The following is a 56646-nucleotide window of genomic DNA, read 5'->3' as shown; positions in this document are numbered from 1 at the left end:
GTCCGACAGCCAACCCACGCGCTCGGCCCAGCGTTCTCCGGGGAACAGGCTTTTGATCGGGGCGCTGACCATCATGCCCGTCCCGCGCCGAAAGCTGAAATAAGCGATGGTCAGCGCGGTGGAGCCGTAAATCGCCCAGGCGTGCAGGCCCCAGTGGAAGTTCGTCGCCAGCATCGCCTGCTGCGCGGCAACATAATCGGGGGCCATGCCTGAGATGAAATTGAAATGGGTTAGTGGCTCGGCGACAGCCCAGAACAGCAATCCGACGCCCATTCCGGCCGAGAACAGCATTGAGATCCAAGTGGCGGTCGAGAACTCGGGCTCTTCATTATCCCGGCCCAAACGAATGTTGCCATAGGGCGAAAATGCCAGAACCAAACACCCGATCAACATGCCCGAGGCCGCGAGCATCACGAACCAGCCGCGACTGTGGAAGGTTTGCTGCACGATGCCGTTGGCCCAGGATACTAAACTCTGGATATCGATCACGCCCCATACCCCGATCACCGAGATGACGCTGAGCGAGCAAACCAGCAAGGCGTTAGGTTTTTTCATAGTGATTGGGTTCCAGATGTGCTTTCGCCCAACAGTTTCAGATTTTTGAATGAATGGCCAGAAAACAAAACCCCCGGCGCTGGGCCGAGGGTTAAGATTGGGTTGTAAGCTATTGCGTTACGGAGATTTTGCGAGGTTGCGCAGCACATATTGCAGCACACCGCCGTTTTCGATGTACTCGATTTCGGGCGCGGTATCGATGCGGCACTTCAGGGTGATGGTCTTCTCGGCCCCATCGCCATAGACGATTGTGCAGGGCACCTCTTGCAGCGGTTCAACCGAATCCAATCCGTGGATCGAGACGGTTTCATCGCCTTTCAAGCCCAGCTTCTTGCGATTGTCGCCGCCGGTGAACTCGAACGGGATCACACCCATTCCGACGAGGTTCGAGCGGTGGATACGCTCAAAGCTCTCAGCGATCACGGCTTTGACGCCCAGCAAAGCGGTCCCTTTGGCCGCCCAGTCACGAGAAGATCCCGCACCATATTGTTCGCCGCCAAAGACAACCAGCGGCGTACCATCGGCCTGATAGGCCATTGACGCGTCATAGATCGACGTCTGCTCGCCATCGGGTCCTTTTGTATAACCGCCTTCAACGCCGTCCAGCATCTCGTTCTTGATGCGGATATTGGCGAACGTGCCGCGCATCATGACCTCGTGGTTGCCACGGCGCGACCCGTAGGAATTGAACTCGCGCGGCTGAACCTGACGTTCAATCAGGTACTTACCGGCCGGAGTTGTTGTCGCGAAGGACCCAGCGGGTGAGATGTGGTCGGTGGTGACCATATCACCCAGGACGGCCAGCACCTTCGCCCCGTCGATATTCGAGATTGTGCCGGGTTCATGTCCCATGCCCTGGAAATAGGGTGGGTTCTGGATGTAGGTCGAAGCAGGTGGCCAGTCGTAGGTTTCGGCATCGGTGGTCTCAACCGACTGCCATTTCTCGTCGCCTTTGAAGACGTCGGCATATTTCGACTGGAATGCCTCGCGCGTCACGGTTTCCTGCACCAGATCGGAGATTTCCTTTTGGCTCGGCCAGAGGTCTTTCATGAAGACATCATTACCGTCCTTGTCCTTGCCGATTGGCTCGGATGTCAGGTCGATATCCATGGTGCCCGCCAGTGCGTAAACGACAACCAGCGGCGGTGAGGCCAGATAGTTGGCGCGTACATCAGGCGAGATCCGACCTTCAAAGTTCCGGTTCCCGGACAGAACCGAGGTCGCGACCAGATCGCCCTCGGCAATCGCTTCGCTGATTTCTTTCTGGATCGGTCCAGAGTTACCGATACAGGTGGTGCAGCCATAGCCCACAAGGTTAAATCCGATCGCATCCAGATGTTCCTGCAGGCCAGCGGATTCAAGATACTCGGACACCACCTGCGATCCGGGGGCCAGCGAGGTTTTGACCCAAGGCTGCCGGTTCAGGCCCAGCTCATGCGCTTTCTTCGCCACCAGACCAGCGCCAATCATGACATAGGGGTTCGACGTATTGGTGCAAGAGGTGATCGAGGCGATCACGACCTTGCCGGACTCCATTCCATATTCTTCACCTTTGACTTCGACCTGTTTGCCCATTGGGCGCTTGAAGGTTTCTGCCATTTCCTTGGTGAAAGCGGCTTTGGCGTCGGTCAGCGCGACATAATCCTGCGGACGTTTCGGGCCCGAGATCGCGGGAACGATCGTGCCCATATCCAGCGACAGGGTGTCGGTGTAGATCGGGCTGTAATTCTCATCCCGCCAGAACCCGTTTTCCTTGGCATAGGCTTCGACCAATGCCAGACGATCCTCATCGCGCCCGGTATTGCGCATGTAGCGCAGGGTTTCGCCGTCGATGGGGAAGAACCCACAGGTCGCGCCGTATTCGGGGGCCATGTTGGCGATGGTCGCCCGGTCGGCCAGAGGCAGCCGGTCCAGTCCTTCGCCGTAGAACTCGACGAATTTGCCGACCACACCTTTCTCGCGCAGCATCTCAACGACCTTCAGAACAAGGTCTGTGCCGGTTGTTCCTTCAACCATCGAACCCGTCAGTTCAAAGCCCACAACCTCGGGGATCAGCATCGAGATCGGTTGACCCAGCATCGCGGCCTCAGCCTCGATCCCGCCAACGCCCCATCCCAAAACGGCCATGCCGTTCACCATGGTGGTATGGCTGTCGGTGCCGACCAGTGTGTCGGGATAGGCAACTTCTTCGCCGCTTTGATCCGTGTCGGTCCAGACGGTCTGGGCCAGATATTCAAGGTTCACCTGATGGCAAATGCCTGTGCCCGGGGGCACAACGCGGAAGTTATTGAATGCACTCTGACCCCATTTGAGGAACTGGTAGCGCTCCATATTGCGCTCATACTCGCGGTCTACATTCATCTGAAATGCGCGCGGGTTCCCGAACTCGTCGATCATGACCGAGTGGTCGATGACCAGATCAACCGGGTTGAGCGGGTTAATTTTCTGTGCGTCACCACCCAGCGCTTTGATGCCGTCGCGCATCGCTGCCAGATCAACCACAGCCGGGACGCCAGTAAAGTCCTGCATCAGCACACGGGCAGGGCGATAGGCAATCTCGCGTGGGTTCTTGCCGCCATTTGCGCCCCATTCGGCGAAGGCCTTGATGTCATCTACGGAGACCGAGAACCCGTCATCCTCGAAGCGCAGCATGTTTTCCAACACCACTTTCAGCGCGGCAGGCAGGTTCGAGAAATCACCCAGGCCTGCTTCTTGAGCAGCTGGAATCGAGTAATAGGAAATGGATTTACCATTCACGCTCAGACTGCGGCGTGTTTGGGTTGTGTCCTGTCCGACCTTGATGGGCATCTTTGGCCTCCCTCTCGAATGATTTGGATACTGGAGTTCGCTATGGCCTATCTGCATCACGGCACGCGTTGTTTCAAGGTGCAACGGGTCGCATACATGGAAAATTGTATACCATTGCACACATTTGGTCGAGGATTGAAGGCTTCGGTCTCAAGAAACCTTGATTGGCAGTTTTTTCAGTTTCGATCTAAACCAGTTGAGCACTCCGCGAAAACTGAGAGAGATAATGTATAGATCAGCCGCCGTGACCGCGTTTGTTTCGCTTTTTCTTGCCGTTTCAGCAGACGCTCAGGATGATCCGGTTGTTGTCGAGCTGTTTACATCGCAAGGGTGTTCGTCCTGCCCGCCCGCGGACCGGATCATGCATGAACTGGCCAAGCGGGATGATGTGATCGGGCTGGCGCTGCATGTGGACTATTGGGACTATATTGGGTGGAAAGACGAATATGCTGATCCCGACCATACGGAGCGTCAGAGAGCCTATGCGCGCGAAGGTGGGCGGACGATGATTTATACACCTCAGATGGTTGTGAACGGTCAGCAGGACGTGGTGGGTGCAAAGTCGTTTGAGTTGGAACGGCTGATCGACGCGCACCAGACCGCAGCGCCCCAAGCCGAGGTTAGCGCCACGCGTACGGCTAACGACGTGACTGTGGACGTTGTCCCGGTCGAGTTGGCGCAAGATGAAACCTATGATGTGCGGGTCGTGCAGTACTCACCGATGCGTCACGCCTCAATCCGGCGTGGGGAACTGGCTGGGCACGAACTGGATTATGCGAATGTGGTTGAGAATTGGCAGGTGGCCGGTCACTGGGATGGCCAAACACCGCAGAGCTTCACTGCGTCGCTGTCATCGGATTTACCGGCGGTAGTTCTGATCCAACGTACAGAGCATGGTCCGATCGTCGCTGCGGCAAGAGTCGAATAATCAAGGCATGTCTTTGGGTTGAACGCCTAGTCCACGCCAGGCCTTCCAGCGGCGGTGAATCCAGAACCATTGCCCCATATGTTGACGCACCATCGCCTCCAGATCGTCATTGGTGAACTGGGTCATGCTTTTGGCATCGGTATGAGGGACCGGGTCGTGCAGGACGATGTCAAAATCGATCCCATTGGGTTGGCGCACCGCATAGCAGGGGATCAGCACGGCCTTGTACTTGATCGCAAGTTCCGCGTTCAGCACCGAAGTCACGGCGGGTTTGCCGAAAAAGGTCAACTCTTCGCCGCCATGCGCATGCAGATCGGATACGATGGCGATAATACCTCCGCTTTTGAGCGACCTGACCATCTCAACCATGCCCCGGCGCCCCTGTTCGAACATGGGGGAACCAGTCTGATGGAATGCTTCGACATACATGTCGTTGAAGTACGGGTTAGCCATGCGGCGATAAAGGCAGCCGATGGGTCGACCGCTGCGGGCCTGCAAAGCGACGCGCGCTGCCAGATAATGACCAAAATGCGCAGTGATCATCATCACCGGACGTCCCTCGGCGACGGCGGTATCAAACGCCTGGACACCCGATCCAGAAACTTTGGCCTTGCTTTGCCGATCAATGAAACCATCGGCCGAAAAGTGCTCCATGATCGCGCGACCAGCATTGTCAGGCACGGCGCGGCAGATTCGTTTGACCTCGGCCTCGGGTAAGTCGGGGCAGGTGAGTTTCAGGTTGCGGCGCACACGGGTCCGGAAACCAACCAAAGGCGCAAGCCAGCGAACAATTGCTCCCATCGCGCCGATACGGCGCTCGTATGGCAGCAGGCGCATACAGCCGATCACACCGGTCAGAAACAAGTTGGCGATGTAGTATTTTCCAAGCTCAAAGCGGCTCAGTTCCGACTTTTCGACGGGCATGGGGAAGGACACCTGAGTGTTGTGAACTGCGCGCTCAGACATACAGTCCTCATCGTGCGATCACAAGTAGCCGCGCCGGGCCAGATTATTCTTCAGCCTCGTCCGTTTCGACAAGTGTAATCGCGCCTTCGTCCAGAAGGGCGTGAATGGCGGCGACGACCTGAGACATCGCATCCTCGGTATCGGATTGTTTGACCTTGCTACGTTCGGCCATTTCTTCACGCAGATTATCTGCCATGCGAGAGGACATGTTTGCCAAAAAGAACTCGACCGTTGCAAGGTCTTCGTCGGTGCTGGCCCCGGCAAGTGCGGTGACAAGAACAGGTTGGTCCACGCTGCGCAGAATTGCAGGAATATCGCGGGATTGGATGCGGGAAGGCACGTGCGAAAAGATGAAGATCGATTGCCGGACGGTATTGGCAAAATCGGCGTCCTCCTCATCCAGTGCGGTCAGCAAACCATCACGCGTCGCCGCAGCGGTCTGGTTGAGGATCGCGCCCACACGCTTACCCGGGCCGTCCCGAAAGGCGGGCTCGGGGCGTTGATCCAATTGAGCAGCCAAGGACCAACCAATCCGCTCAACCGCCTCAGGCGTCACGTTGGCCGTTTTCGATACCGCATAGGTTATTCGCCGCGCCGTGGGACCGGGCAGGTGGCCCAGCAACTGGGCGGCCTTGGCGGTTTCGAGTTTTGACAGCATGACGGCTGCGACTTCGGTGCTTTCCGCTCTGGCCATCTCGGCCAGATCTTCTGCGGATACCTCGCGCAAGCGTTGCCATGGGTCACCGATCTGGCGTACCCCCGCCACTTTGCGCAACCGGGCAGCGGTGGCCGGGGCAATTTTGCCATTCACAGCATCCAGAGCGCCGGCCAGCCCATGTGGGAATGAAAGACCGACACCATCAAGCGCATCGGCAAATTCCTGTGCGACAGCCGCGAGCGTCACTCGGTCAACCAGTCCCATTTGACCCAGTTGATGGGTCAACTGCTCCTGCAGCAGGTCAGGCAGTTCCTCAAGCGGGATATCCGCGCCTTCGTTCAGAAGAAGCCGGACAACAACCGCAGCCTTTTCCTGATTGCTGAGATTACGAGGCATGACGCGTGGTGCGTCGTTCTCTTGGTCTGCCGCCGGGGCCTGAGCACCCGGCGCCATCTGTACCATTAGTTTCGTATCCTGCATCTGCCTGCATTGCCAATATTGCGTTACAGGTAGATTAGCGAGACTCAGGTAAAGAAACCCTGAAACTCAGTAGCTATAGGTCAGCCCGGTGCGAATAGCCTCGCGCAGCGATGCTTCGGCCCAAGTACCTTCACCGCCGCGCGCCTTGATCTCGCGCCATTGCGCTATGGCCAGTTCAGTCTTTCCTTCGGCGACAAAGCCCTGACCCATATAGCTACGGGCGAGGATGTTATCAGGGTTTGTTTCGATGGCTTTCTGATAGAAGGTGTTGGCCAGTTCCAACTCACCCATTTTGCGATAGGTGAAGCCCCAATAGGTCTGCACCAGATCGTCATCTTGGTTCATGATACGCAGAATTCCCTGCGCGTTCTCATATTGCCCATCATAGGCCAACTCACGCACGGCGTCATACAACTGATCGTCGGAGAACTTGGATTTGTCTGGTTTAACACAGCGCCCTGCAGACTCGTCGTAAACTCGACCAAACAGGCACTTCTTGGTGGTATTTGTCGGCTTGGGTGGGCTGCTATCACCACCACCCGCAGCAATTGCCATGGGTGCGAAGGTAAAGGCCTGAAGAGCGATGGCCGAGGCTAGTACGAGACGCATGTTCCTACTCCGTTGTCAAAGTGACTTGTTACAATCATAGCGTGATCTACAAAAAAGCTAACGATTGACCGATCTCTTTTATTCACAAGCAGGAAATAAAAATGTCAGCTATTGACGATTTTCATGCAGCTTTGGCTTTCGCTGTCCCATGTCGTGCCTTCCGCACAGGACTGGGTTTGCTTTGCATGACCGCTGCAAGCAAGCCCGGCGGTGCCTGCGCAAATCAAAGCAATTGCACATAGAGCAGTTCTTAGCATCGTGTTTTCCTTTCGCGGAAAAGATGCCAGCAGATTACCCGAGTTTTGCCAATCTGGCAAAGAAACAAGGCCCGGCCTGAACAAACAGGCCGGGCCTTGCCTAAATCCGGTCCGGGTTTATTCGCCGAACACGCGCGCGAAAATCGTATCAACGTGTTTGGTGTGGTAGCCGAGGTCGAATTTCTCTTCGATCTCTTCCGGGCTCAGCGCGGCGGTTACATCAGCGTCGGCCAGCAGTTCCTCTTTGAAATCGGTACGATGCTCCCAGACCTTCAGCGCGTTGCGCTGAACCATGGCATAGGCATCTTCGCGGCTGACCCCTGCCTGTGTCAGCGCCAGAAGAACCCGCTGGCTCATCACAAGACCAGGGAACTTGTTCATGTTTTCAAGCATGTTCTCGGGGAAGATCAGCATCTTGTCGATCACCCCTGTCAGGCGGGCAAGGGCAAAATCCAGAGTGATGGTGGTGTCCGGCCCGATCATGCGTTCGACCGAGGAATGCGAGATATCGCGTTCATGCCAGAGCGCCACGTTTTCCATCGCTGGGATCACTGCTGCACGCACCATGCGCGCCAGACCGGTCAGGTTCTCGGTCAGCACAGGGTTCTTCTTGTGCGGCATGGCCGACGAGCCCTTTTGTCCCATCGAGAAAAACTCGGCCCCCTCCAGCACTTCGGTCCGCTGCATGTGGCGGATTTCGATGGCGATGTTTTCAATGCTGCTGGCGATCACTCCCAGCGTGGCAAAGAAGGCCGCGTGACGGTCGCGCGGAATGACCTGCGTGCTGATCGGTTCAGGAACCAGACCAAGCTTGTCGCAGACATGCTCTTCGACCTGCGGGTCGATGTTGGCGAAGGTGCCGACTGCGCCGCTGATCGCGCCGGTGGCGATTTCTGCGCGGGCGTCGCGCATGCGGGACAGGTTGCGGTCCATCTCGGCATAGAAACGCGCGAAGGTCAGGCCCATGGTAGTCGGCTCTGCGTGAATACCGTGACTGCGACCGATGCGGATCGTGTTCTTGTGCTCGATAGCGCGGCGCTTGAGGGCGGCCAGCAGACCTTCGAGATCAGCGATCAGGATGTCAGCGGCACGGGTGAGCTGCACGTTAAGGCAGGTGTCCAACACGTCGGAGGAAGTCATGCCTTGATGCACGAAACGGGCCTCTTCGCTGCCTACATGTTCGGCCAGGTGGGTCAGGAAGGCGATGACGTCGTGCTTGGTAACGGCTTCGATCTCGTCGATGCGGGCAACGTCGAATTCGACGTCCTTGGCTTTCCACACCGCCTCGGCGTTTTCACGCGGGATCACGCCCAGATCGGCCATGGCGTCGCAGGCATGGGCCTCGATCTCGTACCAGATGCGGAACTTGCTCTCGGGCGACCAGATGGCGACCATCTCGGGGCGGGAATAGCGGGGAATCATTGGCGGCAGCACCTTTTTATGATTGGGATGAGGCGTTGGCGCGGGGTTTAGCTGCGCATTCACCAAGGAACAAGGCGCGAGTGCTGGGATGAGACGGTTTGCCCTGATTTTATTGCTTTGGCCGGGAATTTTATCCGCCGAGGAGTTTCGGCGGCTGACAGCGGATGAAATCCTGATGGCGCTTATGGGCAAGAAACTCGACTACGGTGAGGGTATCAGCCAGACCTTCGATGACAGCATGCACACGCAGTACTTTTCCGGTCGCCCTAGCGCGGGGCGCTGGGCTTTGCGTGAGGATCGGTATTGTTCGGTCTGGCCGCCATCGGAAATCTGGGCTTGCTACGATGTGGAGCAAAGCGGAGATACGATCCGGTTTGTAGATGATGCAGGCAATACGACTGACGGAACCTTTGTGAAGTGAACCTACCCAGGAATATCGCGGATTTCCAAGGGGTTTGGAGCCTGACACGCCTCATCCGGGATGAGCGTGCGGGCCAGATCATTCATGCGGATGGTCAAGCAGAGTTGCAGCAAGATGCGCTGGGGTTGGTGTATGACGAGACGGTCACGCTGCGCATCCCGGGGCAGCCTGCAATGACGGGAACGCGTCGATACCTTTGGCGTGATGCTGGGGATCAGATTGCCATTCACTTCGACGATGACCGGTTTTTTCACGCACTCCAGCTAGGTCAGCCCCGCGCCGAGGACCACCACGATTGCCCGCCAGACAGCTATGATGCAGTATATGATTTCTCGGGATGGCCGCGCTGGACTGTCCGTTGGAAAGTGACCGGACCGCGAAAATCCTATGAAATGGAGACCAAATACGCGCTGCGATAGCGTAATCATCTTGCAGCAACGCTTCGGAACGGGCATTGCTGCAGTTGCAAATAAGTCCGAATGTGGAGAAATGAGATGAACGCAAACGTATTGGCCAATGCTTTTGGCCCGCGTGAGGGGACGGCGCTGCGCGTCAAGCAGGTGGCTCTGGTTGCCCTGGGTATCGTTGCTCTGGCTGTTGCTGCCAAAATCAAAGTGCCGATGTGGCCGGTTCCGATCACCATGGGCACATTCGCCGTTCTGACCATCGGCACCGCTTATGGCGCGCGCCTTGGCCTGATCACGATGCTGGGTTACCTGCTGGTTGGCGCTCTGGGCTTTGACGTGTTTGCGGGTTCCTCGGCCGAAAAATTCGGCCTGACCTACATGATGGGTGGCACCGGTGGCTATCTTGTCGGTTACCTGATGGCGACCATTCTGCTGGGCGCACTCGCCGCGCGCGGCTGGGACCGCTCGGTCGGCAAGCTGGCGCTAGCGCTGGTACTGGCCAACGTGTTGATCTACGTGCCGGGACTGCTGTGGTTGGGTCAGCTGTATGGCTGGGACAAGCCGATCTTGGAATGGGGCCTGACACCGTTCCTGCTGGGTGATGCGATCAAGCTGGCGCTGGCCGCTCTGCTGATCCCCGGTCTGTGGAAACTGCTGGGCGACGCACGCACCTGATAGCGCGCTCATGCGCAAGACACACCCGCGTTCGGAGCTTTCCGAACGCGGGTTTTTTATTGTCTGCAGAATAGGATACTGGACAAAGTCAATCTGCGTGGGCAACCTGAGACCAGAAAACTGATCAGGTTATTGAGATATGCGTATTTTGTTAAGCTTGGCGCTTGCGGCAAGTGCCGTGACTTGGTTGGCTGTAACGCCTGTGCAAGCCGACACACCGGTGACCTACACCGATAAAGGGCGCGCCCTGTTCCGCTTTGAGGTTCCCGACTTCTGGACATTGCGCACCGGTGGCCCGCGTGAGATCGAGGATACCAGTCTGGGCGATGCCCGTGCGATTTCGCGCGTCATGGGGATCAGACCGGTGACTGACGATAATGTCTGGATGGGGTTCGTCTCCCCATCGCGGGTTTCAAGCATTCAGGGCGGGCTGCGCTATCTTGAGGATATCGACAAATTCCTCGTCAAAGACCCGACCGTGACCAGTACGAGCGATACAAGGATTGGTGGGCGGCCTGCCCAGGTTATTCGAGGCACTGGCAATCGAGATGGGCGCGGAGTGAACTTTACCGCCACCGTGATCGACCTGCCGCGCGACCGTGTGGCCATTGGGGTTGCGATCCTGCGGGACGGGGCCGACCCGTCTTATGTTGATGCCTTGAACGCCGTTTTCGCGTCGTTCCGGTCTTTGCAGTAAGGAGGCCCGGATGACACGCAAAGTGATGAAACGCTCAGTTTTGGCGCTGGGACTGGGGGCTGCAACCTTCACATTGTCAGCCTGCGATGGCGTAACGGTCGGGGTAGGGTATGGCGTCGGCTATGACCCATTCTACGACTCAATGCTGTGGAATGACTATTACCACGATCACGATATAGACGTGGATATCAATCGACCCGACAGACCCGACAGGCCTGACCGCCCGGAGCGCCCGAATCCGCCGCAGCGGCCCAAACCTCCAGTCGCCAAACCACCTACGCGCCCGCATCCCCCAGTGGCGCGCCCCCCGGCGGCGCGGCCGCCGATCCATCGGCCGTCTCCAAGACGTCGCTGAAGGATTCGGGGCAGATTGGTCTGCCCCGACCCGATCGGGGATTGGTACGTTAGGCCCCACAGATTATGCGAATTGCAAATCTGTGACAGAGTGCAAATGGGCGGGCTTGATTTAGAAGTTCCGTAATAACAACTGCATCGAACGTCACAGCCCGCTCGACCTTTGCCAAAAGGAGTCGACGATGCTGACTGAAGAACAGCTAAGAGCCATCGCAGCTGCGTTCTGCGGGATCCTGATTGTGCCTAATATCGGTCTGCCGAACCCGTTTCGCATTGATCTAAATGCCAGAGCCACTCCCTAAGATATTATCGACGAGATAGAAGATAATATGGGCGACTTTGGTTTTGCCGGACATTCACGCGGACCGTTTGGACAAGATATCCGCGATGCTTTTATGGAGATTTCGTTCGATCAGAGGGGATGTGTCTATTCGATCTCGGTTGTTGGTGGGGTCAAGAGCGGTATTGGCGCTACCAGACGCCGAGAGACGCACTCGACAGATTGGAAAGCGCCCTGATCCAACCGCATTTTACTGCAGAAGTTCAGTCGTGATATGGGCCGAGCCTTCAAGAGTTCGGTGAACAGGACATTTGTCGGCAATCTCCAGCAGCTTGGCCTTCTGATCCGTGTCCAGCGGGCCCTCCAGCCGAATTTTACGGCGAAACTGATCGACCTTGCCTTCGCTGGCAAGCCCGGCATCCTGCGCGTGAACTTTATCATGACAGACATCGACCGTGATACCAGTCAGCGGCCAGCGCTTGCGGCGGGCATACATGCGAATGGTCATCGAGGTACATGCCCCCAACCCGGACGACACGAACCCGTAAGGTGACATGCCCCGATCCGAACCACCATAAGATGCGGGCTCGTCCGCGACCGCGTGATGACGCGGGCCTGACTGAATGTCCTGCAGAAAACCCGACGGGTCTGCCTCGGTCACGCGGACGACACCTTCCGGTGCCCCAGGTGGCGGGGCCGGAGGGCACAGCTTGACATAGCGGGAAACCCACGCGGTGATGACATCAGCCGCATAATCCGCATCCTGTGCACGCGTGATCAGGTGGTCGGCATCATCGAGTGTAACAAAGCTTTTGGGATGTTTTGCCGCCGTGAAGATGGTGCTGGCATTGTCAATACTGACCGTGCTGTCGCGTGGTGCGTGCAGGATCAGCAAGGCAGCTTTCAGATCAGAAATGGCCGGAGTGAGCGCGGTTGCCGAAATATCTTCAACAAACGCCTTGCCAATGCGGAACGGACGCCCTCCCAACGACACTTCGGCGCTGCCTTGAGATTCGATTTCGGGCAAGGCGGCCTCGAAATGGTGGGACACATGGCCGGGGTCGGCGGGTGCGCCGAGCGTTACCACGGCTTTGATTGACGGAATTCCTGCGCGTGCTCGCAATACGGCAGCGCCACCAAGCGAATGGCCGATCAGAAGCGACGGTGCCATATTACGGCCTGCAAGGTATTCTGCGGCTTTGATCAGGTCCTCGACATTCGAGGTGAATGTCGTATTGGCGAATTCGCCGTCCGAGTGACCAAGGCCGGTAAAATCGAACCGCAGGACCGCGAAGCCCATCGCCGCCAAGCGCGCCGAAATTCGCCGTGCTGCCGGAATGTCTTTCGAGCAGGTAAAGCAATGTGCAAATAACGCCGTCGCCAGAACCGGCCCGTCTGGCAAATCCAGGCGCGCGGCCAGTTGGCTGCCGTCGTGACCGGCAAAGGTAGTGCGTTCGGTGGGCATGATTATTCCTAGGTTGTCAGGTTTCGACAATACTGTGCGCTGAGGGCGGGCGGCTCAACCCTTGTGTCAGGCGCGTCACGGGAAGGTGAGAGATCGGGAAGTGATCTTATCTGGGCACCAAGTTCTTTGTACAATTTTCGTCAAAGAGCCTGATAAATCAAGATTGGTGATGTATTGCCGTAAAAATATTCATTTTACTTATTTGTTGTCGCCTCCCAACTAATAGTCATTCTAATGACTCTCTGTGGAGGCCAAAATGGCACATTCGACACCTGTACCTCTGAGTCCGGCAATTCGTCCCGGAGTACTGATTGCGATCCTACTGACGGGCGCAATCGGTTTCGCGCTTGGGCAAAACTGGCCACTGAGCACCTTGCCCCAGGAAACACAGATCATCACCGCGCCCGAGGATTGGCACGGTAACGTCAGGCGATCTCACTGGTCGAAATAGCGCTTAGTTTGCGCCCATCAACTGTGCGTCGAACGGATACTTGGTCAGGTTTTCGTAGCCGTCTTCTGTAATCAGCACCTGATCTTCCAGCTTGATTGAGAAGTCGCCACCTACCTCACCAACTGCCGCTTCGACGCACAGCACCATTCCTGGTTCAAGCGGGTAGTCATAGGCCCCTTCCACCGCCTTGTCTGGATAAGCCACCAAAGGCCATTCGTCGCACAATCCCACGCCATGCATCAGGCAACCATATTTCTGTGCCTGGAATTTGTCGTCCAGCCGGTGTGCATTTGCGGTCAGTTCTGGGATCATGACGCCCGGTTTCAGCATTTCCATATTGGTCATGATATGCTCGTGCGCGTGCTGCATTGCATAAATCATGTCAGGCCGTGGCTTTTGATCGCCGATCCACCATGTGCGCGAAATGTCGATGCAAATGCCGTATGATCCAATCAGGTCGGTATCGAATGCGATGATCTCGTTCTGTCTCGTGATACGTGGGCCACATTCCTGAAACCATGGATTGGTACGCTGGCCTGAAGCCAGAAGCCGAGTTTCGATCCACTCGCCTCCGCGTCGAATATTTTCAGCATGTAAAACGGCCCAGATGTCATCCTCCGACGTCTTACCATCCCCGACATTGGCACGTGCGAACCGCTCCATTTCAGCGACGGCGGTTTCACAGGCGTGGCTGGCACAGCGCATGGCGAGGATTTCGTCGGGGCCTTTTACAGCGCGGGTTTTCTCGGTGAGCTCTTCCCCCTCCATAACTTGAAACCCTTGCGCCTCAAGAGCGCGTAGGCCGTGCAACATGATCTTGTCTACACCAAGTCGCTTATTTCCGCCGCCATGTTCCTCGATCAACACGCGCACTTCGTTCGAGAACACATCCGCCGCGATATCGATTTTGTCGCCCCGGTCGAAGTAGAACAAATCCGCACCCGAGCGTTGCTCGCGCACCAGCGGGTTGAATTTCGACAGGAAAGGAGAGTTTTTGTAGTCCCAGATGACCATATAGCCATCTGCGCAAACCAACACCGCCCGGAACGGATTGTGAGTGTTCCAAAGCTGCATATTGGTGCTGTCGGTCGCGTAGCGAATGTTGAGGGGGTCAAACAACAAGACACCACCCCAGCCACGTTTCACAATGGCTTGGGTTAATCGCGACCAGCGGTATTCCCGCATCCGTTCGAGATTGGGCAGGCTCAGCCCTGCGGCCGTCCATTCATCAAAGGCCAGCTGTGTCGGTCCGATTTCGATCCGATCATTGTCATTTGGGGTTCCATCGCCGAGAGTGGCGCCCCTGGTGGGATCAATCTTACGGGTGTCGCGATAGGGTGTGTTCACGGGCGGGCCTTTCTGCTTGCCAACCCAGCCTGCAAAGCCAAAGACGATACGTCTCGAAAGTTTGCGACTGTCTAGAAGTCGCTTTTTGACCGGCAAAGCCAGTTTGGGATGCTATGCCTCAGTTATGACGGAGATATTGCAGCATTCCATCCCCCACAATCCGCTTGCCCCAAACCCGCTACCTGGGATCAAGCCGGCTGATCCTAACAACTGGTTGCACCAGGACGATGCCTTTGCGGCTCAAATGCAACGGCGGACAGATTTGTTGGAAGAGCGGACGTTAGATGTTCTGGCCCAGAGCCCCGAAGCATCGAAGCCCGCGCAGGAGTTGCTTGAATTGGTTCTCAGGCAAGCCTACCCGGATGCTTCCGATCAAGTTGTTAGGCCAGACGGGATCAAAATCGAAATTGATTGGGACCACCCGTTGGAAACGCTTTGCCAATTGGTACAGGAAGATTTCTGCATATTGCAGAAGCACGGAGATGAGCATGTATTGACAGGCGCGATCCTGTGCTTTCCTGCAAGCTGGATGTTGTCCGAAAAATTCATGCGCCCACTGACCGGAATTCATGAACCCGTGGATGTCTACGACGCAAACGTAGCACGTAGGGTTCAGCGTTTATTTGATGGGATTCAACCGAACCGCCCGCTGTGGCGGTTTAATGCGCTTTGGTATCATGACGCTGAACTGTTCCAGCCACGCAGTATGGCGCAAAGACGTGCGCCACAGAACGAAAACACCGCCCGGTATCTGCGCAGCGAGCGACAAACTCTCTTGCGTCTACCACAAACAGGCGCGGTGGTATTTGCCATCCACACATACGTGATGGCGGCGGAGCAGGTCTTAGAATTGGAAAACCCCGCCTGATGGCGGGGCTTCCAAGGAGGGTCTTGGGTCGTTTGGTTACATGCCTAGGGCGTTTGCGACCTCGCCAAAAGCATTTGTAAGGTTCAGGCCGAAAATCGCGGTTGTAAATGCCAACACCTGAGTGTTGAGGCGAAAGTCCTCACCGCGGATCAGATTGACAGCCGCCAAGGAAACGGCAACCGGGGCAGATACGCTGGCAATCGCGCCTGTCATGCCCCAACTAGTCAGCCTAAGGATATCGCTTGGGCGATCGGTTTCCTCAGCGCTGTCCTGATAAAGGTTTGCCGACGGCGACGGATCGGTTTCAGTGCGAAACGCAATACTGAGGAGTTGGTCATCGCTCAGCTTTATTGGGCGCGGCTTGCTCCGGGTTTTGGTTTCCAGTTGCTCTGGATTGGAATCGGGCAAGTCGAGCCCAGCAAATGGACCGCTGATCGCTTCGAAAATCTGTTTCCGATTTCGGGAATTGCGGGGGCTGATCGAGTCGAACGCGCTCATGAATTGTTCAATCGTCAGCACTGTTTTGGGCGATAACCATTCAACCCGACGTGTCGTGCAGATATCGACCATGCGGTAAAGCATCACAACCAGCATCAGCTCTGAAATTTCGCTATCATCAAGCAGCTTTGAAACTGGACAAATTGTAATCGTCAACCGGTTGTCTGGGGGGGCTACGACACGACGAGCTTTGGTTCTGAGACCCGCAGATTTGTCCATCCGTTCATGGTGGCTGAGTTCAACTGCCTTGGATTCCGAATCAAGAGTCAGCCGCACAAGATACTGGCTGCAGACGATGCTTGCCTCGGACGCACTGAGAAGCGTCTTGCGCTCAACCAGATGGCCATAATCCGCGAGTGTGGTGGATACGACATCGCAAACGCGTTCAAGTGCGCCATCCGCAGAGCCGTCGAACTGGAGACCGCCGTGGTACATATGCTTCGAAGTCACAGCATGTTCCTTTGCCGTAATAATCTTCACAACAATGTAGCAACCGAAATGGTGCAAATTTTGACGAAAATGCAAAAAAGTCAGAGATTTCCATCATTGATTACACTTTGGAAACCAAGAAAAACGCGGTTTTCTTTAATATATGTGGCGAGAATGTGGCTGAAATCGGATCTGCCGGGCCAGATAAGTTGGTCGACTCAACCGTCGATTCGAGCGGCCATAATAGCGATGGATTGCTGATAAACAGTGGCGGCATTCCACTGTTGGATAACCGCAAAATTCGGCTCGCCGGATTGGTAGCCACGTCCTGGCTTCCACCCTTTCTTACGTAAGAAATTTGCAGTTGAGGCAAGGGCGTCGGTCATGTTGTAGAAATCGACCCGACCATCACCCGTTGCGTCCACGCCATAGGTCAAAGCATTGCCAGGCAAAAATTGCGTATGACCCAGCTCGCCATGTTTTGCCCCTTTTGTCGCCATCGTGACGCTTCCTTGATCGACTAATTTTAGCGCACCAATGGCATGCGGGATAAAGAACTCGGATCGGCGACAATCATAGGCCAATGTTGTGATTGCGGAAACAACCTGGCTGTCGCCCATGAAGTTACCAAAGCCGGTTTCCATGCCGTGGATGGCAATCAGAACACCCGCGGGCACCCCGTATTGGCGCTCCAGAGCAGCATAGAATTGCGGGTTGCGCGCCTTACGCTTACGTCCCTGCGCGACGATGGTATCCGCTCCGCGAATTTTCATGAACTTGTCCAGCGAGTATTTGAAGCTTTTTTGATTGCGATCAGCTGCAATGGTGCGGGTCGCGTATTGGGTCTGCGCCAATGCCTGCAGGCCTTTCTTTTTCACCCCAGCACGCTTGGCCGTTTTGGCGAAGTCGGCTTTCCAAGCCTCAAATCCGCTACCGGTATTGCCGCATGGCGCCGTGAACGCCATCGAGGGCATGAGAATAGCGATAGCAACGCTGGTGCAAATTCTAAGCATGAAGGAAATCCGATTGCAGAATAACTGCTTCAGCCTAAGCTTTCATCGCTGTCTGGCAAAGCGGTTTAATACAGATCAAGTTCACCTGTGGTTTTCAGGGTTTCGAACCACTCGTCCGGGGTTTTATCGATCTTGGCATGCTTGACCATCATCGCGTTCATATTGGGCAGATGCGAAGAATCCGGCCATTCCTCTGGCTGCCACAGGTTTGAACGGATGATGCATTTGGGGCAGTGCGCAAAGATGGTTTCGACATGGATCAACAAGGCCAGTTTGGGGGCATGACCTCCAACATCCATGGTAGAAAGCAGTTCAGAATCCGCACAAATCCTTGCAGTGCCGCGAAGTCGCAGCGTTTCCATTTTTCCGGGGACGAAGAAGATCAAACTAACGCGCGGGTCCTTCAGAACGTTGTGAAAGGTATCTACGCGCTTGTTTCCAGGGCGGTCGGGCAGGGCGATCAGTGTGTCAGAAATGATGAATGTAAACCCTGCCGGGTCCCCGCGTGGAGAAATATCAAGATAGCCGGACGGGTTCGCCGACGCGATGAGGCAGAAAGGTGAGGTTGCGATAAAGTCACGGCACATTTGATCCAGCGCTGGAAGTTCTTTGTCGATGATCTGAGGCAGGGGGTGCCCGCAAATCTGTTCGAGTTCGGCTTCTGAGGTCACGAGATTTGCGAACTCTGAAAAAGGTGAAGCATCGACGGGCATGCGCGTTCCTCCTTTGGTGCTGGTTCAACGAGTTTGGAAGATCGCGCCAAACGAAACAAGGGCGCCCCGAAGGGCGCCCTTAAAACAGTCCGATATGCTATTGGATCAGCAGCTGTAGTACATGCCGTACTCAACCGGGTGCGGCGTGTGTTCGTAGGTTTCGACCTCTTCCATCTTCAATTCGATGTAGCCGTCGATTTGGTCTTTTGTGAACACGTCGCCCTGCAGCAGGAAGTCGTGATCGGATGCCAGAGCTTCCAGAGCCTCACGCAGCGATCCGCAAACGGTCGGGATGTCGGCCAGTTCTTCGGCGGGCAGATCGTACAGGTTCTTGTCCATGGCTTCGCCCGGATCGATCTTGTTCTTGATGCCGTCCAGACCGGCCATCAGCAGCGCAGCAAACGCCAGGTAGGGGTTTGCGGCGGGATCGGGGAACCGAGCCTCGACGCGCTTGGCTTTCGGGCTTTCGGTCCACGGAATACGCACACAGCCAGAGCGGTTGCGGGCCGAGTAGGCGCGCAGAACAGGGGCCTCGAAGCCCGGGATCAGTCGCTTGTAGCTGTTGGTCGCCGGGTTGGTGAAGGCGTTCAGCGTTTTGGCGTGCTTCAGAACGCCACCGATGAACCACAGCGCCTCATCCGACAGATCAGCATATTTGTCGCCTGCAAAGAGCGGCTTGCCGTCTTTCCAGATCGACATGTTCACGTGCATGCCGGTGCCGTTATCACCTGCGATGGGCTTCGGCATGAAGGTGGCCGATTTGCCGTAGGCGTGGGCGACGTTGTGGATCACGTATTTGTACTTCTGCAGCTCGTCGGCCTGTTTGGTCAGGCTGTCAAAGATCAGACCAAGCTCGTGCTGGCACGAGGCGACTTCGTGGTGGTGTTTGTCGACCTTCATACCCAGACGCTTCATGGTGCTGAGCATCTCGGAACGCAGATCCTGGCTCTCGTCCACCGGGTTCACGGGGAAGTAACCGCCTTTGACCCCGGGACGATGGCCCATGTTGCCCATCTCGTATTCTGTGTCAGTGTTCCACGATGCATCAGTTGCATCAACTTCGTAAGATACCTTGTTGATACTGTTAGAGAAACGAACATCGTCGAACAGGAAGAATTCGGCCTCAGGGCCCATATAGGCCACATCACCGATACCGGACGCCTTCAGGTAGGCTTCGGCTTTTTGCGCGGTGCCGCGCGGGTCACGCTCATAGGCTTCGCCGGTGTCGGGCTCGACAACCGAGCAGTGCAGGCAGATGGTCTTTTCCGCATAGAACGGATCGACATATGCGCTGTCTGTATCGGGCATCAGCTTCATGTCGGATGCTTCGATCGACTTCCAGCCTGCGATGGACGATCCGTCGAACATGAAGCCTTCTTCCAGAAAGTCTTCGTCGACCTGATCGGACATGATGGTTACGTGCTGAAGCTTGCCGCGCGGGTCGGTAAAGCGGATGTCGACATATTCGGCGTCCTCATCCCGGATCAGCTGAAGAACTGCGTCCTTGCTCATACTCTCTATTCCTCTGATTTGAGATTAGTCGGTTACAGCGCGTCCGAGCCGGTTTCACCGGTGCGGATGCGGATAGCTTGTTCAACGGGCGAGACAAAGATTTTGCCGTCGCCGATCTTGTCTGTCTTGGCTGCGCCAACGATGGCTTCGATGGCGGCGTCAGCCTGATCGTCGTCCAGCACCACCTCGACCTTTACCTTGGGCAGAAAGTCGACCACGTATTCAGCGCCGCGATAGAGCTCGGTGTGGCCTTTCTGACGGCCAAAGCCCTTGACCTCGATCACGCTCAGACCTTGTACGCCCACGTCCTGCAGCGCTTCTTTCACTTCGTCCAGCTTGAACGGCTTGATGATCGCTTCGATCTTTTTCATTCCGGCTCACCTTGCATGGTTGTCTTGAAGGCACTGATCACGTCTAAGATTGGGCGGCAATCTGATTGCTGTGTTGCAGGCTGCCAGAGACAGTGAAAGCGATCATTGGATCAAATTTTGATCGCTGTGCACAAAAAGTAATCAAATTCGAATCGCCTGAGGGGCCAGAGATGACGAAACTGCTGACCGCTGCGCAAATGCGCCTCATCGAGACCACCGCGATTGGTCTTGGGCAGGCGACGGGTCTTGAGTTGATGGAGCGCGCAGGACAAGGCGTTGTGGCCGCGATTTTTGAGGAATGGCCAGACTTAGCGAAATCCGGTGGTCGCGCGGTGATATTAAGTGGCCCGGGCAACAATGGCGGAGACGGCTTTGTGGTCGCGCGGTTGCTGCAAGGGCAGGGGTGGCAAGTCGAAGTGTTGCTCTATGGTGACCCTGCCAAATTGGCACCGGATGCGCGCGTGAACTATGAACGGTGGGAAGGAAGGACGCTTGGTGTGGCTGATTTTGGTAAGGCTGAAATTCAGCATCCTGACCTTTCCATTGATGCATTGTTTGGCACCGGATTGACGCGACCAATCGAAGATCCGGTTTTGTGGGAATACCTATGGGCGCATGATGATGCGGAAGACGCATGGGAAATGCGCAGGCAAGGTCGTGGAACCGATATCGTACCACCACGAACAGTCGCAATTGATCTGCCTTCAGGTCTCTGCTCGGATTCAGGCAAAGTTATTGGGGGCACCTTTGCACAGCATGGTCGCCGTTGCGCACGGTCCGCCCTGACCGTTTCATTCCACGCGCGAAAGCTTGGGCATGTTCTGAGCGAGGGTTCATCTTATTGCGGTCGACTGGTCGTGAAAGATATCGGATTGAATCGGCATGAGGGAGGGATTGAGGCAGCAACTTCTGTCGAAGCGCCATCTGGCACTCATCTCAACAAAAGTGAGCACAGCCATAAGTACTCGCACGGTCATGCGCTTGTGCTGTCGGGCGGCGTCGGCAAAACCGGGGCCGCACGTTTGGCAGCCCGAGCGGCGCTGCGGATAGGGGCGGGGTTGGTGACACTGGGTGCGCCACCTGCCGCGCAAATGGAGATCGCGAGCCAGATCACCGCTCTGATGCTGAAGCGGGTTGATGGGGCAGGGGACTTACTTGAAACTCTGCAGGATGAGCGGTTTAACGCATTGTGCCTTGGACCGGGCCTGGGTGAAACGCGATCTCGGGAATTGGTGCCGGTTGCACTAAGCGCAGCCCGGCCGACTGTGTTGGATGCGGATGCCTTGTCAGCGTTTGCCGAAGAACCGGGGGCGCTATTAGAACTGCTGCATGAAAGATGCGTGCTGACGCCGCATACAGGAGAGTTCGCGCGTTTGTTCCCGGATATCGCAGAAAAGCTGAATGAAGTGCCCGCCAAGGGCCCGGCATTCTCTAAGGTTGATGCGGCTCGTGAGGCGGCGGTGCGAGCTGGATGTTGTGTACTGGTGAAGGGGCCTGACACGGTCATTGCCACGCTGGACGGGCGGTGCTCGGTCAATTCTGCACATTACAACCGGGCGGCCCCCTGGCTCGCAACGGCTGGATCGGGCGATACGTTGGCCGGCTTCATCACCGGATTGCTTGCCCGTGGGTTCGAGCCAATGCAAGCGGCAGAAACGGCGGCCTGGCTGCATGTTGAGTGCGCCCGGAACTTTGGGCCAGGCTTGATCGCCGAAGATTTGGCCGAGCAGTTGCCCGCCGTATTGCAACAGATTGAAGTATAAATGGATCGGCGGTAAATGGCCGATCGCAACCCAAAGCGGCGAATTTATGCCGCTGCGTCCCGCCAGTTGCATAGCGGCTGTTTGCAGTATGCAACGATCGGCGTCACAATTTTCTTGCATGGTTATTAGAGTCGCCTATGGGACTCGATCAATGAATTGAAATTAATGCAGAATTCTTGCCTTCGACGCAGATACCTGTGGCGATAAAGCAATGAATGCTGAACTTGAGCCGGGTATCATTGGAAATGCAGGAACCGATGAGCATTTGAGCAGTATCAAACTTAAAGAACCATCTACGGTGAATGACATGACAGTGAAATATAAACTGACTTCCTTAGCAGCAGCTTTTGCTGCAACAACCGCAATACCTGCCGCCGCCGAACTTAAATATGAAAACAACACAGGTGGTTATGTGTTGCTATACGGACAGTTGCACCCTGCGTTGATTTCGGTCGATGACGGAGAAGACACCGAGACCCGCGTGCTGGACAACGACCTTTCGAACAGCCGGGTCGGACTTGAGCTGTTACAGCCTTTTGGCAATAACGATTTCACATTCCGGTTGGAAACCGGATTGGGACTTCCGAATTCAAGCGAGTGGAACCAGCTAGGCACTGATTTCAGCGGTTGGACTCGCGAAGACATCCGGCATGTAGATTTCGCTCTGGCGGGTGACTGGGGTAAATTCTCTGCTGGTCAGGGCAGCATGGTGGCGGACGGTGCTGCCGAAGTGGACCTGTCCTATGTCGGGACCGCGCTGTATTCTTTCACGAATGACGAGAACGGCGGTTTTTTCTATCGCGGCACTGACGGTTTCCTAAGCGATATCACCGTGGGCGATTCCAGCAGCAACTTTGACGGCGCGCGTCGTGGCCGTGTTCGTTATGATACACCCGAGTTCAGTGGATTCACCGCTGGGCTGGCATATGGTCAGAACATCCTGTCCAGCGGCGATGACGATGACTATTATGATGTTGGCCTCAGATACAACAACACCTTCGGTGGCGGGGTCGAGTTCGCTGCAGCCATTGCTTACTCGGTTCGTTCGGCTGACGATGGATCAGGGGATCGCAAGGATACGATCGGTTCGGCGTCCGTTCTGCTGCAGAGTGGGTTGAGTTTCACCGTCGCTGCGGGCACGCGCGACAATGATGCGGACGGTGCGTCTGATCCGAACTACTTCTATGGGAAGATCGCGTATGAAGATCAGTGGGTCTCCTGGGGCAAAACCGGTATCGGGATCGACTACTATTCGGGTTCGGACTTCGTGAATGACGGGTCCAGCACAGACGCTTGGGGCATCGCTGTCGTTCAGCGTATCGACAGCATCAATACAGATGCCTACCTGAAATACCGCAATCACGACTTCGAAGATGGCGCTTCGTTCGACAACAACGAAGCCTGGGTGTTGGGCGCCCGCTGGAAGTTCTGAGCTCTTAACTCAGTAATGATCAAACGCTCCGGTCTGCGCCGGGGCGTTTTTTCGTCTGTGATATGGGCAAAACGGGGCTGAAAAGGCCTTTGCCTCTTGCACGTAGGCGGCTGGGCAAATAGAAGGCGTCAAATTTGCCCGGCGCGCCCGTTTTGCGCGCCCCGAATCCTATGGGGACTACCATAATGCAGGTTACCGAGACGCTGAATGAAGGTCTGAAACGCGGGTACAACATCGTTGTGACCGCAGCCGAGCTGGACAACAAGGTCAACGAAAAGCTGACCGAAGCGCAGCCCGAAGTCGAGATGAAGGGTTTCCGTAAAGGTAAGGTGCCGATGGCGCTGCTGAAGAAGCAGTTTGGCCAGCGCCTGCTTGGCGAAGCGATGCAGGAAACCATCGACGGTGCCATGAACAAGCACTTTGAGGACAGCGGCGAGCGTCCTGCACTGCAACCCGAGGTCAAGATGACCAACGAGGACTGGAAAGAAGGCGATGACGTAGAAGTTGCTATGTCCTACGAAGCGCTGCCCGAAATTCCAGAGGTTGACCTGAAATCGGTCGAGCTGGAGAAGCTGGTTGTCAAAGCTGATGATGCAGCCGTGGAAGAAGCGCTTAACAACCTGGCCGAAACCGCCCAGAACTTCAAAGCGCGTCGCAAGGGTTCGAAAGCGAAAGATGGCGATCAGATCGTGTTCGACTTTGTTGGCAAGGTTGATGGCGAAGAGTTCGAAGGTGGTTCGGCTGAAGATTACCCGCTGGTTTTGGGCTCGAACAGCTTCATCCCTGGCTTTGAGGAGCAGTTGGTTGGCGTAAAAGCCGAGGAAGAAAAAGACGTGAACGTCACCTTCCCGGAAGAATACGGTGCCGAGCATCTGGCCGGTAAAGACGCCGTATTCACCTGCACCATCAAAGAAGTGAAAGAACCGGTTGCAGCCGAGGTTGACGACGAACTGGCAAAGAAATTTGGTGCCGATGATCTGGCTGCTTTGAAAGAGCAGATTGGTGAGCGCCTGGAAGCGGAATATGCCGGTGCGTCGCGTGCGGTTATGAAGCGCGCACTATTGGACGTGCTGGACGAGAAAGTTTCGTTCGACCTGCCACCCTCGTTGGTGGAAGCCGAAGCCAAGCAGATTGCACATCAGCTGTGGCACGAAGAGAACCCTGAAGTTGAAGGCCACGATCATGATCCGATCGAGCCCACCGACGAGCACAACAAACTGGCCGAGCGCCGCGTGCGTCTGGGCCTGTTGCTGGCAGAGCTGGGCCAGAAGGCCGAAGTCGAAGTGACCGATGCCGAGATGACTCAGGCGATCATGAACCAGGCACGTCAGTACCCAGGTCAGGAACGTCAGTTCTTTGAGTTCGTGCAGCAGAACGCTCAGATGCAGCAGCAATTGCGGGCGCCGATCTTTGAAGACAAGGTTGTCGACTACATCGTCGAGCTGGCTCAGGTCGCAGACAAAGAAGTCAGCAAAGACGACCTGCAAAAAGCCGTTGAGGCACTGGAAGAGGAATAATCCTCTTCCTTCTCCCAGCCTGGGGCCACAAAAAAGCGGAGCCGTCTGGAAATTAGACGGCTCCGCATGGGTGGCTTTGTACTATGAGGTGAGGGGGTCAGGCCTCATGAGCAAAAGCACGGGGGGTCTGTAACAGAGCGGTCTTTTGCTCTGGGGTGAATGTATCGGTCAGCGCTTCGATCAGTTTCAGCACTGCCTGTCTTTCCACTTCCGTCTTGGCCGCACTCATCTGTTCGACAAAATACTTCTCAAGATCGGTGAGCGGTTTGTGGTCGCGGTTTGCCGGGTTGGCAGTCGCTGCCTTTTTTGCCTCGAAGAACTCCAATGCCTTTTCTTCTTCGATAAAGACATCGTGGTGGATGTCAGCAAATTCTCGAAGGCCCGAAATCCTTTCTTCCGAGCAATCCAGCAGGGCCGCCATCGCCGGCACTTTGCCCATCGGTACTGTTTCGCCAACATAATCGTAGGGCGCACAGTTCGAGCGTTTGAGGACGCGGTTCATGACCGGGTCGATGACGGTGATGATGTCTTGAATACCCGCGCTGCGGCAATATTCCAGTGATCCAATCATCAACTCACAGGTCGCATATGAGACTGAGTTTTTCTCTTTTCCTCGAGTCAAACGCTGCGTATCGACACAGAAGCGGGTCGATTCCCACATAGTCGCACTGCGCATTGGTGCTTCGCCGCATAAGATATCCGAGAACACATCCGAAAGCATGTGTGGGCCAGTGGTCTGGAGTGCACGTACTGCGGCCACGACGTTCCCCTCATCGTCGAGACCGATTACATATGCAGGATCCAGATGATCGAATTGATCGATTTCTTTCCCATCTTGGATGTTAACGTCCCAACCAAGTCGCCCGCCAAAAACCCGAGCGCGCAGTTCGAACATATCGTCAAGAACTTCGGTGAACAGATGTCTGTTCAGCCCATCAACTACCAAAATCATGTTAACCCCCTTCGAGTGATCTGTCTGTGGATAAGACGTTACTCGGTTTCCACAGCGAATCTATTGGGGGTTTCCCGTAATATTGGCTTTTTTTAGCCCAATTTTGGCAAGATTTGGCTTTACCCTGGGTAGATTAAGCCGATACCGATGGCGCGACCGACGGCCTGCGGAGTCGTCAGTGCATTAAGCTTTTCGCGAGAAGAGCGCAAGTGCACCTCAACCGTACGGTGCGAAATCGACAGAATATCGCCGATATCCTGCTGTGATTTGCCTGCTGCGGCCCATTGCAAAATCTCCAACTCGCGGCTGGAGAGGGTCGGGTGGTACAGCATTCGGCTGATTGTATCCGACGTCATGACGTTGTCATGAATGTGTACGGCCAAAGATTGCAGGTCACTTATCACGTTGGGCACAAGTTTCTTCCACTCTTCCCGGCTGCATTCACGCACGGCGCTGAGCAGGCCGATATCTCCGTACGGCCCGCGCACAGGAATCGTAATGCCCTGATCTGGAATGCCAAAATCATGTGCATCACGGAAAACGCGCTGGAAATCCTTGCCGCGTTCTAGACGGCTCCAATCGACCGGGGCGATGCTGCGCTGGCTCATGTGCAGCGTCGGGTCTATCAGGTGCAGGCCTTGCTCTTGATAGTGGGTTTTCCAGTCGTCCCCATAAGTCACGTGGCCGTGGATCGTCCCCGCAGCAGGGTTCATACCCGCATAGGCTGCGTGGTCCATTTCGTACCTGTCACAGACTTGGCGCAGGAACTCGTCATATCGAGTATCCTGTTCTGGAAGGGTGCTGAGATCAACAATATCCATACGGCAACGACCAGCTAGACCCGAGTGAGCGGGCGGATCCCTTTATCCAGGAAAAAAGATACTGTCTTCCCTGACGTCAACAAGGACACCACATTTCCCATATCATGACAAGAAGCTAGGGGAAATGTCTGCCGTTTAAAGGGAAATGTGCCTTTGGTGCACATCTTTATGGCGTCCTTTGCTCAGGTCAATTTCAGATTTGTGGTGCCCATTCCGAAGTTTATCGGGTGTTTGAGTGGTTATGCGCATACTTTACGAGGTGAATGCGCAGTAATAACGTCTATTTTGTGGCGGAAACTAGGCCGGTTTCAACTAGCATACCCCTCTTCTTAGCTTCGGGGTAATACCCTTTCGCATAGAGAAAAATAGCGCGCTGTTGATCGCCGTCCGACAATAGCCACGCGCCGCGTAGGTATTTACCTGCAAATTCCAGATTTGTGTCTGCGTCCAGCAATCCCTGGGCATTACCAGCATAGCCCATAGATCGCGCGGTCGCAGGCAGGATTTGCAGCAGCCCATAGTAGGGGCGGTTCACCGCCCAGGGGCGATGTGTGCTTTCGCGGATGGCAAGTTTGTGCACCAACTCTCGTGGAAGCTCATAGTGATCGGCCCATTTGTTGATCGAGGCACGCAGTTCCGGCGTCTCATTGGGGTAGAGGGGCGGGTCGGAGGTGTCGGTGCCACCTGAAGCGTTTGGGCCACCACAGGCGGCAAGTGGCGCAATGAGCAACAAGGTCAAAACGCTGCGGCGAAGGAGAGGGGTCATATAAATGCTCCTGATGTCGAAGGGCGATGATATGAAACCTTCGCCAGTCCGCAAGTCTCGGCGATCAATCGGGCTAAATCTTGCTGGTGGCGATAAGAAAACAAAAATAGGCCGCACATAAGTGCGGCCCTTTGGATCCGTAAAAGCAGCTGGATCAGGCTTTGGCTTCGTCTTCTTCAGCCGGAGCTTCTTCGGCAACCAACTCATCGTCATCCGACGCGGCCGAGCCGATGTCGTCAAAGAGTTCAGCGATTTCGAATTCAGCGGCGGCTTCTTCTTCAGCAGCCAGTTCCTGAATCGATTTGCCCGATGCCTGCAGTTCGGCTTCTTCTTCCGAACGCGCGACGTTCATCTTGATCTCGACTTCAACCTCGGGGTGCAGTTTGACTGCCAGCGAATGAAGACCCAGTTCTTTGATCGGGGCGATCAGGACAATCTGTTTCTTGTCGACGGTGAAGCCTGCGTCGGTCGCAGCGTCTGCGGCGTCACGCGGGGTGACCGAACCGTACAGAGCGCCGGCATCTGACGCCGAGCGAATCACGATGAACTGCTGACCGTCCAGCTTTTCAGCCAGCGCTTCAGCTTCTTTCTTGGTTTCCAGGTTGCGTGCTTCAAGCTGCGCTTTCTGGGCTTCGAACGATGCGATGTTCGATTCGGATGCGCTCAGTGCTTTGCCCTGAGGCAGCAGGAAGTTGCGGGCGTAGCCGGGCTTGACGTCAACGACGTCGCCCATCTGACCCAGTTTCGCAACGCGTTCCAGAAGGATAACTTGCATGTCAGTCTCTCCTTACTTCACGGCGTAGGGCAGCAGGGCGAGGAAGCGGGCGCGCTTGATAGCACGGGCCAGTTCACGCTGCTTTTTCGCCGAAACGGCGGTGATGCGCGAAGGAACGATCTTGCCACGCTCAGAGATGTAGCGCTGCAGCAGACGGGTGTCTTTGTAGTCGATCTTCGGCGCGTTGTCGCCCGAGAACGGGCAGACCTTGCGGCGGCGGAAAAATGGTTTTGCGGCCATGGTTTATGTCCTTTCGTCAGGCGTTGATCAGCGGCGCTCGCGGCGGCCTTCGCGCTCATCGCGCTTTTGCATCTGGACCGAGGGGCCCTCGTTGTGCTCGTCGACCTTGATGGTCAGAACGCGCATAACGTCGTCATGCAAGCGCATCAGGCGTTCCATTTCCTGAACCGCGCCCGAAGGGGCATCGGTTTTCAGAAAGGCATAGTGGCCTTTGCGGTTCTTGTTGATCTTATAAGCCATCGTCTTAACGCCCCAGTACTCGCTGTCGACGACGTTGCCGCCGTTGTCAGCCAGAACGGTGCCGAAATGTTCGACAAGGCTTTCTGCCTGCGCGTTGGACAGATCCTGACGCGCGATCATTACATGCTCATACAGTGGCATGTGCACTCCTGTTTATATCAAGGCGCATTTCAAAGGCGGGGTCATTGGTCCTTCGCGACCCTGCCACGAGAGGCTGCGCGATTCATAACCTTTGCGAAGGATGGCCCCGTATACACGTTTGCGCGGTCGGGGCAAGCCCTGCCATGGATGCCTTGGTGAAGTCGCCCAATTTCCTTTGGTGTGCCCAATTCCTGACGCTTTTCGCCCCGAGGTTGTTCATGAAGACCGGAGTACCCGGCAGTTTGGAAAAATTAGACAGGGCAAAACAATGGCCGTCATGAACACAAACACTTTTGAACAATCTGCGTCTCGCGCAGCATTTGAGAAATCAGTTCCCGTTCTGATTACCTTCGCGCCGAACTGGCGCGCACGGATCGTTCTTATGCGTGTCGTAGGTGCTTTTCTGATCCTCTCGGCATTTTCAATGTGGCTTATGCCTGGCTCTGTCATGGGGGCCGAAGTTTGGCCGATCAAACTGGCCGCATCGATGATGTTCCTAATTGTTGGCGTCAGCCTGCTAACCATCGAGGTCATGGATTCACGCCCAGATGCCTATTTTGATCCGATCCGCCGCGAAGTTCGCATTTTGCAGAAGAATGAAAACGGTCGGCCGCAAACGGTTCTGCGCCGCAGCTACGACTCGCTGGGCGGTGCACGGTTTGCGGATGATCAGGTTGAATTGTTTGATGTGGATGGCAGCCTGCTGATGAAGCTGCCGCTGCAATCGGCCGATGTCAGCTCAGCGCTGAAAGGTCAACTCAGCCAAAACGTAACAATTTTCGCCTGAATTTTATTCTGTTCAAAAAGGAACAGATTCTGTGAATCAAAAAAACTTGTGTGCTGCCCTTGGGCAGCACATTTTTGTTGGTGAGCAACCCACCCGGTTTGCGACAACACCATTGCGGAGATTGTTATGAAATCCACCCTTCTTGCCGCTGCTCTGGCTGTTTCGGCCACGACTGCATTTGCCAGCGCTGAAAAATATACTCTGGATCCAGGCCATAGCCAGGTCATCTTCAACTACAACCATCTGGGTTTTTCGACCACCTACGGTATGTTCTCGGGTTTTGAAGGCGAGATCATGTTTGATCAGGAGAACCCCGCTGCCTCAAGCGTGAATGTGTCGATGCCAGTTGTTGAGATGTTCACGGGCTGGAAGCCGCGTGAAGACCACTTCATGACCGAAGATTTCTTCGGCGTGACTGAGGGTGATCTGATCACGTTTACCTCTACTGGTATTGAAGTTACCGGAGAAAACACCGCCAACATCACGGGCGATCTGACCATGAACGGTGTTACCAAATCGGTCGTACTGGACGCCAAGTTAAACCAAGTGGGCGAACACCCAATGGCGGGCAAACCCTGGGCCGGTTTTGACGCCACCACAACACTGGTGCGCAGCGAGTTCGATCTTGGCCAGTTTGCACCCTTTGTCAGCGACGAAGTCGAGGTTCGCATTTCGGTAGAGGCCCAGAAGGCCGACTAATCCGACGTTGACGAACTCTATTACCGCCGGAGGCAACCCTCCGGCGGTTTTTTCATTCCTGGTCGCGCTCTGCCGTCAATTCAACTGTGACAGCGACAGTGAAGCCTAACGAATCTTCAGTGGGTTGCGATGTGCCTACGTTGAAATCCATGCGGTTGAGCTCCAGACTGCCGGACATGGTCGCTTCGTCGTCCGCAATCTCCAGCGTGAACGGCAGAACAACATCAACCGATTTATCCCGGATCGTCAGAGGCCCACGTGCTTCGTAGCCTGTTTCTGTTTTGAGAAGATCAGCTTTGAATTGAGCCGTGGGAAATGTCTTGCTGTCGAAGAAATCCGCACCCATCGCCTGATCGGTGACCGTACCAAGGCTGAGTGATCCGATCGCAATGGTCACATCGACCGATCCCGCCAGTCCCGGTTCGGTGGGGTCCTCGAACGCAATCGCCGCAGTCCAGTCGGCGAATTCACCGGTCACCGGGCTCCCCAACTGGGAAATCGTGATCGACAGGGTGCCTTCCTCAACTTCCCACTCTGATTGGACATCTTCAAGCTCTGCAGTGTCCACCGAGGCTTTGCCGTGGTCGTCAAACTCGCCAGTGGCCCAGCCGCCCACGAGCACTGCAGCCCATATTGCCAAAGCGGCAAACGCGGGTACGGTCGAATGGTGCTGTGCTGGTGGCTGTGGCGCCTCGGACCGACCCGGCAGCATGCGGCGCAGAGTGCTGTCTCTGTCCACGACATGGTGTTTCAACGCGCCCGCGATATGTAGCAAGAGCGATCCGGCCAGGACCAAGATGAATAACCAATGAAAGGCGGCGGTTAGCTCGGCGAGAAATGCCGATTTTGGAACAAACGGCAGGTTCTGACCGAACGGCCAGAGAATTGGGGCAAAGCCTTCGGCGGCGGCGTGGTGGATCCAGCCACTGAGTGGAACCAATATCAGCGAACCGTAAAGTAACCAGTGCACGGTTTCAGCGGCAAAGGCCTCGGGCTTGTTATCGGCGTTGAGCAGACCGGGTTTTGTTTGGTTTAGAGCCCAGAGGATTCGTGCCAGAGCCACGAAGAACACGGTGACCCCGACGGTCTTATGCAACGAAAATAGCCGGGCCGCGCGGGCGATATCATCCTCGGTCGTTTGGATGTTTGGATCATATATCGCATGGGCCAGCTCGTTCGCGAACCAACCCAGTGGCAAAGCCGTCAGGATCAGCAGAGCAGTCAACCAATGAAATGCTTTGGTTACACCACCATAGCTGGACTGGGTATTTGTCAGGGGCATTGTTTAGCTCTCCGCATTTCTGGGTTGCGGGTAAGTTAAAGGGATGCTGTGCGGACACAAGGCGGAGAAATGCACAGACAAGGTGTCCTGATGCAGAACGCATGCAACGCTTGTGCAGCGTCGTCAGTCAGTTTACACCCCGCCGCAATCTAACGTCATCCATGAGGTTGCAATGACACGCGCATTCGTTTTCCCAGGGCAGGGTGCCCAGACCATCGGAATGGGCAAAGCACTGGCCGACGCCTATCCCGCCGCGCGCGCGATTTTCGATGAGGTCGATGACGCTTTGGGCGAAAAGCTGAGCGATCTGATCTGGGAAGGCGATATTGCTGAATTGACGCTGACGCAAAATGCCCAGCCTGCGTTGATGGCGACATCGATGGCAGCGATGCGTGCACTGGAGGCTGAAGGGGCGTCAATCTCAATGGCGTCCTATGTGGCGGGACACTCGCTCGGTGAATACTCGGCTTTGGCCGCTGCCGGTGCTTTGTCGGTTGCTGATACCGCACGGCTGTTGCGGACGCGCGGACAGGCGATGCAAAGCGCTGTACCAGTAGGTGAAGGCGCAATGGCCGCAGTCCTAGGTCTGGACCTAGAAGCAGTGCGTCTGGTGGCCGAAGAGGCCGCGCAGGGAGAAGTTTGTCAGGCTGCCAATGACAACGATCCGACTCAGGTCGTCGTCTCGGGTGCAAAGGCCGCTGTTGAACGCGCTGCCGAGATTGCGAAGGAAAAAGGTGCCAAACGCGCGATTATGTTACCTGTAAGTGCTCCATTTCACTGTGCGCTGATGCAACCTGCTGCAGATGTAATGGCAGACGCTCTGGCTGCCGCGGAAATCAAGGCACCTGCCGTGCCGTTGGTCGCGAATGTTCGGGCCGATGCCGTGACCGATCCGGATGTGATCCGACAGCTGCTGGTGGAACAGGTCACCGGTTCGGTTCGGTGGCGCGAGAGCGTGCAGTACATGGTCGCACAGGGTGTGACCGAGGTGTGGGAGATCGGCGCGGGTAAAGCTTTGTCTGGCATGATCCGCAAGATTGATCGTGCGCTGTCCTGCACGGCGGTTGGATCGCCTGAAGACGTACAAAAAGCCGTTAACCCCGGCGCATGAACAATGGACAGCCGCCGGTTACAGCGGCCAGAGAGGGAACATAGATGTTTGATTTGACAGGTAAGAACGCGCTGGTCACTGGTGCTTCGGGTGGAATTGGCGGCGATATCGCTCGCGCCCTGTATGACGCTGGTGCCACTGTTGGCCTTTCCGGAACGCGCGTGGAACCTCTGCAAGCGTTGGCTGAAAGCCTTGGTGAGCGCGCGCATGTCTTACCTTGTAACCTGAGCGACCCCGAGGCCGTCGAGGCACTGCCGAAACGGGCTACCGAGGCGATGGGCTCGGTTGATATTCTAGTCAACAATGCTGGAATCACGCGTGACAACCTGTTCATGCGCATGTCGGACGAAGAGTGGCAGAGCGTGATTGACGTGAACATGACTGCCACGATGAAGCTGTGCAAAGGCGTGATCCGGGGCATGATGAAAGCGCGCTGGGGTCGGATCGTGAATGTCTCGTCCGTTGTTGCTGCGATCGGGAACCCGGGACAAGCGAATTATGCTGCATCTAAGGCAGGGATGATCGGGTTTTCCAAGGCGTTGGCGCATGAGGTGGCAACCCGCGGCATCACTGTGAACGCGGTCGCTCCGGGCTTTATTACCACGGCCATGACCGAGAAGCTGACAGATGAGCAAAAGAAAGGTCTGCTGCTCAAGGTTCCGGCTGGCCGCATGGGCGATCCGCAAGAAATCGCAGCCGCCGTTCTGTACCTCGCAAGCCCCGAAGCCGGGTATGTTACCGGAAGCACCTTGCATGTGAATGGCGGTATGGCCATGTTGTAATCGCAATTCGGGGCGGATGCGAAAGCGTTTGCCTTGTGCGTTGTCTGTGCTATAGGCGGCGCATATGCGCAGGAACCGGTCCAAGGGCCGGTTCTCTGATTTCCCGGGGACCCGGGACCCAAACCGCCCGGAAAGGGCAAAACCAGTCCATCCCGAACGGGCAAGGGCAGAACCGGGCGGACAGCCCTGAAATGAAATGAGGAATAGACATGAGCGACGTCGCAGATCGCGTAAAGAAGATCGTTGTTGAGCACCTGGGTGTTGAAGAGGACAAGGTTGCTGAAAACGCCTCGTTCATCGACGATCTGGGCGCAGACAGCCTGGACACCGTTGAGTTGGTAATGGCGTTCGAAGAAGAGTTCGGCATCGAGATTCCAGACGACGCTGCCGAGACCATCCAGACCTTTGGCGACGCGGTCAAATTCATCAGCGAAGCTTCCTAAGCTTATCGTTCTAAGACAAAAGCGGCGCTTCCGGGCAACGGAAGCGCCGTTTTTTTTTGCCTGACGTAATTCGCACTTGCCTTGATCTGTTGAGAATTCGCAATCTGGCGCTTGAGGCAAAAAATGAGCGGGTAAGGGCATGATAAGATCCATCCCGATGATCAATACGGCGCGTCTGACCTTGTGTGCGATGCGCCCCGAGGATTTCAACCGTTTCGCCGAGATCTGGCGTGATCCGAAAGTTGTGCGCCATATCGGTGGCACCCCGAAGACGCGTGGCGAGGCCTGGGATTCCTTCTTGCGCAACGCTGGCCACTGGCAGATGACCGGTTTCGGTCAATGGGGTGTGATGCTGCAATCGAATCGCACTTTGATCGGGCAGGCCGGGTTCTTTTTCGGCAACCGCGAGCTTGGAGAAGATTTTGATGGCTTCCCCGAAGCAGGGTGGGTTCTGGACCCAGAATTGCAAGGGCAGGGGTACGGGTGCGAAGCCGCCCAAGCCGCGCATGACTGGTTCGACCGCGTCATACCCGGCCCGCTTGTCGCGCTGATTGATGCCGACCATGCAGCGTCTCAGCGACTGGCTGAGAAGTTGGGCTACAAGTTGCTGCGTGAGGCAGAGTACCTCGACACGGCGGTTCATTTGTTTCGCCGTGATGGACCCCCGGCGCGGGTCTGAAACGCTTATACTTGAGCAATGCCGCAAACGGCATTTACTTTGCCGATCCCGGGAAAAGATGGGAGGGGCGGCGGAGATATGGTATCGTGGTATTGCCATTTGAGTGAGCGGAGGAAAAGGCTCATGAGAATTTATCCCACGATGGAACTACAGAACGGTCGCTGTGTGACGCTGGACAAGGGGCGTCTGGATGACGCGATGATCTGGCATGTGAATCCGGTAGAGACCGCGCGAAGCTGGTCGGCTGCAGGCGCAGCATGGATGCAACTGACGGACTTCGATGCCATCGAAGGACGTGACACCAATGCAGAGCTGGTTGAAGAGATCATTCGTTCGTCCGAGATGTCCGTGCAGTTGGCCGGTGGCATGCGGACGCGCGAGCAGGTTGAATATTGGATCAACAAAGGCGCTGGACGAATCGTAATCGGGACGTTGGCGGCCTGGGACCCTCAATTGGTAAAAGAACTGGCTAAGCTGTATCCTGATCAGATCGTATTGGCAGTTGATGTCTGGCAAGGCCAGGTGATGACCGAAGGTTGGCGAAGCCAGAGCGCCTTTACACCGGAAGCGTTCATTGAAGCATTTGCAGATACACCATTTGCGGCCATTTTGGTCACTGACATCGATAGCGACATGGAAGATGTCGAGGCGCAGCTGGGGCTGATCTCGGGTCTCGCCGAGAAATCACGCACACCGATCATTGCAAGCGGCGTCGTCCGTACTGCAGATGATATTTCGCGCCTTGCCTATATATCGAATATTTCAGGTGCAATCGTTGGTCGCGCACTGTTCCGCAAAACAGTTGATTTGTCCGAGGCGTTGGAAGTTGCAAAATCGGCACATGAGCCGGTCGCTGAATTCCAGTAAACATAGCGCAACAGAAAACCCGGCCGTTATATGCTTGATGTCGGTCGGGTTTTCACTTTTTCACGCATTTTAGATTACATGGCAGAGTTTTGAACGATTTCCGGTTTGGGGATACCGAGCCAGATTCTGCCGTTGCTCTTGCCCCCGCACCCCGGGCCGGGGTATGAGCGGTTCTCATAACAGGAAGCAGGCAAGAGGCACTTCATGCGCAGAGTCGTCGTAACCGGTCTTGGATTGGTCACTCCTTTGGCCAGTGGGGTTGAGGAAACATGGTCGCGGCTGCTGGACGGCGAGTCCGGTGCAGGCCCGATCACACATTTCGACGCTGAGGCAAGCGGGGTCACCACGACCTATGCCTGCGAAGTGCCGCGCGGAGATGGCACCGACGGGACGTTCAATCCCGATGATTGGATGCCACCGAAAGAGCAGCGCAAGATTGAGGATTTCATCCTCTATTCGATCGCGGCTGCCGAGATGGCCTGCAAGGATGCCAATTGGCTGCCCGAGGACGAAGAAGACCGCCTGCGCACGGGCGTTCTGATCGGATCGGGTATTGGCGGGCTTGGGTCGATTGCCAACACAGCAAATCTGATCCGTGACAAGGGTCCGCGTCGAGTGTCACCGTTCTTTATTCCGGGCGCTCTGATCAATCTGGCCTCGGGTCAGGTATCGATCCGGCATGGATTTAAGGGGCCGAACCACTCGGTCGTGACCGCGTGCTCGACCGGTGCCCATGCGATCGGCGACGCCAGCCGCATCATCCGCGCCGGAGATGCAGACGTGATGATCGCGGGCGGTGGCGAGGGCTGCATCTGCGAAATCGGTATCGCAGGCTTCAACGCCTGCAAAGCCTTGTCGACCAAATATGCCGATGACCCGAAGAAGGCGAGCCGCCCCTATGATATTGACCGCGACGGTTTCGTCATGGGTGAGGGCGCGGGTATCGTGGTTCTTGAGGATTACGAACACGCTAAAGCTCGTGGTGCGAAAACTTACGCGGAGGTGCTGGGTTACGGTATGTCCGGCGACGCCTATCACATCACTGCACCGTCCGAGGATGGCGACGGGGCCGAACGCTCGATGAAAGCAGCGCTGCGCAGCGCGGGGCTTGAGCCGAAGGACCTAGACTACATCAACGCACATGGCACTTCGACCATGGCGGATACGATTGAATTGGGCGCGGTCGAGCGCCTGCTGGGGGATCACGCCAGCAACGCGACCATGACCTCGACCAAATCGGCCACCGGTCATCTGCTGGGCGCTGCTGGCGCGATTGAGGCAATCTTCTCGATCCTTGCGATCCGCGATCAGGTTGCTCCGCCGACCATCAATCTGGACAACCCGGCGGTTGAAACTCCTATCGATCTGGCGCCGAATGCCAAGCGCGATCGTGAGATCAATGTGGCCTTGTCAAACTCGTTCGGATTTGGCGGCACCAACGCAAGTGTGATCTTCGGAAAGGTCAGCTAAATGTGGCGAGCGCTCGCTTCGAACGCGTTGACTATTCTGATCGTTGGCCTGTTCCTGATGGGTGGCGTCATCCTGTGGGGGCAGTCGCAATACAAGTCCGAAGGTCCCCTAGAAACTGCGATCTGCCTGCAGGTAAAGCCGGGCTCTAACATGACAAGAGTCAGCCGTGATCTAGAGGATCAGGGGGCAATCAGCAGCGGGTTGATTTTCCGCTTAGCTGCTGATTACGCAGACAAATCTCAGCAGCTGAAAGCGGGTAGTTTTCTGGTTCGCGAAGGCGCGTCGATGGAACAAATCGTCGACGACATAACCCATAGCGGCGCCAGCACCTGCGGGACCGAAATCGAATACCGCATCGGTGTGACCCGTATGCAGACCCGCGTGCGCGAACTGAACCCGGCGACGCTGGATTTCGACGAAGTCGCATCCTTCGTAGTCGGTGAAGAGGAAGCGCCTGAAGCCTATGCAGAAAAACGCGGTGAGGCGGATACGCGCTATCGCATTTCTCTGGCCGAAGGCGTCACCAGTTGGCAGATTGTCGAGTCGCTTAAGGCGATCGATTTGCTGACCGGTGAGGTGGCCGAAACGCCCGCCGAAGGGATGTTGGCCCCCGATAGCTACGAGGTCGCACCCGGCGAAGATCGGAATGCAATTCTCTCTGAAATGCAGGAAAAACAGAAGCTTAGGATCAATGCCGCATGGGAGGGACGTCAGGACGGACTGCCCTTGGGCAGTCCCGAAGAGATGCTGATCCTGGCGTCGATCATCGAAAAAGAAACCGGTGTGCCGGATGAGCGTGGTCAGGTGGCCAGCGTCTTTGTGAACCGCCTGAATCAAGGGATGAGGCTGCAGACAGACCCGACTGTGATCTATGGAGTAACCAAAGGTCAGGGTACCTTGGGTCGCGGCTTGCGGCAGAGCGAACTGCGCCGCGCGACGCCTTGGAACACCTATGTCATCGAGGGGTTGCCGCCCACGCCGATCGCCAATCCGGGCCTTGCGAGCCTTGAGGCTGCGGTGGCGCCAGACAGCACGAATTTCATCTTCTTCGTTGCGGACGGGACCGGTGGGCATGCCTTTGCCGAGACCTTGCAAGAGCACAATCGCAACGTTGCAAAGTGGCGCGAAATCGAGGCAGAGCGGAATTCAGGGAACTGATCTGATCTTCTGACTTGTACGAGTTTGAAACGGCATGTTGTCCGACTTGTACAACTTGAATTCATAACCCCAATAAAAGCAGCGGCCCGGTCAATCGACCGGGCCGTTTCTTGTTTAGGCCGCCTTGGCGCGACGTGGACGGCGGCGTTTCTGACCGTCCGGTTTGGGTGCGCCGGAGTGCTGAGGTTTCGGGCCACGACGACGATTGTTCGGGCGGCGCGGGGATTTCTTGGGTGCGATGGCCTCGGGCATCTCACCACTTGCCACCGGAATCTCGATCTTCATCAGCTTCTGGATCTGACGCAGCAGGTCGACCTCTTCCGCCGAGCAGAAGGCGATGGCCTCACCCTCGCGGCCTGCACGGGCGGTGCGGCCGATGCGGTGGACATAGTTGTCGGGCACCTCGGGCAGGTCGTAGTTGATCACGTAAGCCACGCCCGGAATGTCGATGCCGCGCGCAGCGACGTCTGTTGCGACGAGAACATTAATCTCGCCCGCGCGGAAGGCCTTGATCGCGCGATCACGCTGGCCCTGACTTTTGTTGCCGTGGATCGAGGCCGCGTTGAAACCATCGGCAACGAGGCCTTTCATCAGTTTCTCGGCCCCGTGCTTGGTGCGAGAGAAGACCAGCGTTAGGGCGTCCATATCTGCCGACAGGATCTCGCGCAGTTTGGCGGGTTTTGCAGGCTTTTCAACAAAGTGGATCGACTGCGTGATTTTGTCGGCTGCTTTGCCGGGAGGTGAGACCTGCACCCGTTGCGGGTTGGTCAGATAGGCCTGGCTGAGCTCTTCCATCTGCTTCGGCATCGTGGCCGAGAACAGCATGGTCTGGCGCGGCGTGCCTAGTTCCGGCGCGATGCGGCGCAGAGCGTGAATGAAGCCCATGTCGAGCATTTGATCCGCCTCGTCCAGCACCAGATGACGGACCGAACCCAGATCGACCGCGCCGCGATCCATCAGGTCAATCAGGCGACCGGGAGTGGCGACAAGAATATCGGTGCCGCGAGACAGAAACATGATTTGCTTGTTGATCGATTGGCCTCCGACCACGGTGGCAACGCGCAATTTGGTCTTTTTGGTCAGGTTGCGCAGGCTGTCGGCGATCTGATTAACCAGCTCGCGTGTAGGCGCAAGGATCAGCGCCTTGGCGGTTTTTGGCGCAGGTTTACCGGGCTGAGCCAGCAGGTGGTCGATCAGCGGCAGACCGAAGGCCAGTGTTTTACCTGTACCGGTCTGCGCAAGGCCGAGGATATCGTGACCGTTCAGCGCCAGCGGGATCGCCTGGTTCTGGATTGGGGTCGGTTGAGTGAAGTTGGCGCGTTTGAGCGCATCATTCAGAGCGGGCGCGAGGCCCAGCATGTCAAAGTCGAACAAATAACTATCCTTTACAGCCCGAGGCAATGGCCCACGGGCAAGTCGTGATGGGCCGCATCCGCGACCGGCAGGGGTTGTGCGAAACCTCAGGACGCGCAGGCGTTTCCTGCAGCATCTGGTTGTCGCGTCAAGAACCCTGCGTGATGGGGAACTATGGGTGAATCGGGCGCTGTTGGGGGGCGGTGTCGCCCACGTGCTCACGCGGTAGCGCTGTTTGAGGGGCACATGCGGGTTGGAAGAACGATTGTCAAGCAAACATTACGGAGATGAGACAGTAAAACACTGGTTTAACTGCGATCGATTAACCCGTGGCGCACCAGGCCAGAAAAAAGGATGTCGTCCCGTTCGTCCTCATACGGACACCATTTACTAAGGCGCGCGACACTTCCAGGTGAAAGCTGCTCGCATGTGACCAAAGCTTTTGATGCGTCGTCCACCCGGTCAAGCGCTGCAAGGCAGATCGCACGACGATACACCATATTGGCGTCGGTCGGGCGTGTGCTGACAGCGCGATCGGCCCAGTCAAGTGCATCAAACGCTTCACCTGCCACTAGGTTGATGCGTGCGATGGACCAGAAATAAAATGCGCGGTCAGGTTCGCGCGGTGAAAGAGCTAGCGCCTTTCGAATCTCTTCGGCGGCTTCCAATCCCTGTGAAGGATCGGCCAATTCCTTTCGGTTGTGATATGCGACTTTTGCGCGGGTGAAATAGGGATTCAGCCGAATTGCATGCTCAAGCTCATTGAGGCTGAGTTCTTTTTCTCCGCGCCAGACATAGGCTGTGGACATAACGTAATGGGCGAATGGCGATTTTTTAGAAAGAGACAGAGCCTTTCGCGCAGCATCGAACCCATTTTCGAGGGCTGTGTCACGGTTCTTTGACAAGCCAAAGCCATACTCTTTTAGGTAGGCCCAGCCTAGAGCCGCCCAGGCCTCGCCATAGTCCGGCTCAATATCGATGGCGTCACAAAAGTCCCTTTGCGCTTCTTTGAGGTCCTGCAGCGCCGCGTTGCGCAGATTTGCCATGCCACGCAGATAGAGTTCCCAAGCGCCCAAGTGGCGTGGTCTCTGCTTGCGCAGGCGGTCAATCTCACCCTCGACCAGTTCCACATCGAGCGCGGTGACAACGCGCAAAGTGATATCGTCTTGGATTCCGAAAAGATCCTTGAAATCACGGTCATACTTTTCGGACCAAAGTGAATGTCCGGTGTCACCCTCGATCAGCTCAACTGTAACCCGAATGCGCTTGCCAGCGCGCCGAACCGTTCCTTTGACCAAATATCGGGCACCTAGAACGCGCGCCGCATCCTGCGGCGAAAGAGCGGGATCGATAATGAGGCTCGACGCGCTGGCGATAACAGGGAGGCGGCCCATATGTTGCAGAGCAGAGATGATGTCTTCGGCGAGACCTTCGGCAAAGAATGACTGGTCGGGATCAGGGGCGTGATCCAGAAACGCAAGGACAGCAACCGTTGGCGGGGAAAAAGATTGATTGGGCTCGGTATGCTGCAATTCACGATCCGCTGCCCAACGCCATACCGTCAGTGAGCGCGAGATATTCTTAACGGTGTGTTGCCCATCCTGATCCAGATGAGCAACAAGACCTTTCTGTAGGGCATGCGCAAATTCGGAAGAAGCCGCGATGCCACTAGGGTGTGCTAGCCCTTCGAGACGGGCAGCGATATTGACACCATCGCCGAGGATGTCTTCACCTTCGATAATGACGTTGCCGATATGGGCGCCCATGCGCAGGAATAGTCGCCGATCTGCTGGCGCCGCGCGTGCTTGTTCAACGCAGGCATTTTGAATCTCGAGCGCCGAAGTCATTGCTGCATCTGCTGTACCAAATTCAGCCAGGAACCCGTCGCCCATTGTCTTGACCAATCTCCCTCCCGATGCCTCTAATGCAGGGAGGATGATCCGATTTCGTAGACTCCGCACCGCTCGCACGGTTCCCAGTTCATCCGCCTCAATTAGTTGCGAATACCCAACGACATCCATGACCAAAATGGCAGCGAAACGCTTTTGATCTAATGCGACTGTCATCGTTTCGATGCCCCATAGATGATACGCGATGCGTATAGGTTACGAATTGATGCCGATATTACCAAGTGTCATAGGGTGATCGGCCTGAGATGACGCTGGAATGGCGGACCAGTTCTTGGCTAGAGTTTAATAAAAAGTAATATTTATAGTACGTTGGGTGTTGCGGCTGTTGCATGAATCCTTGACTTGGCGAGCGGTTTCTCGTATAGGTTGTGTCATGCTAGAAGAAGTGGGCAACGGCCCCGGGGTGACCCGGTGGCCGTTTTTCGTTTCTCTCGTGCGGAAAAAACTCACGCATGAGGTCACAGGCAAACATGACTTTGATTACCCCGGAAGAGCGGATCTCTCAGACGGCTGATTTGTTGCGGTCGCTCGAAAGGTCCATTCGCGATCTGCGCCAGGCAGCGGAAGAACTGCGAAAACAGATCAGTGCCGGGGAGGATGCAGACCTTGCCGGAACAGGCAAGCAACTGGGTCAGCTAGAGGGGCTGATCCGCAGTTGCCAGAAAGTGGAGACAAGCTTTGTCGAACAACATCACAGACAAGCCGGAATTGCCCAAGGGGGCTATGCGCTCGACCTTGATCGGGCACGATCTGAGATCGGGTGCAGGCTGGCTCGCCTCCGCACCTGTTGCGGTGCAGGACAGATTTCTGAGTGAGATCGGGGAGGGGGGGCTGTGCGCCCTCCCTTTCCTGTTAGAGTTCTGGGCGCTGCCGCATCAGTTGCCGCCCGAGGGCGACTGGCGGTCATGGGTGATCATGGGCGGACGCGGAGCGGGTAAGACGCGGGCCGGGGCCGAGTGGGTGCGGTCGATGGTCGAGGGGTCTTTGCCGCTGGATCGGGGGGAGGCGTGTCGTGTTGCTTTGGTCGGTGAGACATTCGATCAGGTGCGCTGTGTGATGATCTTTGGCGATAGCGGGATTTTGCAATGCTCTCCGCCGGATCGGCGGCCTGTTTGGAAGGCGTCTGAACGCAAGCTGGTCTGGCCAAACGGAGCCGAGGCGCAGGCCTTTTCGGCACATGATCCTGAGGGGCTGCGCGGCCCTCAGTTCGATGCGGCCTGGGTAGACGAGCTGGCCAAATGGAAAAAGGCGGGGGAGACCTGGGATATGTTGCAATTTGCTTTGCGGTTAGGCGAGCGGCCGCGGGTCTGTGTGACCACCACGCCGCGCAATGTGACGGTTTTGAAGGAGCTTCTGGCATCGCCTTCGACGGTGCAAACCCACGCACCGACCGAGGCGAACCGAGCCAATCTGGCGGGTTCCTTTTTGGAAGAGGTACGCGCGCGCTATGCAGGCACGCGGCTGGGGCGGCAGGAGTTGGACGGGGTGCTTTTGTCGGATGCCGAAGGCGCGTTGTGGACGGGTTCGATGCTGGAGGCGGCGCGCTGTGCGCAGGTGCCTGAGCTGGACCGGATTGTGGTGGCGCTGGACCCGGCGGTGACGGCGGGGTCTAATGCGGATGCCTGCGGGATCGTGGTCGTCGGCGCGCAGGTTCAGGGGCCGCCCGAGGAGTGGCGCGCCCTTGTGCTGGCCGACCGGACGGTTCAGGGCGTTGGTCCGGCGGGTTGGGCGCAGGCGGCGATTGACGCGATGGATGAGTTTGGGGCCGAACGGCTGGTGGCCGAGGTCAATCAGGGCGGGCAACTGGTGGAAGAGGTCGTGCGGCAGGTGGACCCTCTGGCGCCTTTTCGCGCGGTGCGGGCGTCGCGCGGCAAGGTCGCGCGAGCCGAGCCCGTTGCAGCCCTGTATGAGCAGGGGCGGGTGCGCCATGTGGCCGGGCTGGACGCGCTGGAGGAGCAGATGTACCAGATGACCGCGCGCGGGTTCGAGGGGCAGGGCTCGCCTGACCGGGTCGACGCGCTGGTCTGGGCGTTGCACGAGCTGGTTGTGGGGCCCGCGGGGGTGTATCGACGGCCTAGGGTGAGGGCATTGTAATCGCATCAGTATTCTTGCTTCCGGCAATCCGCGCTCAATGACTTAAAGTTGAAAGTGAATCAGGAGTTACATCTTTAGAAATGCAGATTATTGAATACAATGGCACCGCCCGTTCTGCGATCGACGTCGAAAGGAGAATTTGGTGCCGTTCGATATATTGGCGCACACTGTTAATGAAACCGGTCAGGGAGACCTGATCGTACAGGACACCACGGTACCTGCCATTATTGATGGGTCGACCATTTCTTTCGACGGTGGTCAAACATTCCAACCATACACCTATCTTGGCCAGGGGAACTATCGTGGCACAGGTGAATCTGGCGAGTTTATTCAGGTTGGGGGGCAGGTGTATGCTTACGATACGGCAAACCCGACAGGCCCGATGCGAACAGGTAACTGGAAAATAACGGAAAACGACCTTGATCCCAGTAATCCGCCTTGTTTCGTAAGTGGCACCCTAATCCAAACACCTAAGGGCGAAGTGCCGGTTGAGTCTTTGTTACCGGGGAACAGTGTTGTAACCGCTTCCGGCAACAAAATGCCAATTCTTTGGAAAGGAAGTCGAGTAGTCACGCGATATATGTTCCATCGAAATCCATCGCTTAGGCCAGTAATCATAGAGAATGGTGCTTTAGAAAACGAGAGGGCTTTGCAGGTATCTCAGCAACATCGGTTGTTGATAAAAGGTCATCAGGCAGAACTGTTTTTTGGTGAACAAGAAGTCTTGGTTCCGGCCAAGGCGTTGATCGGATTGCCCGGAATCACTGTGGATTGTTCCGACAACGAAGTCACTTACCACCACATTTTGCTGCAAGAACATCAAATGGTTCTTGCAAATGGGATTGTCGCGGAGAGCTTATTTATTGGCGATCAGCTTGGTCACAAGGACTTAGCGGAAATTAAGGCTCTTTTTCCGGAACTTATCGCGGATCTCAAGAAGGTTAAAGCGGCGAAGCCGATGTTATCCTACAACGAAGCAAAGGTTCTAGTTTGGTAAGGCCAGAGTGTCTCACCAGCAAAAGTTCTTGAATCTTTGTGTTGATAAACTTGCGGAACGGGTTTGGTTTCTTCCCGATCGATTGCGATTTGCTCGCGAAGCGCCCAGTAGAGATCAACTTTGGGCATTTTTGGTGCTCTCTAGACCCCTCTTCCAAGGCTTTAACGTTTTCCACGATAAATCCTTTCAAAAAATTGGACAGAGAGGTGATCAGTTGACCCATGATCTGGCTGGACGCGCTAGAAGCTAAGATATGTTAGATTAGCGCGCGCGGGTTTAAATGGCAGGACTCATCCTACTGCCTCGGCGCGCTGATCTGGGCGCTGCGTGAGCCGGTGGTGTGGTCTGCAGGGGCGTATCGGCGGCCGAGGGTGCGGAGTTTGTGAGCGCTTTGAGGGTTGATAGATTACTGGCGCAATCAGGTTCTCGACATTGGGTACTCTTGACTCCAATTATCCTCGTATTCGCCGAGCAGCCGGGACAGCGTCAGCAGCGAAGAAAACAGCCTTGCGTGGACATCCGGCGACATCATTGTTTTGTAGTCATCAAGCAGCTGCACAAGAACGACTACGTTGGAGGCAAACACCTCATAGACGTGCTTGTCAGCGGCAGTAGGTTCCTTGGTCCAACTATAGTTCGTATCGGAGTGTCCGGAAGGTGCAGGTTCGTTTTCATTCATCGGGTGGCCTCTTCAATTTGAAGCACACGTGGGGGCATGTGAAACGCAGACAATTGCCATGGCACGAAATCACAAGAACTTGGCGACGATTGCAAAGGAATTGGATTAAATATCCAACGAACTGCTAAATATTACAATTGGCCATGCTGGACGGGGCTGCGCTGGGCCTGTGGGCTTCGATCAAGCTGGATGAACCGGCGCGAGATGGGCGCGTTGTTACGCTGTGGTCGTCGATTGGCGGCGGGCTGGCGGCAGGGGACCGGGTTCAGTTGACCGCAGGGTGTGACAAACGCATGACCACTTGCCAGTTGAAGTTCAACAACATGCTGAATTTTCAGGGCTTCCCCGACCTGCCGCACGAGGACTAGGTCATGGCCGTGTCCAAGCGCAGCAGTCAACACAAAGGGGGGAGCCGGCGGTGATGCGGAATAAGCAGAAATCGTTGAAGAAGCGCGGGCGTAGCTGGGTACGCCCTACGTCCATCAAGCGTCTGTCTGTGGGGCCGGGGCGGATTGCCTGGGCCTGATGCGGGGCGTTTGGCGCGCGGTGATGGGGCATGAGCCTGAGGCGGTGCCGGTCTACAGCATGGACTGGTCAGAACCGCAGGGCGAGGAACGCATGTGGGCTGCGGCCCGCCGCCATCTCATCGAGAAATCGCCCGAGGAGATGGCCCCGGGGAATGTTTTGCTGTTTCGGATGCGGGACGCGGCGGTGGCCAAGCATCTGGGCATCGTCAGCGCCCATGATCCGTTGCGGTTCATCCACGCCTATACCGGGCATGGTGTTGTTGAAAACACGCTGAGCGAACCGTGGCGTCGCCGCGTTGTCGCCTGTTTCGAATTCCCGCTGGAGGACCTCTGATGGCTACATTAGTTCTGTCTGCCGCCGGGGCGGCAATTGGGGGCTCGATCGGGGGCTCGGTCGCAGGGCTGTCGACAGCTGTGATTGGTCGTGCGGTGGGGGCGACACTGGGGCGGGTGATTGACAACCGGCTGATGGCCAGTCAGTCATGGGGGGCGGCAGTGAGGTCGTTGAAACCGGACGTCTGGATCGCTTCCGTCTGACCGAGACCGGCGAGGGTGCGACCGTCGCGACAGTCTATGGCCGGATGCGTATCGGCGGACAGGTCATCTGGGCATCGGATTTTCTGGAAACCCGCTCTACATCGACCTCAACACAAACTTCGGGCGGTGGTGGCGGGGGCAAAGGGAAGCCCAAGCCCGTTGAGGTGACGACGACAACCACCACCCATAGCTACAGCTATTCGGTTTCTCTGGCGATTGCCGTGGGCGCGGGCCAGGTCGCGGATATCACACGCGTCTGGGCCGATGGCGATGAGGTCGGGCGCCAAACGCTGAATATGCGGATTTATCGTGGGGATCACGATCAATTGCCCGATCCACTGATTGAGGCGGTTGAAGGCACAGGCACGGTGCCCGCCTATCGCGGTACGGCTTATGTGGTGATCGAGGATCTAGCGCTGGGCCCTTTTGGCAACCGTGTACCGCAATTCTCATTTGAGGTGGTACGGCAAGAACAAGACGAGATGCCGGATGCCGCAGTCGCGCTGTCTCGGATCATTAAAGGCGTGGCGCTGATGCCGGGAACAGGCGAGTACGCGCTGGCTTCATCCCAAGTCAATTACACCAAGGGCCGGGGCCGTAGTTGGGCGGCGAATGTCAACTCGCCGTCGGGCAAGTCCGATCTGTTGACCTCGAACCGCGCGCTGAGCAAAGAACTGCCGGGGTGCGAGGCAGCGTCGTTGATCGTGTCGTGGTTCGGCAATGATTTGCGCTGCGGAGAATGCCAGATCCGCCCCAAGGTCGAACGCAAGAATATTGAGGGCGCAAACATGCCCTGGAGTGTTTCGGGTCTGTCCCGAACTGTGGCAGGGCAAGTGAAATGGCAAGATGGGCGCCCGATCTATGGCGGCACCCCGGCTGATGCGGCGGTGGTGCAGGCGATCCGGCATCTGAAGAATTCGGGCAAACGAGTCATGTTCTATCCGTTCATTCTGATGGAGCAATCAGAGGGCAACGGCCTGCCTGATCCATGGTCTGATGCTCTTGATCAGCCGCATTTGCCGTGGCGGGGACGGATCACGCTGGATGTGGCTCCGGGGCGGCTGGGCTCACCGGATCAAACTGCCGAAGCGGATGCGCAGGTGGCGGCGTTCTTTGGTACGGCTCGCGCGTCACACTTTACCTTCAGCAGTGGCAGTGTGACCTATCGCGGTCCCAGCGAATGGGGATTGCGTCGGTTCATTTTGCATTATGCGGCCTTGTGCAAGGCCGCAGGAGGTGTGGATTCCTTCTGCATCGGGTCTGAGATGCGCAGTCTGACACAAATCCGCGGCGCGTCAGGTTTTGCCGCGGTTGCGGAACTGCGGTCTTTGGCGGCGGAAGTTCGCGCTATATTGGGGCCGGAGACCAAGATCGGCTATGCCGCCGACTGGACCGAGTATTTCGGGTATCAACCGCAGGATGGCACCGGTGATCGGTATTTTCACCTTGATCCGCTTTGGGCTGATGAGAACATCGATTTTGTCGGCATCGACAATTGTATGCCGCTGTCCGATTGGCGGGATGGCGCCTCGCATTTGGACGCTGAGGCGTCGAACGGGTCGATCTATGACCTCGACTATCTGCGTGGCAATATCGAGGGCGGCGAGGGGTATGATTGGTACTATGCTTCGCCCGAAGAGGCCGAAGCGCAGATCCGAAGCCCGATCACCGATGACGCCAATGGCGAGCCATGGGTTTGGCGGTACAAGGATGTGCGCAACTGGTGGGCGAACCGACATCATGAGCGGATCGGTGGCACCCGGCAGGAAACCTCTACGGATTGGGTGCCGGGGTCCAAGCCGATCTGGTTTACAGAACTGGGATGCGCGGCCATCGACAAAGGCACGAACCAGCCGAACAAGTTTCTGGACCCCAAATCGTCGGAATCGGATTTACCGAACTATTCCAATGGGGTGCGAGACGACTTTATCATGGTCCAGTACCTCCGGGCCGTTCTGGGCTATTGGAGCGATCCTGAGATTAACCCGGTATCGGACATCTATGATGGCCCGATGGTGGACATGTCGAACGCCTTTGTCTGGGCCTGGGATGCACGACCCTTCCCAACCTTTCCAAACCTGAGGTCGCAGTGGTCTGACGGAGACAACTACGCGCGCGGGCATTGGCTGAACGGGCGGTCCGGGTCGCGGACACTGGCCTCGGTTGTGACAGAAATCTGTCACAAGGCGGGGGTGACGGCCATCGATGTCTCAGAGCTGTATGGCGTGGTGCGCGGCTATGCGGTCGAAGAGGTGATGAACGCCCGGCAGGCTTTGCAACCCCTGATGCTGCGCTATGGGTTCGACGCGATCGAGCGAGACGGGGTGCTGAAGTTCAGAACGCGGGATGGGCGTCAGGCTGTAGATCTGGATCCCGAGCAAATCGCGATCAGCTCGGATATCGATGGACCGGTGGAACATCGCCGCGAGGCAGAGGCTGAGATGACAGGGCGTGTCCTTTTACGGTTCGTCCAATCGGATGCCAACCATGATGTCGTCGCGGAAGAGGCCGTCTTGCCCGATGACAGAACCCATTCGGTCGCCGTCAACGAAATGCCTCTGTCGATGACCCGCGCTGAGGGGCGTCAGACGGTCGAACGCTGGCTGAGCGAATCCCGCATCTCGCGCGAGACGGCGCGCTTTGCTCTGCCGCCCTCGCTGCTGCATGTCGGGGCTGGCGATGTGGTTCGTTTGCCGGATGCTGGGGACGGAACGCTATATCGGATTGACCGGCTGGAACCGGCCGAGATGCAATTGGCCGATGCAGTACGGATTGAACCCGGCGTCTATACGCCGTCCGACGTGCTGGACGATGTAGCTGCGGCCAAACCGTTCATCGCGCCGATGCCCGTCTTACCGGTGTTCATGGACCTGCCGCTGATCACCGGATCCGAAGCGCCCCATGCACCTTATCTTGCAATCTCGGCCGAGCCGTGGCCCGGCAGCGTGGCCGTCTATTCAGCCCCACAGGATGAGGACTATACGCTGCATCAGGTGATCGCAGGGCAGGCGGTAATTGGATTCACCGAGACACCGCTGCGGCGCGCTGAGGCCGGGCTCTGGGATGAAGGGGCTGCGCTGCGGGTCAATCTCATCGATGGCGTGTTAGAGTCTCGTCCACGCTCAGCGTTGTTGAGTGGTGCTAATCTGGCCGCCATCGGGGACGGAACGCCCGGCAATTGGGAATTGTTCCAGTTTTCCGAAGCCAACCTGCAGGAGACCGGCGTGTATAACCTATCAGGCCGCCTGCGCGGACAGTTGGGTACGGATGCCTTGATGCCCGATATCTGGCCAGAAGGGTCAACCTTTGTGCTGCTGGATGAACGTGTTTATCAGACCGGATTGCTGCGCACCGAACGGCGCGTGGCCAAGCATTACCGCATCGGCCCGGCAACACGCGGCTATGAGGACCCGGCCTATGAACATCTGGTCGAAGCGTTCGACGGCAATGGGCTGAGGCCTTATTCGCCGGTGCATTTGCGAGTCTCTGTGACGGGCTCGGGCGACGACATCTCTTGGGTGCGCCGGACACGGATCGATGGCGATGACTGGGGCGGGCTCGAAGTGCCCTTGGGGGAAGAAAGTGAGGTATATCTAGTTCGCGTGTTCGCCGAAGGCGCTTTGCTGCGCGAGACGGTTACTAGTGCTCCGGTCTGGCAGTATTCCGCCGCGATGAAGTTCGACGATGGGCTGAGCGGAGCTTACGACATCGCGATCGCGCAAGTCTCAGCCACTTATGGGCCCGGTGCGTTTGCACATCTTTCGGTAGGCTAAGGCACTGTGAGACCGGTCCTGCACGGAGATATCAGCGCAGCGGCGCGGGCTTTGCTGGCTGCGCCGCTAGCCGACCGTGATCAGTTGAGCACCCTTTTGATCTCTGGGGCCGAACTGTCAGATCAGCACGTCGCCAGAACGGGTCGGCTGCATCCGGTTTACGGCAATGGCTCACTAATGGCGGCTGCACGCAGTCGACCGCTGGCAGATGAACCAAGTTTCGATGATCTGCAATATTGCCAGTGTTTCGAGATGGTTCTGCTAAAACTGATCCGGTTTCAGATTAAGCAGTCGCGCAGCTGACACATTTGGATGCGGCAAGGTCCAATTTTAGCCGACCGTGGGCAATTTCCTCGCCGCAATCTTCGCAATAGCCGAACTCGTCCTCTTCCATCCGGACAAGCGCAGCCTGAAGACGATGAACTTCGGTGTTCCGCCGAACCTGCTGGGCTTTCGCCATCGCCTGATTTTGAAGGGCATCCATTCGGCTAAGTCGACCAACTGCCTGTTGATCCAGTTCCACAATCGATTGAGCTTCTTGGCCGGCTGCGGATTGCGTGGCCAGATCGCCAAGGCGTTGGTGGATGAGTTGCCGGAATTGCTCCAGTTCAGCTGAGTTCATTTTTTGTTGCACTGTGCATCAAGGGTTTGCGTTTGGCGTTTTTGCCACTAGATGGCTATTCTAAGCGCAGCAAAGGATGAAAAGCCATGTTCGAAACGCGCAGCCAAGTGACGCCAGTGGATCCCGTTTGGGACCGCATAACCTCTGAAGCCCACGCGGCCGTTGAAAAAGAGCCACTGATGGGCGGATTGGTGCATGCCTGTATACTGCATCACCGCAGCCTGGAAAGGGCGCTTTCCTATCGCATCTCGGCCAAGCTGTGCTCGAACGAGATGTCGATGATGGTGCTGCGCGAGATAGTGGACGAGGCTTATGCCGACGACAAAGCGCTGCTCGAAGCCGCGCGCGCAGACCTGATGGCAGTCTATGAGCGCGATCCGGCCTGCCACCGTCTGCTGCAGCCGATTCTGTATTTTAAAGGCTATCAGGCGATGCAGGCCTACCGTGTGGCCCATTGGCTTTGGAAGAAGGGACGGCATGATCTGGCCTATTTCTTCCAGATGCGGTCATCCGAGATTTTCGGGATCGATATCCATCCCGCCGCGCGGATTGGTAAGGGCATCATGATTGACCATGCGCATTCCATCGTGATCGGTGAGACTGCCGTTGTGGGTGACAATGTCTCGATGCTGCATTCGGTAACACTGGGCGGGACCGGCAAGGAAGAAGAACAGCGCCATCCCACGATTGGTGATGGAGTTCTGATCGGCGCTGGTGCTAAGGTTCTGGGCAATATTGAGGTCGGCCATTGCAGCCGTATCGCGGCGGGTTCTGTGGTGCTGCAAGAGGTTCCACCGTGCACGACGGTTGCGGGTATTCCCGCCAAGATCGTGGGCGAGGCCGGGTGCGATCAACCTTCGATCTCGATGGATCATATGCTGGGGAAAGACCAGTAAATCTGAGTTATTAAACGAAAAAGGCCGCCTCGGGGTTCGAGGCGGCCTTTTTTGTGCGTATTCCAGCTGGCTTAGGCCAACATGACCATCGGGTTTTCCAGATTATCGACGATGGCTTGCAGCAGCTGAGCGCCAAGCGCGCCGTCGATGACCCGGTGATCAACCGACATGGTGACGGACATGACGGTGGCGACCGTCAACTCTCCATCATCTCCGACAACGGGTTTCTTGAGGCCAGTGCCGACTGCGAGAATACCGGCATGCGGCGGGTTCACGATGGCATCGAAATTGTCGATGCCGAACATGCCCAAGTTCGAAACGGCGAAAGTGCCGCCTTGGTATTCATGCGGCGCCAGCTTGCGTTCGCGGGCGCGACCGGCGAGGTCTTTCATCTCGGTCGAGAGCGCCGACAGTGATTTGGTGTCGGCATCTTGCAGGACCGGAGTGAACAGACCACCCTCGATGGCGACGGCAACAGCCACATCCGAAGGTTTCAGTTGCAGAACCCGGTCGCCCGCCCAGACAGCGTTGCATTCGGGCACTTGCTGCAGCGCGTTGGCGACGGCTTTGATGATGAAGTCGTTGACGCTGAGCTTCACTCCGCGGCCTTCAAGCTGCTTGTTCAACTGGCTGCGGAACTTGAGTAGTGCATCCAGTTTGATGTCGCGGCGCAGGTAGAAATGCGGGATGGTCTGCTTCGCCTCAGACAGACGCGCGGCGATGGTCTTGCGCATGCCGTCGAGTTTGATCTCTTCGTATTCGCGACCTTCATACATCTTGGCCACGGCGTCTGCCGATGGGCCTGCAGGCGCAGCGGCGGCTGGAGCGGCCGCAGCAGCGGGCGCTGGTGCCGCTGCAGGTGCGGCTGTGGCGCTTTCCACATCGGCTTTGACGATACGACCATGAGGACCAGAACCTGAGATTTGTGCCAGATCCAGGCCTTTTTGTGCGGCAATCCGACGAGCAAGGGGGGAGGCGAAGATACGACCGCCATCCGCTTTGGCCGGCGCTGCCGGGGCAGGGGCGGGCGCCTCGGGTGCCGCTGGTGCGGCAGCCTCGTTGCCCGCTGCAGCTGCTGGCGCAGCCGCGGGAGCGGCGGTTGGCGTGGTTGCGATATCATCAGCGCTTTCGCCGTCTTCAAGCAAGACTGCGATCGCGGTGTTGACTTTAACGCCTTCAGTTCCCTCAGGAATAAGGATTTTGCCGACGGTGCCTTCGTCAACAGCTTCAAACTCCATTGTTGCCTTGTCGGTTTCGATCTCGGCTAAAAGATCGCCTGAGGAGACGGTGTCGCCTTCCTTGACGAGCCATTTTGCAAGTGTGCCTTCCTCCATCGTCGGGGACAGGGCAGGCATCAGGATTTCGGTGGGCATTTCAGCGCTCCTCAATCAGAGTAATTTGGTCAAAGGGCGCTTTGGGGCGCCCGGTGCCGCGTGCGAGCGTCGCAATCGCAGCCTCGATTTTATCTTTGTTCTCCGCCATCCAGACATAGGCGGTCTGGTGCGAGGGGCGCGCGCCGATCAACCGCATATCCGCCGCAAGCCGTTCGGGCACAAGCGCCCGCACGGTCCGGTCGTCGAGATCGATCTCGACACGGTAGCATTCGGTTGCTGGATCGCGGCCCCTGATCTCCATTACCGGTAGGTCACCTGTTTCACCGCTGCGATCACCTCGTCTGTGGTGATCAGCGCCAGCTTTTCGAGGTTCGCTGCATATGGCATCGGAACATCTTTGCCGGTGAGGGTGATGACCGGTGCGTCGAGATAATCGAACGCTTCCTGCATCACGACCGAGCTGATGTAGCTACCAACGGAACCTTGCGGCCAGCCTTCTTCGACGGTCACAAGACGGTTGGTTTTCATCACCGAGTTGATGATCGCGCCGGTGTCCATCGGGCGGATAGTGCGCAGGTCGATCACCTCGGCACTGATGCCGTCCTCGGCCAGCTTGTCGGCGGCTTCCAGCGCATATTGCATGCCGATGCCGAAGCTGACGATGGTCACGTCCGAGCCTTCGCGCCAGATGCGGGCCTTGCCCAGCGGGATGGTAAGGTCATCCACTTGCGGCACGTCGAAGGAGCGGCCGTAGAGGATTTCGTTTTCAAGGAACACAACCGGGTTCGGATCACGGATGGCCGATTTCAGCAGGCCTTTGGCGTCGGCTGCGGAATAGGGCATCACCACCTTGAGGCCAGGCACCTGCATGTACCACGCGGCGTAGTCCTGGCTGTGCTGAGCAGCCACGCGGGCGGCGGCACCGTTGGGGCCACGGAACACGATGGGACAACCCATCTGACCGCCAGACATATAAAGCGTCTTGGCGGCAGAGTTGATGATCTGGTCAATCGCCTGCATGGCGAAGTTGAAGGTCATGAACTCGACAATTGGTTTCAGACCGCCGAACGCTGAGCCGACCGCGATACCGGCAAAGCCGTGCTCAGTGATCGGAGTGTCGATGACACGCTTGGCGCCGAACTCATCGAGCAGACCTTGGGAGATTTTATACGCGCCCTGATATTCGGCGACTTCCTCGCCCATCAGATAGACATCTTCATCACCGCGCATTTCTTCGGCCATCGCATCGCGGAGTGCTTCGCGGACGGTTTCGGACTTCATCTCTGCATCTGCGGGCCAGTCGGGCGACAGGTCGACCACCGGCGCAGCAGGGGCAGTGGCAGAAGTGGGGGCCTCAACCGCCGCTGGGGCGGCCTCGGTCACCGCTGCGGCCGCGGGTGCAGCCGCGGGCAGGGCCGAGGCGTCTTCGCCTTCTTCCACAAGCACGGCGATAGGGGTGTTCACTTTGACCCCCTCTGTGCCTTCAGCGATCAGGATTTTGCCGACGATGCCTTCATCGACGGCCTCAAACTCCATCGTCGCCTTGTCAGTTTCGATCTCGGCCATGATGTCGCCCGAGGATACGGTGTCGCCTTCCTTAACCAACCATTTGGCCAGTGTGCCCTCTTCCATCGTGGGCGAAAGGGCGGGCATGAGAATTTCGGTTGCCATGTCTTATTCGTCCTCTCAGGCGTAAATGTCGGTCCAGAGCTCATCCAGCGACGGCTCCGGGCTTTCTTTCGAGAATTCAGCGGCTTGATTGACGATTTCTTTGATTTCTTTGTCGATCGCCTTCAGGTCATCCTCGGTCGCATGTTTGCCGGTTAGCAGCAGCTCGCGCACGTGTTCGATCGGGTCGCTTTGTTCGCGGACCTTCTGAACTTCTTCGCGCGTGCGGTACTTAGCTGGGTCGGACATCGAATGGCCGCGATAGCGGTAGGTTTTGACCTCGAGGATGTAGGGGCCCTTGCCAGCGCGGCAGTGGGCGACGGCCTTCTCACCAGCAGCTTTGACCGCCAGAACGTCCATGCCATTGACGATCTCGCCGGGGATGCCGAACGCCTCGCCCCGATGGTAGATGTCTTTGGTTGAGGTCGAACGCGTCTGCGACGTGCCCATGGCGTATTGGTTGTTCTCGATCACAAAGACAACCGGCAGATCCCAGATCGCCGCCATGTTGAACGTCTCATAAACCTGGCCCTGGTTGGCCGCGCCATCACCGAAATAGGTGAAGGTTACGCCACCGTTTTCCTTGTACTTGTCGGCGAAGGCCAGACCTGCGCCCAATGGCACCTGAGCGCCGACGATACCGTGGCCGCCATAGAAGTGTTTCTCTTTCGAGAACATGTGCATCGAGCCGCCTTTACCTTTTGAAAGGCCACCTTCGCGACCAGTCAATTCGGCCATCACACCGCCCGGATCCATGCCGCAGGCCAACATATGTCCGTGGTCGCGATAAGAGGTAATCCGCTTGTCACCCTCTTGGGCGGCAGCCTCAAGACCAACTACGACCGCCTCTTGTCCGATGTAAAGGTGGCAGAACCCACCAATCAGACCCATGCCATAAAGCTGACCAGCCTTTTCTTCGAATCGGCGGATCAGCAGCATTTCGCGGTAGTAGGTCTTAAGCTCTTCCGCAGAAACGTTTGGTTTCTTTGTGGTTTTTCGCGCAGCCATCGTGGCGATCTCCCCCTCTCGGACAGATAGTTTAGCGTTAAACTATCTCATAAAGCATTTAATCCCTTCTGGCGAGTGCTAATGTGACGCGGGGGCAATACCTTGAGTTGCATCGCTGCCAGCCGATCAATTTGTGCAATTGAATCAGTTGCGATTTTGGTATTACCGAGGAAGGACGCAGCAGAATTAATGCAGGCCGGCGAACATGATGATCCTAAGAGAGCCAAAACTGGTGTTCATAAAGACCAAGAAAACCGGAGGATCTTCCATCGAAATTGCTCTTGGTCAACTATTGAGGGCAGGAGACTTTGCCTCTCCGCTTACCAGAGAGGAAGAGAGCCTTCGAAGTGGCAAGCGAAAAATAGTCCTGAAATCGGTGAAGATGCTGCGCGAACGAGGAGGTGGTAAAATCCGGGTGCGAAATCCGCATGCCGGAATTGAAATTGTGAAGGGTTACCTGTCTGATCTTGCCGATGATTGCACAAGTTTTTGCGTTGAGCGTAATCCATGGGACAAGGCTGTTTCAGCGTTCTATTTTTGGATGCACCAGCGAAAGACCGAGATTACAAGCCCGACGGAACAGTTCTCACGTTTTTGCCAGGCACAGCTGAGATATTTTTCGGATTTCCACCTTTATTCTGAAGATGGAGTGATCGCGGTCGATAAAGTGCTGCAATATGACAATCTTCAGGATGAATTCGAAAGTTTTTTGAAGAGCTTGGGGATTGATGGCATCTCGTTGAACGGGGTGCGGGCAAAGTCCGGAATTCGACAATCCAGCAGATTCGAACAGTTCTACGGCGAGGATTGGAGTTTCAATACTGTAGAGCGGGTGGCCGAAGTATTCCGCGAAGAAATAGATGCGTTCGGCTACCATGTTCCAAAGACGTAAGGGCCGAGAAAACCGTAACTATCTTCTAAACCTCATTTCCATTGATCAGCGAATGACAATCTCGTCCGCGCGGATCATGCCAAGGATCGAGCGCGCCTGTTGGTCCAGCAGATCGAGGTCCAGATAAGTGTCGGACAGGCGACGGGTCATATTTTCCATTCGCGCGATCTCATCCTGAAGCAGGGTAAGGTCGCGGGACAGCGCGTCACGTTCCGCTGCAATTTCCACACGTCGGAACAAGCCATAA

The 56646-nt window shown here is 56.6% G+C and carries 57 protein-coding genes and 1 pseudogene (2 of these 58 only partly in view); 29 read left to right on the top strand and 29 right to left on the bottom strand.

Annotated elements, in window-relative coordinates; genetic code table 11:
- Together ACR0KN_RS17630 and acnA are read right to left on the bottom strand one after the other, a co-directional pair.
- On the bottom strand, positions 1–555 hold the 5' portion of the coding sequence (locus ACR0KN_RS17630) for a BCCT family transporter (protein WP_480655364.1). Its footprint begins 948 nt before the window's first position; 555 of the gene's 1503 nt are visible here — the first part of the coding sequence; the start codon lies at positions 553–555; its stop codon lies off the left edge, out of view.
- 117 nt (positions 556–672) lie between these two features.
- The gene (acnA, locus tag ACR0KN_RS17625; RefSeq protein ID WP_480655362.1) at positions 673–3363 is read right to left on the bottom strand and encodes an aconitate hydratase AcnA; all 2691 of its coding nucleotides are present in this window, start codon (positions 3361–3363) and stop codon (positions 673–675) included.
- 226 nt (positions 3364–3589) lie between these two features.
- Between acnA and ACR0KN_RS17620 the strand changes: the two genes are divergently transcribed.
- Positions 3590–4291, top strand: a complete 702-nt coding sequence (locus ACR0KN_RS17620) for a DUF1223 domain-containing protein (protein ID WP_480655360.1) — start codon at positions 3590–3592, stop codon at positions 4289–4291.
- Here ACR0KN_RS17620 and ACR0KN_RS17615 read toward each other — a convergent pair whose 3' ends face one another.
- The 4 genes from ACR0KN_RS17615 to purB form a co-directional block, all read right to left on the bottom strand.
- On the bottom strand, positions 4292–5215 hold the full coding sequence (locus tag ACR0KN_RS17615) for a lysophospholipid acyltransferase family protein (protein WP_170473356.1): 924 nt from the start codon (positions 5213–5215) through the stop codon (positions 4292–4294).
- An 85-nt stretch (positions 5216–5300) separates the two neighbouring features.
- Positions 5301–6395 carry a flagellar motor switch protein FliG gene (locus ACR0KN_RS17610; RefSeq protein ID WP_480655358.1) on the bottom strand — a complete coding sequence of 365 codons (1095 nt, stop codon included), beginning with the start codon at positions 6393–6395 and terminating at the stop codon, positions 5301–5303.
- A gap of 66 nt (positions 6396–6461) precedes the next feature.
- Positions 6462–7004, bottom strand: a complete 543-nt coding sequence (locus ACR0KN_RS17605) for a tetratricopeptide repeat protein (protein WP_480655356.1) — start codon at positions 7002–7004, stop codon at positions 6462–6464.
- Between the two features lie 374 nt (positions 7005–7378).
- Entirely contained in the window at positions 7379–8683 is a 1305-nt protein-coding gene (purB, locus tag ACR0KN_RS17600; protein WP_480655354.1) for an adenylosuccinate lyase, read from the bottom strand.
- Positions 8684–8771: 88 nt separating this feature from the next.
- Between purB and ACR0KN_RS17595 the strand changes: the two genes are divergently transcribed.
- The 5 genes from ACR0KN_RS17595 to ACR0KN_RS17575 all read left to right on the top strand — a co-directional run bounded on the left by ACR0KN_RS17595 (position 8772) and on the right by ACR0KN_RS17575 (position 11238).
- Complete coding sequence (locus tag ACR0KN_RS17595; protein ID WP_480655352.1) at positions 8772–9104, top strand: hypothetical protein; 333 nt, start codon at positions 8772–8774, stop codon at positions 9102–9104.
- Complete coding sequence (locus ACR0KN_RS17590; RefSeq protein WP_480455778.1) at positions 9101–9523, top strand: DUF6314 family protein; 423 nt, start codon at positions 9101–9103, stop codon at positions 9521–9523. Before ACR0KN_RS17595 ends, ACR0KN_RS17590 begins: the two co-directional genes overlap by 4 nt.
- Before the next feature lie 75 nt (positions 9524–9598).
- Positions 9599–10186, top strand: coding sequence for a biotin transporter BioY (locus ACR0KN_RS17585; RefSeq protein WP_010442062.1), 588 nt, complete (start codon positions 9599–9601; stop codon positions 10184–10186).
- A 139-nt stretch (positions 10187–10325) separates the two neighbouring features.
- Positions 10326–10883 (top strand): hypothetical protein, encoded by a 558-nt coding sequence (locus tag ACR0KN_RS17580; RefSeq protein ID WP_480655349.1) that lies wholly within the window; start codon positions 10326–10328, stop codon positions 10881–10883.
- 10 nt (positions 10884–10893) lie between these two features.
- Complete coding sequence (locus tag ACR0KN_RS17575; protein WP_170472280.1) at positions 10894–11238, top strand: hypothetical protein; 345 nt, start codon at positions 10894–10896, stop codon at positions 11236–11238.
- 529 nt (positions 11239–11767) lie between these two features.
- Here the strand turns inward: ACR0KN_RS17575 and ACR0KN_RS17570 are convergent.
- On the bottom strand, positions 11768–12982 hold the full coding sequence (locus ACR0KN_RS17570; RefSeq protein WP_480655347.1) for a bifunctional alpha/beta hydrolase/OsmC family protein: 1215 nt from the start codon (positions 12980–12982) through the stop codon (positions 11768–11770).
- Between the two features lie 256 nt (positions 12983–13238).
- Here ACR0KN_RS17570 and ACR0KN_RS17565 point away from each other — a divergent pair, with 256 nt between their 5' ends.
- Positions 13239–13433 carry a hypothetical protein gene (locus ACR0KN_RS17565; RefSeq protein WP_170540628.1) on the top strand — a complete coding sequence of 65 codons (195 nt, stop codon included), beginning with the start codon at positions 13239–13241 and terminating at the stop codon, positions 13431–13433.
- Between the two features lie 3 nt (positions 13434–13436).
- On the opposite strand, the gene dddP is transcribed toward ACR0KN_RS17565, so the two are convergent.
- The gene (dddP, locus tag ACR0KN_RS17560; protein WP_480655345.1) at positions 13437–14780 is read right to left on the bottom strand and encodes a dimethylsulfonioproprionate lyase DddP; all 1344 of its coding nucleotides are present in this window, start codon (positions 14778–14780) and stop codon (positions 13437–13439) included.
- A gap of 124 nt (positions 14781–14904) precedes the next feature.
- Between dddP and ACR0KN_RS17555 the strand changes: the two genes are divergently transcribed.
- A complete protein-coding gene (locus ACR0KN_RS17555; protein WP_480655343.1) occupies positions 14905–15648 on the top strand; it encodes a heme-dependent oxidative N-demethylase family protein in 744 nt (247 codons plus the stop codon).
- A gap of 36 nt (positions 15649–15684) precedes the next feature.
- Here the strand turns inward: ACR0KN_RS17555 and ACR0KN_RS17550 are convergent, their stop codons facing one another.
- From ACR0KN_RS17550 to ACR0KN_RS17530, 5 genes are all read right to left on the bottom strand, one after another.
- A complete protein-coding gene (locus tag ACR0KN_RS17550) occupies positions 15685–16596 on the bottom strand; it encodes a hypothetical protein (protein ID WP_480655341.1) in 912 nt (303 codons plus the stop codon).
- Between the two features lie 197 nt (positions 16597–16793).
- Positions 16794–17588 carry a lytic murein transglycosylase gene (locus ACR0KN_RS17545; protein WP_170540619.1) on the bottom strand — a complete coding sequence of 265 codons (795 nt, stop codon included), beginning with the start codon at positions 17586–17588 and terminating at the stop codon, positions 16794–16796.
- A gap of 65 nt (positions 17589–17653) precedes the next feature.
- Positions 17654–18301, bottom strand: a complete 648-nt coding sequence (locus tag ACR0KN_RS17540; RefSeq protein WP_170472264.1) for an MSMEG_1061 family FMN-dependent PPOX-type flavoprotein — start codon at positions 18299–18301, stop codon at positions 17654–17656.
- Between the two features lie 105 nt (positions 18302–18406).
- Positions 18407–19813 (bottom strand): type I glutamate--ammonia ligase, encoded by a 1407-nt coding sequence (glnA, locus tag ACR0KN_RS17535; protein ID WP_170472262.1) that lies wholly within the window; start codon positions 19811–19813, stop codon positions 18407–18409.
- A 32-nt stretch (positions 19814–19845) separates the two neighbouring features.
- Complete coding sequence (locus ACR0KN_RS17530; protein ID WP_260022631.1) at positions 19846–20184, bottom strand: P-II family nitrogen regulator; 339 nt, start codon at positions 20182–20184, stop codon at positions 19846–19848.
- 170 nt (positions 20185–20354) lie between these two features.
- Here ACR0KN_RS17530 and ACR0KN_RS17525 point away from each other — a divergent pair, with 170 nt between their 5' ends.
- The 3 genes from ACR0KN_RS17525 to tig all read left to right on the top strand — a co-directional run bounded on the left by ACR0KN_RS17525 (position 20355) and on the right by tig (position 24896).
- A complete protein-coding gene (locus ACR0KN_RS17525; RefSeq protein ID WP_480655338.1) occupies positions 20355–21947 on the top strand; it encodes an NAD(P)H-hydrate dehydratase in 1593 nt (530 codons plus the stop codon).
- A gap of 211 nt (positions 21948–22158) precedes the next feature.
- Positions 22159–23379, top strand: a complete 1221-nt coding sequence (locus ACR0KN_RS17520; RefSeq protein WP_170540609.1) for a porin — start codon at positions 22159–22161, stop codon at positions 23377–23379.
- 185 nt (positions 23380–23564) lie between these two features.
- On the top strand, positions 23565–24896 hold the full coding sequence (gene tig / locus ACR0KN_RS17515) for a trigger factor (protein WP_170473353.1): 1332 nt from the start codon (positions 23565–23567) through the stop codon (positions 24894–24896).
- Positions 24897–24993: 97 nt separating this feature from the next.
- Here the strand turns inward: tig and ACR0KN_RS17510 are convergent, their stop codons facing one another.
- The 6 genes from ACR0KN_RS17510 to rpsF form a co-directional block, all read right to left on the bottom strand.
- Positions 24994–25848, bottom strand: a complete 855-nt coding sequence (locus tag ACR0KN_RS17510; protein ID WP_480455800.1) for an acyl-homoserine-lactone synthase — start codon at positions 25846–25848, stop codon at positions 24994–24996.
- 119 nt (positions 25849–25967) lie between these two features.
- Complete coding sequence (locus tag ACR0KN_RS17505) at positions 25968–26669, bottom strand: autoinducer binding domain-containing protein (protein WP_480655336.1); 702 nt, start codon at positions 26667–26669, stop codon at positions 25968–25970.
- A gap of 280 nt (positions 26670–26949) precedes the next feature.
- Positions 26950–27435, bottom strand: coding sequence for a lytic transglycosylase domain-containing protein (locus ACR0KN_RS17500; RefSeq protein WP_010442080.1), 486 nt, complete (start codon positions 27433–27435; stop codon positions 26950–26952).
- A 154-nt stretch (positions 27436–27589) separates the two neighbouring features.
- Positions 27590–28210: a 50S ribosomal protein L9 gene (gene rplI, locus ACR0KN_RS17495; protein WP_010442081.1), complete on the bottom strand. Its 621-nt coding sequence runs from the start codon at positions 28208–28210 to the stop codon at positions 27590–27592.
- A gap of 12 nt (positions 28211–28222) precedes the next feature.
- On the bottom strand, positions 28223–28450 hold the full coding sequence (rpsR, locus tag ACR0KN_RS17490; RefSeq protein ID WP_005982441.1) for a 30S ribosomal protein S18: 228 nt from the start codon (positions 28448–28450) through the stop codon (positions 28223–28225).
- A 27-nt stretch (positions 28451–28477) separates the two neighbouring features.
- Complete coding sequence (rpsF, locus tag ACR0KN_RS17485; RefSeq protein ID WP_029622013.1) at positions 28478–28831, bottom strand: 30S ribosomal protein S6; 354 nt, start codon at positions 28829–28831, stop codon at positions 28478–28480.
- Between the two features lie 277 nt (positions 28832–29108).
- On the opposite strand from rpsF, the gene ACR0KN_RS17480 reads away from it, so the two are divergent.
- Together ACR0KN_RS17480 and ACR0KN_RS17475 are read left to right on the top strand one after the other, a co-directional pair.
- The gene (locus ACR0KN_RS17480) at positions 29109–29618 is read left to right on the top strand and encodes a hypothetical protein (protein WP_238528803.1); all 510 of its coding nucleotides are present in this window, start codon (positions 29109–29111) and stop codon (positions 29616–29618) included.
- A gap of 126 nt (positions 29619–29744) precedes the next feature.
- Complete coding sequence (locus ACR0KN_RS17475; RefSeq protein WP_480655333.1) at positions 29745–30317, top strand: YceI family protein; 573 nt, start codon at positions 29745–29747, stop codon at positions 30315–30317.
- Positions 30318–30369: 52 nt separating this feature from the next.
- On the opposite strand, the gene ACR0KN_RS17470 is transcribed toward ACR0KN_RS17475, so the two are convergent.
- Positions 30370–31599, bottom strand: a complete 1230-nt coding sequence (locus ACR0KN_RS17470) for a cytochrome b/b6 domain-containing protein (RefSeq protein WP_480606713.1) — start codon at positions 31597–31599, stop codon at positions 30370–30372.
- Between the two features lie 172 nt (positions 31600–31771).
- On the opposite strand from ACR0KN_RS17470, the gene fabD reads away from it, so the two are divergent.
- The 7 genes from fabD (at position 31772) to mltG (ending at position 38109) form a co-directional block, all read left to right on the top strand.
- Positions 31772–32710, top strand: coding sequence for an ACP S-malonyltransferase (gene fabD, locus ACR0KN_RS17465; protein ID WP_480655331.1), 939 nt, complete (start codon positions 31772–31774; stop codon positions 32708–32710).
- 44 nt (positions 32711–32754) lie between these two features.
- Positions 32755–33492: a 3-oxoacyl-[acyl-carrier-protein] reductase gene (fabG, locus tag ACR0KN_RS17460; RefSeq protein ID WP_480655329.1), complete on the top strand. Its 738-nt coding sequence runs from the start codon at positions 32755–32757 to the stop codon at positions 33490–33492.
- A 209-nt stretch (positions 33493–33701) separates the two neighbouring features.
- On the top strand, positions 33702–33935 hold the full coding sequence (locus ACR0KN_RS17455; RefSeq protein WP_008756330.1) for an acyl carrier protein: 234 nt from the start codon (positions 33702–33704) through the stop codon (positions 33933–33935).
- 139 nt (positions 33936–34074) lie between these two features.
- On the top strand, positions 34075–34614 hold the full coding sequence (locus ACR0KN_RS17450) for a GNAT family N-acetyltransferase (protein ID WP_170773189.1): 540 nt from the start codon (positions 34075–34077) through the stop codon (positions 34612–34614).
- A 123-nt stretch (positions 34615–34737) separates the two neighbouring features.
- On the top strand, positions 34738–35481 hold the full coding sequence (locus tag ACR0KN_RS17445) for a 1-(5-phosphoribosyl)-5-[(5-phosphoribosylamino)methylideneamino]imidazole-4-carboxamide isomerase (protein ID WP_010442089.1): 744 nt from the start codon (positions 34738–34740) through the stop codon (positions 35479–35481).
- Positions 35482–35685: 204 nt separating this feature from the next.
- Complete coding sequence (fabF, locus tag ACR0KN_RS17440; protein ID WP_480655327.1) at positions 35686–36951, top strand: beta-ketoacyl-ACP synthase II; 1266 nt, start codon at positions 35686–35688, stop codon at positions 36949–36951.
- Complete coding sequence (gene mltG / locus ACR0KN_RS17435) at positions 36952–38109, top strand: endolytic transglycosylase MltG (RefSeq protein WP_480655325.1); 1158 nt, start codon at positions 36952–36954, stop codon at positions 38107–38109.
- A 114-nt stretch (positions 38110–38223) separates the two neighbouring features.
- Here mltG and ACR0KN_RS17430 read toward each other — a convergent pair whose 3' ends face one another.
- A complete protein-coding gene (locus ACR0KN_RS17430) occupies positions 38224–39483 on the bottom strand; it encodes a DEAD/DEAH box helicase (RefSeq protein ID WP_480655323.1) in 1260 nt (419 codons plus the stop codon).
- Positions 39484–39770: 287 nt separating this feature from the next.
- Positions 39771–41528 (bottom strand): adenylate/guanylate cyclase domain-containing protein, encoded by a 1758-nt coding sequence (locus ACR0KN_RS17425; protein WP_480655321.1) that lies wholly within the window; start codon positions 41526–41528, stop codon positions 39771–39773.
- 567 nt (positions 41529–42095) lie between these two features.
- On the opposite strand from ACR0KN_RS17425, the gene ACR0KN_RS17420 reads away from it, so the two are divergent.
- Positions 42096–43466, top strand: coding sequence for a DNA-packaging protein (locus tag ACR0KN_RS17420; protein ID WP_480655407.1), 1371 nt, complete (start codon positions 42096–42098; stop codon positions 43464–43466).
- 142 nt (positions 43467–43608) lie between these two features.
- On the top strand, positions 43609–44463 hold the full coding sequence (locus tag ACR0KN_RS17415; protein ID WP_480655319.1) for a Hint domain-containing protein: 855 nt from the start codon (positions 43609–43611) through the stop codon (positions 44461–44463).
- Positions 44464–44881: 418 nt separating this feature from the next.
- On the opposite strand, the gene ACR0KN_RS17410 is transcribed toward ACR0KN_RS17415, so the two are convergent.
- Positions 44882–45142 (bottom strand): hypothetical protein, encoded by a 261-nt coding sequence (locus ACR0KN_RS17410; RefSeq protein ID WP_480655317.1) that lies wholly within the window; start codon positions 45140–45142, stop codon positions 44882–44884.
- A 143-nt stretch (positions 45143–45285) separates the two neighbouring features.
- Between ACR0KN_RS17410 and ACR0KN_RS17405 the strand changes: the two genes are divergently transcribed.
- The 4 genes and pseudogenes from ACR0KN_RS17405 to ACR0KN_RS17390 all read left to right on the top strand — a co-directional run bounded on the left by ACR0KN_RS17405 (position 45286) and on the right by ACR0KN_RS17390 (position 50282).
- The gene (locus ACR0KN_RS17405; RefSeq protein WP_480655315.1) at positions 45286–45510 is read left to right on the top strand and encodes a phage BR0599 family protein; all 225 of its coding nucleotides are present in this window, start codon (positions 45286–45288) and stop codon (positions 45508–45510) included.
- Between the two features lie 94 nt (positions 45511–45604).
- Entirely contained in the window at positions 45605–46003 is a 399-nt protein-coding gene (locus ACR0KN_RS17400) for an NlpC/P60 family protein (RefSeq protein WP_480655405.1), read from the top strand.
- Positions 46003–49979 (top strand): annotated as a pseudogene (locus ACR0KN_RS17395) (baseplate multidomain protein megatron). The gene ACR0KN_RS17400 and the pseudogene ACR0KN_RS17395 overlap by 1 nt, the downstream one beginning before the upstream one ends.
- A gap of 6 nt (positions 49980–49985) precedes the next feature.
- The gene (locus ACR0KN_RS17390) at positions 49986–50282 is read left to right on the top strand and encodes a DUF7742 family protein (RefSeq protein ID WP_480655313.1); all 297 of its coding nucleotides are present in this window, start codon (positions 49986–49988) and stop codon (positions 50280–50282) included.
- On the opposite strand, the gene ACR0KN_RS17385 is transcribed toward ACR0KN_RS17390, so the two are convergent.
- The gene (locus tag ACR0KN_RS17385) at positions 50263–50328 is read right to left on the bottom strand and encodes a hypothetical protein (protein ID WP_310793658.1); all 66 of its coding nucleotides are present in this window, start codon (positions 50326–50328) and stop codon (positions 50263–50265) included. The genes ACR0KN_RS17390 and ACR0KN_RS17385 overlap by 20 nt on opposite strands.
- Between ACR0KN_RS17385 and ACR0KN_RS17380 the strand changes: the two genes are divergently transcribed.
- Both ACR0KN_RS17380 and cysE read left to right on the top strand, forming a co-directional pair.
- Positions 50320–50595 carry a hypothetical protein gene (locus tag ACR0KN_RS17380; RefSeq protein ID WP_311201793.1) on the top strand — a complete coding sequence of 92 codons (276 nt, stop codon included), beginning with the start codon at positions 50320–50322 and terminating at the stop codon, positions 50593–50595. The two genes, ACR0KN_RS17385 and ACR0KN_RS17380, sit on opposite strands and share 9 nt — an antisense overlap.
- Positions 50596–50687: 92 nt before the next feature.
- A complete protein-coding gene (gene cysE, locus ACR0KN_RS17375) occupies positions 50688–51497 on the top strand; it encodes a serine O-acetyltransferase (RefSeq protein WP_170472221.1) in 810 nt (269 codons plus the stop codon).
- Positions 51498–51568: 71 nt separating this feature from the next.
- On the opposite strand, the gene ACR0KN_RS17370 is transcribed toward cysE, so the two are convergent.
- The 4 genes from ACR0KN_RS17370 to pdhA are packed head-to-tail and all read right to left on the bottom strand — an operon-like array spanning position 51569 to position 55507.
- Positions 51569–52870, bottom strand: coding sequence for a pyruvate dehydrogenase complex dihydrolipoamide acetyltransferase (locus ACR0KN_RS17370; RefSeq protein WP_480655311.1), 1302 nt, complete (start codon positions 52868–52870; stop codon positions 51569–51571).
- Position 52871: 1 nt separating this feature from the next.
- Complete coding sequence (locus ACR0KN_RS17365) at positions 52872–53132, bottom strand: hypothetical protein (protein ID WP_010442121.1); 261 nt, start codon at positions 53130–53132, stop codon at positions 52872–52874.
- Positions 53132–54502, bottom strand: coding sequence for a pyruvate dehydrogenase complex E1 component subunit beta (locus ACR0KN_RS17360; protein ID WP_480655309.1), 1371 nt, complete (start codon positions 54500–54502; stop codon positions 53132–53134). Before ACR0KN_RS17360 ends, ACR0KN_RS17365 begins: the two co-directional genes overlap by 1 nt.
- Before the next feature lie 15 nt (positions 54503–54517).
- On the bottom strand, positions 54518–55507 hold the full coding sequence (gene pdhA / locus ACR0KN_RS17355) for a pyruvate dehydrogenase (acetyl-transferring) E1 component subunit alpha (RefSeq protein WP_480655307.1): 990 nt from the start codon (positions 55505–55507) through the stop codon (positions 54518–54520).
- A 382-nt stretch (positions 55508–55889) separates the two neighbouring features.
- Between pdhA and ACR0KN_RS17350 the strand changes: the two genes are divergently transcribed.
- A complete protein-coding gene (locus ACR0KN_RS17350; RefSeq protein ID WP_480655305.1) occupies positions 55890–56399 on the top strand; it encodes a hypothetical protein in 510 nt (169 codons plus the stop codon).
- Positions 56400–56444: 45 nt separating this feature from the next.
- Here the strand turns inward: ACR0KN_RS17350 and ACR0KN_RS17345 are convergent, their stop codons facing one another.
- Positions 56445–56646, bottom strand: partial view of a septum formation initiator family protein gene (locus ACR0KN_RS17345; RefSeq protein ID WP_170540555.1) — the 3' portion only. Its footprint extends 98 nt past the window's final position; the window shows 202 of its 300 coding nt (coding positions 99–300); the start codon falls outside the window, past its right edge — the gene reads right to left on this strand; the stop codon is at positions 56445–56447.

The sequence above is a fragment of the Ruegeria sp. AP7 genome (assembly GCF_056539905.1).
The sequence above is the reverse complement of the archived record's forward strand: the minus strand, read 5'-3'. Positions and strand labels throughout refer to the sequence as shown.

Coding starts and splice junctions, on each gene's coding strand:
- rpsR (WP_005982441.1), bottom strand. CDS start 28,450: ATGGCCGCAAAACCATTTTTCCGCCGCCGCAAGGTCTGCCCGTTCTCG.
- ACR0KN_RS17450 (WP_170773189.1), top strand. CDS start 34,075: ATGATAAGATCCATCCCGATGATCAATACGGCGCGTCTGACCTTGTGT.
- ACR0KN_RS17575 (WP_170472280.1), top strand. CDS start 10,894: ATGACACGCAAAGTGATGAAACGCTCAGTTTTGGCGCTGGGACTGGGG.
- ACR0KN_RS17505 (WP_480655336.1), bottom strand. CDS start 26,669: ATGGATATTGTTGATCTCAGCACCCTTCCAGAACAGGATACTCGATAT.
- ACR0KN_RS17370 (WP_480655311.1), bottom strand. CDS start 52,870: ATGCCCACCGAAATCCTGATGCCTGCCCTGTCCCCGACGATGGAGGAA.
- ACR0KN_RS17620 (WP_480655360.1), top strand. CDS start 3,590: ATGTATAGATCAGCCGCCGTGACCGCGTTTGTTTCGCTTTTTCTTGCC.
- ACR0KN_RS17350 (WP_480655305.1), top strand. CDS start 55,890: ATGCTGCGCGAACGAGGAGGTGGTAAAATCCGGGTGCGAAATCCGCAT.
- ACR0KN_RS17615 (WP_170473356.1), bottom strand. CDS start 5,215: ATGCCCGTCGAAAAGTCGGAACTGAGCCGCTTTGAGCTTGGAAAATAC.
- ACR0KN_RS17425 (WP_480655321.1), bottom strand. CDS start 41,528: ATGACAGTCGCATTAGATCAAAAGCGTTTCGCTGCCATTTTGGTCATG.
- ACR0KN_RS17565 (WP_170540628.1), top strand. CDS start 13,239: ATGGCACATTCGACACCTGTACCTCTGAGTCCGGCAATTCGTCCCGGA.
- ACR0KN_RS17530 (WP_260022631.1), bottom strand. CDS start 20,184: ATGAAAAAGATCGAAGCGATCATCAAGCCGTTCAAGCTGGACGAAGTG.
- ACR0KN_RS17595 (WP_480655352.1), top strand. CDS start 8,772: ATGAGACGGTTTGCCCTGATTTTATTGCTTTGGCCGGGAATTTTATCC.
- fabD (WP_480655331.1), top strand. CDS start 31,772: ATGACACGCGCATTCGTTTTCCCAGGGCAGGGTGCCCAGACCATCGGA.
- ACR0KN_RS17510 (WP_480455800.1), bottom strand. CDS start 25,848: ATGATTTTGGTAGTTGATGGGCTGAACAGACATCTGTTCACCGAAGTT.
- ACR0KN_RS17540 (WP_170472264.1), bottom strand. CDS start 18,301: ATGCCCGTCGATGCTTCACCTTTTTCAGAGTTCGCAAATCTCGTGACC.
- ACR0KN_RS17410 (WP_480655317.1), bottom strand. CDS start 45,142: ATGAATGAAAACGAACCTGCACCTTCCGGACACTCCGATACGAACTAT.
- purB (WP_480655354.1), bottom strand. CDS start 8,683: ATGATTCCCCGCTATTCCCGCCCCGAGATGGTCGCCATCTGGTCGCCC.
- mltG (WP_480655325.1), top strand. CDS start 36,952: ATGTGGCGAGCGCTCGCTTCGAACGCGTTGACTATTCTGATCGTTGGC.
- ACR0KN_RS17570 (WP_480655347.1), bottom strand. CDS start 12,982: ATGCCCACCGAACGCACTACCTTTGCCGGTCACGACGGCAGCCAACTG.
- ACR0KN_RS17480 (WP_238528803.1), top strand. CDS start 29,109: ATGAACACAAACACTTTTGAACAATCTGCGTCTCGCGCAGCATTTGAG.
- ACR0KN_RS17445 (WP_010442089.1), top strand. CDS start 34,738: ATGAGAATTTATCCCACGATGGAACTACAGAACGGTCGCTGTGTGACG.
- fabG (WP_480655329.1), top strand. CDS start 32,755: ATGTTTGATTTGACAGGTAAGAACGCGCTGGTCACTGGTGCTTCGGGT.
- acnA (WP_480655362.1), bottom strand. CDS start 3,363: ATGCCCATCAAGGTCGGACAGGACACAACCCAAACACGCCGCAGTCTG.
- ACR0KN_RS17455 (WP_008756330.1), top strand. CDS start 33,702: ATGAGCGACGTCGCAGATCGCGTAAAGAAGATCGTTGTTGAGCACCTG.
- ACR0KN_RS17605 (WP_480655356.1), bottom strand. CDS start 7,004: ATGCGTCTCGTACTAGCCTCGGCCATCGCTCTTCAGGCCTTTACCTTC.
- fabF (WP_480655327.1), top strand. CDS start 35,686: ATGCGCAGAGTCGTCGTAACCGGTCTTGGATTGGTCACTCCTTTGGCC.
- ACR0KN_RS17420 (WP_480655407.1), top strand. CDS start 42,096: ATGCGCTCGACCTTGATCGGGCACGATCTGAGATCGGGTGCAGGCTGG.
- ACR0KN_RS17475 (WP_480655333.1), top strand. CDS start 29,745: ATGAAATCCACCCTTCTTGCCGCTGCTCTGGCTGTTTCGGCCACGACT.
- ACR0KN_RS17525 (WP_480655338.1), top strand. CDS start 20,355: ATGACGAAACTGCTGACCGCTGCGCAAATGCGCCTCATCGAGACCACC.
- pdhA (WP_480655307.1), bottom strand. CDS start 55,507: ATGGCTGCGCGAAAAACCACAAAGAAACCAAACGTTTCTGCGGAAGAG.
- ACR0KN_RS17405 (WP_480655315.1), top strand. CDS start 45,286: ATGCTGGACGGGGCTGCGCTGGGCCTGTGGGCTTCGATCAAGCTGGAT.
- ACR0KN_RS17470 (WP_480606713.1), bottom strand. CDS start 31,599: ATGCCCCTGACAAATACCCAGTCCAGCTATGGTGGTGTAACCAAAGCA.
- cysE (WP_170472221.1), top strand. CDS start 50,688: ATGTTCGAAACGCGCAGCCAAGTGACGCCAGTGGATCCCGTTTGGGAC.
- rpsF (WP_029622013.1), bottom strand. CDS start 28,831: ATGCCACTGTATGAGCATGTAATGATCGCGCGTCAGGATCTGTCCAAC.
- ACR0KN_RS17555 (WP_480655343.1), top strand. CDS start 14,905: ATGACGGAGATATTGCAGCATTCCATCCCCCACAATCCGCTTGCCCCA.
- ACR0KN_RS17585 (WP_010442062.1), top strand. CDS start 9,599: ATGAACGCAAACGTATTGGCCAATGCTTTTGGCCCGCGTGAGGGGACG.
- ACR0KN_RS17360 (WP_480655309.1), bottom strand. CDS start 54,502: ATGGCAACCGAAATTCTCATGCCCGCCCTTTCGCCCACGATGGAAGAG.
- ACR0KN_RS17500 (WP_010442080.1), bottom strand. CDS start 27,435: ATGACCCCTCTCCTTCGCCGCAGCGTTTTGACCTTGTTGCTCATTGCG.
- ACR0KN_RS17610 (WP_480655358.1), bottom strand. CDS start 6,395: ATGCAGGATACGAAACTAATGGTACAGATGGCGCCGGGTGCTCAGGCC.
- rplI (WP_010442081.1), bottom strand. CDS start 28,210: ATGCAAGTTATCCTTCTGGAACGCGTTGCGAAACTGGGTCAGATGGGC.
- ACR0KN_RS17365 (WP_010442121.1), bottom strand. CDS start 53,132: ATGGAGATCAGGGGCCGCGATCCAGCAACCGAATGCTACCGTGTCGAG.
- ACR0KN_RS17520 (WP_170540609.1), top strand. CDS start 22,159: ATGAATGCTGAACTTGAGCCGGGTATCATTGGAAATGCAGGAACCGAT.
- ACR0KN_RS17545 (WP_170540619.1), bottom strand. CDS start 17,588: ATGCTTAGAATTTGCACCAGCGTTGCTATCGCTATTCTCATGCCCTCG.
- glnA (WP_170472262.1), bottom strand. CDS start 19,813: ATGAGCAAGGACGCAGTTCTTCAGCTGATCCGGGATGAGGACGCCGAA.
- tig (WP_170473353.1), top strand. CDS start 23,565: ATGCAGGTTACCGAGACGCTGAATGAAGGTCTGAAACGCGGGTACAAC.
- ACR0KN_RS17580 (WP_480655349.1), top strand. CDS start 10,326: ATGCGTATTTTGTTAAGCTTGGCGCTTGCGGCAAGTGCCGTGACTTGG.